General features: G+C 63.7%; 56 protein-coding genes and 1 tRNA gene (2 of these 57 only partly in view). 26 read left to right on the top strand and 31 right to left on the bottom strand.

Annotated features, from left to right (window positions below; genetic code table 11):
* The 4 genes from K420_RS0113805 to K420_RS0113785 form a co-directional block, all read right to left on the bottom strand.
* Positions 1-131 carry the beginning of a hemerythrin domain-containing protein gene (locus K420_RS0113805; protein WP_035854830.1) on the bottom strand. It extends 403 nt beyond the left edge of the window, so only the first 131 of its 534 coding nucleotides appear in the window; it begins with the start codon at positions 129-131; its stop codon lies beyond the left edge, outside the window.
* A gap of 71 nt (positions 132-202) precedes the next feature.
* A complete protein-coding gene (locus K420_RS0113800) occupies positions 203-409 on the bottom strand; it encodes a hypothetical protein (protein ID WP_027458583.1) in 207 nt (68 codons plus the stop codon).
* A 290-nt stretch (positions 410-699) separates the two neighbouring features.
* Entirely contained in the window at positions 700-1,164 is a 465-nt protein-coding gene (locus K420_RS0113790; RefSeq protein WP_027458582.1) for a PaaI family thioesterase, read from the bottom strand.
* Positions 1,165-1,270: 106 nt separating this feature from the next.
* Entirely contained in the window at positions 1,271-1,675 is a 405-nt protein-coding gene (locus tag K420_RS0113785) for a phage holin family protein (RefSeq protein ID WP_027458581.1), read from the bottom strand.
* Positions 1,676-1,761: 86 nt separating this feature from the next.
* Between K420_RS0113785 and K420_RS0113780 the strand changes: the two genes are divergently transcribed.
* Positions 1,762-3,069, top strand: coding sequence for a threonine/serine exporter family protein (locus K420_RS0113780; protein ID WP_027458580.1), 1,308 nt, complete (start codon positions 1,762-1,764; stop codon positions 3,067-3,069).
* 1 nt (position 3,070) lies between these two features.
* Here K420_RS0113780 and K420_RS0113775 read toward each other — a convergent pair whose 3' ends face one another.
* Positions 3,071-4,423 carry a DUF1302 family protein gene (locus K420_RS0113775; protein WP_232422786.1) on the bottom strand — a complete coding sequence of 451 codons (1,353 nt, stop codon included), beginning with the start codon at positions 4,421-4,423 and terminating at the stop codon, positions 3,071-3,073.
* Between the two features lie 21 nt (positions 4,424-4,444).
* Positions 4,445-5,206 (bottom strand): ABC transporter ATP-binding protein, encoded by a 762-nt coding sequence (locus tag K420_RS19065; RefSeq protein WP_035854829.1) that lies wholly within the window; start codon positions 5,204-5,206, stop codon positions 4,445-4,447.
* A 115-nt stretch (positions 5,207-5,321) separates the two neighbouring features.
* On the opposite strand from K420_RS19065, the gene K420_RS0113765 reads away from it, so the two are divergent.
* Positions 5,322-6,053 (top strand): outer membrane lipoprotein-sorting protein, encoded by a 732-nt coding sequence (locus tag K420_RS0113765; RefSeq protein WP_232422785.1) that lies wholly within the window; start codon positions 5,322-5,324, stop codon positions 6,051-6,053.
* 39 nt (positions 6,054-6,092) lie between these two features.
* A complete protein-coding gene (locus K420_RS0113760; protein ID WP_027458577.1) occupies positions 6,093-7,532 on the top strand; it encodes a mannose-1-phosphate guanylyltransferase/mannose-6-phosphate isomerase in 1,440 nt (479 codons plus the stop codon).
* On the opposite strand, the gene K420_RS0113755 is transcribed toward K420_RS0113760, so the two are convergent.
* Positions 7,533-7,904, bottom strand: a complete 372-nt coding sequence (locus K420_RS0113755; protein ID WP_027458576.1) for an Mth938-like domain-containing protein — start codon at positions 7,902-7,904, stop codon at positions 7,533-7,535.
* Between the two features lie 108 nt (positions 7,905-8,012).
* Here K420_RS0113755 and K420_RS0113750 point away from each other — a divergent pair, with 108 nt between their 5' ends.
* The 7 genes from K420_RS0113750 (at position 8,013) to K420_RS0113720 (ending at position 14,840) form a co-directional block, all read left to right on the top strand.
* Positions 8,013-9,242, top strand: coding sequence for a pyridoxal phosphate-dependent aminotransferase (locus tag K420_RS0113750; protein ID WP_027458575.1), 1,230 nt, complete (start codon positions 8,013-8,015; stop codon positions 9,240-9,242).
* Between the two features lie 60 nt (positions 9,243-9,302).
* Positions 9,303-10,613 (top strand): homoserine dehydrogenase, encoded by a 1,311-nt coding sequence (locus K420_RS0113745; RefSeq protein WP_027458574.1) that lies wholly within the window; start codon positions 9,303-9,305, stop codon positions 10,611-10,613.
* 74 nt (positions 10,614-10,687) lie between these two features.
* Positions 10,688-11,254: a flavin reductase family protein gene (locus tag K420_RS0113740; RefSeq protein ID WP_027458573.1), complete on the top strand. Its 567-nt coding sequence runs from the start codon at positions 10,688-10,690 to the stop codon at positions 11,252-11,254.
* Positions 11,255-11,361: 107 nt separating this feature from the next.
* Positions 11,362-11,628: a DUF2249 domain-containing protein gene (locus K420_RS0113735; RefSeq protein ID WP_027458572.1), complete on the top strand. Its 267-nt coding sequence runs from the start codon at positions 11,362-11,364 to the stop codon at positions 11,626-11,628.
* Positions 11,629-12,753: a hypothetical protein gene (locus tag K420_RS0113730; RefSeq protein WP_027458571.1), complete on the top strand. Its 1,125-nt coding sequence runs from the start codon at positions 11,629-11,631 to the stop codon at positions 12,751-12,753.
* A gap of 33 nt (positions 12,754-12,786) precedes the next feature.
* Entirely contained in the window at positions 12,787-14,214 is a 1,428-nt protein-coding gene (gene thrC, locus K420_RS0113725; protein WP_027458570.1) for a threonine synthase, read from the top strand.
* Positions 14,211-14,840 carry an SAM-dependent methyltransferase gene (locus K420_RS0113720; RefSeq protein ID WP_027458569.1) on the top strand — a complete coding sequence of 210 codons (630 nt, stop codon included), beginning with the start codon at positions 14,211-14,213 and terminating at the stop codon, positions 14,838-14,840. Before thrC ends, K420_RS0113720 begins: the two co-directional genes overlap by 4 nt.
* Here K420_RS0113720 and K420_RS20740 read toward each other — a convergent pair.
* The 15 genes from K420_RS20740 to K420_RS0113645 all read right to left on the bottom strand — a co-directional run bounded on the left by K420_RS20740 (position 14,827) and on the right by K420_RS0113645 (position 29,658).
* Positions 14,827-14,964: a hypothetical protein gene (locus K420_RS20740; protein WP_198293853.1), complete on the bottom strand. Its 138-nt coding sequence runs from the start codon at positions 14,962-14,964 to the stop codon at positions 14,827-14,829. The genes K420_RS0113720 and K420_RS20740 overlap by 14 nt on opposite strands.
* A gap of 69 nt (positions 14,965-15,033) precedes the next feature.
* Complete coding sequence (gene nadC / locus K420_RS0113710; protein WP_027458568.1) at positions 15,034-15,897, bottom strand: carboxylating nicotinate-nucleotide diphosphorylase; 864 nt, start codon at positions 15,895-15,897, stop codon at positions 15,034-15,036.
* 33 nt (positions 15,898-15,930) lie between these two features.
* On the bottom strand, positions 15,931-17,427 hold the full coding sequence (locus K420_RS0113705; protein ID WP_027458567.1) for a bifunctional ADP-dependent NAD(P)H-hydrate dehydratase/NAD(P)H-hydrate epimerase: 1,497 nt from the start codon (positions 17,425-17,427) through the stop codon (positions 15,931-15,933).
* Positions 17,428-17,432: 5 nt separating this feature from the next.
* Positions 17,433-20,138 carry an ATP-binding protein gene (locus K420_RS19805; protein ID WP_027458566.1) on the bottom strand — a complete coding sequence of 902 codons (2,706 nt, stop codon included), beginning with the start codon at positions 20,136-20,138 and terminating at the stop codon, positions 17,433-17,435.
* Positions 20,139-20,244: 106 nt separating this feature from the next.
* A complete protein-coding gene (locus K420_RS0113695; protein WP_027458565.1) occupies positions 20,245-21,147 on the bottom strand; it encodes a histone deacetylase family protein in 903 nt (300 codons plus the stop codon).
* A gap of 22 nt (positions 21,148-21,169) precedes the next feature.
* Positions 21,170-22,027, bottom strand: coding sequence for a tetratricopeptide repeat protein (locus tag K420_RS0113690; protein WP_027458564.1), 858 nt, complete (start codon positions 22,025-22,027; stop codon positions 21,170-21,172).
* A gap of 18 nt (positions 22,028-22,045) precedes the next feature.
* Positions 22,046-22,717 carry a hypothetical protein gene (locus tag K420_RS0113685; RefSeq protein WP_027458563.1) on the bottom strand — a complete coding sequence of 224 codons (672 nt, stop codon included), beginning with the start codon at positions 22,715-22,717 and terminating at the stop codon, positions 22,046-22,048.
* Positions 22,714-23,796, bottom strand: coding sequence for a beta-ketoacyl synthase N-terminal-like domain-containing protein (locus K420_RS0113680; RefSeq protein WP_027458562.1), 1,083 nt, complete (start codon positions 23,794-23,796; stop codon positions 22,714-22,716). The genes K420_RS0113685 and K420_RS0113680 overlap by 4 nt, the downstream gene beginning before the upstream one ends.
* A gap of 4 nt (positions 23,797-23,800) precedes the next feature.
* Entirely contained in the window at positions 23,801-24,070 is a 270-nt protein-coding gene (locus K420_RS0113675; RefSeq protein WP_027458561.1) for an acyl carrier protein, read from the bottom strand.
* On the bottom strand, positions 24,067-25,281 hold the full coding sequence (locus tag K420_RS0113670; RefSeq protein ID WP_027458560.1) for an ABC transporter permease: 1,215 nt from the start codon (positions 25,279-25,281) through the stop codon (positions 24,067-24,069). The genes K420_RS0113675 and K420_RS0113670 overlap by 4 nt, the downstream gene beginning before the upstream one ends.
* 3 nt (positions 25,282-25,284) lie before the next feature.
* Entirely contained in the window at positions 25,285-26,196 is a 912-nt protein-coding gene (locus tag K420_RS0113665) for an ABC transporter ATP-binding protein (RefSeq protein WP_027458559.1), read from the bottom strand.
* Positions 26,196-27,188: a BtrH N-terminal domain-containing protein gene (locus tag K420_RS0113660; RefSeq protein ID WP_027458558.1), complete on the bottom strand. Its 993-nt coding sequence runs from the start codon at positions 27,186-27,188 to the stop codon at positions 26,196-26,198. Before K420_RS0113660 ends, K420_RS0113665 begins: the two co-directional genes overlap by 1 nt.
* On the bottom strand, positions 27,188-27,583 hold the full coding sequence (locus K420_RS0113655; protein WP_084019663.1) for a hypothetical protein: 396 nt from the start codon (positions 27,581-27,583) through the stop codon (positions 27,188-27,190). Before K420_RS0113655 ends, K420_RS0113660 begins: the two co-directional genes overlap by 1 nt.
* Positions 27,573-28,724, bottom strand: coding sequence for a beta-ketoacyl-ACP synthase III (locus tag K420_RS0113650; protein WP_027458556.1), 1,152 nt, complete (start codon positions 28,722-28,724; stop codon positions 27,573-27,575). The genes K420_RS0113655 and K420_RS0113650 overlap by 11 nt, the downstream gene beginning before the upstream one ends.
* Entirely contained in the window at positions 28,708-29,658 is a 951-nt protein-coding gene (locus tag K420_RS0113645; protein ID WP_027458555.1) for a hypothetical protein, read from the bottom strand. Before K420_RS0113645 ends, K420_RS0113650 begins: the two co-directional genes overlap by 17 nt.
* A 158-nt stretch (positions 29,659-29,816) precedes the next feature.
* On the opposite strand from K420_RS0113645, the gene K420_RS0113640 reads away from it, so the two are divergent.
* The 6 genes from K420_RS0113640 (at position 29,817) to K420_RS0113615 (ending at position 34,773) form a co-directional block, all read left to right on the top strand.
* The gene (locus K420_RS0113640) at positions 29,817-31,454 is read left to right on the top strand and encodes a CTP synthase (protein ID WP_027458554.1); all 1,638 of its coding nucleotides are present in this window, start codon (positions 29,817-29,819) and stop codon (positions 31,452-31,454) included.
* Entirely contained in the window at positions 31,454-32,290 is an 837-nt protein-coding gene (kdsA, locus tag K420_RS0113635; RefSeq protein ID WP_027458553.1) for a 3-deoxy-8-phosphooctulonate synthase, read from the top strand. Before K420_RS0113640 ends, kdsA begins: the two co-directional genes overlap by 1 nt.
* Positions 32,287-32,595 carry a DUF1330 domain-containing protein gene (locus tag K420_RS0113630; protein ID WP_027458552.1) on the top strand — a complete coding sequence of 103 codons (309 nt, stop codon included), beginning with the start codon at positions 32,287-32,289 and terminating at the stop codon, positions 32,593-32,595. The genes kdsA and K420_RS0113630 overlap by 4 nt, the downstream gene beginning before the upstream one ends.
* A gap of 36 nt (positions 32,596-32,631) precedes the next feature.
* Complete coding sequence (eno, locus tag K420_RS0113625) at positions 32,632-33,915, top strand: phosphopyruvate hydratase (RefSeq protein ID WP_027458551.1); 1,284 nt, start codon at positions 32,632-32,634, stop codon at positions 33,913-33,915.
* A 6-nt stretch (positions 33,916-33,921) separates the two neighbouring features.
* Positions 33,922-34,206 (top strand): cell division protein FtsB, encoded by a 285-nt coding sequence (ftsB, locus tag K420_RS0113620; RefSeq protein ID WP_027458550.1) that lies wholly within the window; start codon positions 33,922-33,924, stop codon positions 34,204-34,206.
* Positions 34,207-34,302: 96 nt separating this feature from the next.
* Positions 34,303-34,773, top strand: a complete 471-nt coding sequence (locus K420_RS0113615) for a peroxiredoxin (RefSeq protein WP_408605869.1) — start codon at positions 34,303-34,305, stop codon at positions 34,771-34,773.
* A gap of 71 nt (positions 34,774-34,844) precedes the next feature.
* Here K420_RS0113615 and fabI read toward each other — a convergent pair whose 3' ends face one another.
* Both fabI and K420_RS0113605 read right to left on the bottom strand, forming a co-directional pair.
* Positions 34,845-35,642 (bottom strand): enoyl-ACP reductase FabI, encoded by a 798-nt coding sequence (fabI, locus tag K420_RS0113610; RefSeq protein ID WP_027458548.1) that lies wholly within the window; start codon positions 35,640-35,642, stop codon positions 34,845-34,847.
* 89 nt (positions 35,643-35,731) lie between these two features.
* A complete protein-coding gene (locus tag K420_RS0113605) occupies positions 35,732-37,375 on the bottom strand; it encodes an electron transfer flavoprotein-ubiquinone oxidoreductase (protein WP_027458547.1) in 1,644 nt (547 codons plus the stop codon).
* A gap of 87 nt (positions 37,376-37,462) precedes the next feature.
* Between K420_RS0113605 and K420_RS0113600 the strand changes: the two genes are divergently transcribed.
* Positions 37,463-37,873 carry an acyl-CoA thioesterase gene (locus K420_RS0113600; protein ID WP_027458546.1) on the top strand — a complete coding sequence of 137 codons (411 nt, stop codon included), beginning with the start codon at positions 37,463-37,465 and terminating at the stop codon, positions 37,871-37,873.
* Between the two features lie 35 nt (positions 37,874-37,908).
* Positions 37,909-39,261: a dGTP triphosphohydrolase gene (gene dgt / locus K420_RS0113595; RefSeq protein ID WP_027458545.1), complete on the top strand. Its 1,353-nt coding sequence runs from the start codon at positions 37,909-37,911 to the stop codon at positions 39,259-39,261.
* Between the two features lie 7 nt (positions 39,262-39,268).
* Here dgt and K420_RS0113590 read toward each other — a convergent pair whose 3' ends face one another.
* Positions 39,269-40,174 carry a LysR family transcriptional regulator gene (locus K420_RS0113590; protein WP_027458544.1) on the bottom strand — a complete coding sequence of 302 codons (906 nt, stop codon included), beginning with the start codon at positions 40,172-40,174 and terminating at the stop codon, positions 39,269-39,271.
* Between the two features lie 98 nt (positions 40,175-40,272).
* On the opposite strand from K420_RS0113590, the gene K420_RS0113585 reads away from it, so the two are divergent.
* The gene (locus K420_RS0113585; RefSeq protein ID WP_027458543.1) at positions 40,273-41,490 is read left to right on the top strand and encodes an MFS transporter; all 1,218 of its coding nucleotides are present in this window, start codon (positions 40,273-40,275) and stop codon (positions 41,488-41,490) included.
* On the opposite strand, the gene K420_RS0113580 is transcribed toward K420_RS0113585, so the two are convergent.
* Entirely contained in the window at positions 41,491-41,796 is a 306-nt protein-coding gene (locus tag K420_RS0113580; protein ID WP_027458542.1) for a hypothetical protein, read from the bottom strand.
* Positions 41,797-41,901: 105 nt separating this feature from the next.
* Between K420_RS0113580 and lexA the strand changes: the two genes are divergently transcribed.
* The 5 genes from lexA (at position 41,902) to K420_RS0113555 (ending at position 48,310) form a co-directional block, all read left to right on the top strand.
* A complete protein-coding gene (gene lexA, locus K420_RS0113575) occupies positions 41,902-42,507 on the top strand; it encodes a transcriptional repressor LexA (protein ID WP_027458541.1) in 606 nt (201 codons plus the stop codon).
* Positions 42,504-43,229: a translesion DNA synthesis-associated protein ImuA gene (gene imuA, locus K420_RS19055; RefSeq protein WP_198293852.1), complete on the top strand. Its 726-nt coding sequence runs from the start codon at positions 42,504-42,506 to the stop codon at positions 43,227-43,229. The genes lexA and imuA overlap by 4 nt, the downstream gene beginning before the upstream one ends.
* Positions 43,162-44,604: a Y-family DNA polymerase gene (locus tag K420_RS0113565; RefSeq protein WP_027458540.1), complete on the top strand. Its 1,443-nt coding sequence runs from the start codon at positions 43,162-43,164 to the stop codon at positions 44,602-44,604. Before imuA ends, K420_RS0113565 begins: the two co-directional genes overlap by 68 nt.
* Before the next feature lie 15 nt (positions 44,605-44,619).
* A complete protein-coding gene (locus tag K420_RS0113560; RefSeq protein ID WP_027458539.1) occupies positions 44,620-47,703 on the top strand; it encodes an error-prone DNA polymerase in 3,084 nt (1,027 codons plus the stop codon).
* Positions 47,704-47,809: 106 nt separating this feature from the next.
* Positions 47,810-48,310: an FKBP-type peptidyl-prolyl cis-trans isomerase gene (locus K420_RS0113555; protein WP_051453143.1), complete on the top strand. Its 501-nt coding sequence runs from the start codon at positions 47,810-47,812 to the stop codon at positions 48,308-48,310.
* 49 nt (positions 48,311-48,359) lie between these two features.
* Here the strand turns inward: K420_RS0113555 and K420_RS0113550 are convergent, their stop codons facing one another.
* Genes K420_RS0113550 through menD form a run of 4 tightly spaced genes read right to left on the bottom strand, consistent with a single transcriptional unit; the run spans position 48,360 to position 54,409 of the window.
* A complete protein-coding gene (locus tag K420_RS0113550) occupies positions 48,360-49,316 on the bottom strand; it encodes a metallophosphoesterase (RefSeq protein WP_051453142.1) in 957 nt (318 codons plus the stop codon).
* On the bottom strand, positions 49,313-51,850 hold the full coding sequence (gene mutS, locus K420_RS0113545; RefSeq protein WP_408605886.1) for a DNA mismatch repair protein MutS: 2,538 nt from the start codon (positions 51,848-51,850) through the stop codon (positions 49,313-49,315). The genes K420_RS0113550 and mutS overlap by 4 nt, the downstream gene beginning before the upstream one ends.
* A 59-nt stretch (positions 51,851-51,909) precedes the next feature.
* Positions 51,910-52,755 carry an NADPH-dependent 7-cyano-7-deazaguanine reductase QueF gene (gene queF / locus K420_RS0113540; RefSeq protein WP_027458535.1) on the bottom strand — a complete coding sequence of 282 codons (846 nt, stop codon included), beginning with the start codon at positions 52,753-52,755 and terminating at the stop codon, positions 51,910-51,912.
* A gap of 40 nt (positions 52,756-52,795) precedes the next feature.
* A complete protein-coding gene (gene menD, locus K420_RS19050) occupies positions 52,796-54,409 on the bottom strand; it encodes a 2-succinyl-5-enolpyruvyl-6-hydroxy-3-cyclohexene-1-carboxylic-acid synthase (protein WP_051453141.1) in 1,614 nt (537 codons plus the stop codon).
* 114 nt (positions 54,410-54,523) lie between these two features.
* On the opposite strand from menD, the gene K420_RS0113530 reads away from it, so the two are divergent.
* Positions 54,524-54,600: transfer RNA gene (locus tag K420_RS0113530), tRNA-Asp, on the top strand.
* Positions 54,601-54,763: 163 nt separating this feature from the next.
* Positions 54,764-55,186, top strand: a complete 423-nt coding sequence (locus tag K420_RS0113525; RefSeq protein ID WP_157275101.1) for an Hpt domain-containing protein — start codon at positions 54,764-54,766, stop codon at positions 55,184-55,186.
* Between the two features lie 6 nt (positions 55,187-55,192).
* Here K420_RS0113525 and K420_RS0113520 read toward each other — a convergent pair whose 3' ends face one another.
* On the bottom strand, positions 55,193-55,466 hold the end of the coding sequence (locus tag K420_RS0113520; protein WP_035854827.1) for a response regulator transcription factor. The gene runs 365 nt beyond the window's last position; only the last 274 of its 639 coding nucleotides appear in the window; the start codon falls outside the window, past its right edge — the gene reads right to left on this strand; the stop codon is at positions 55,193-55,195.

Here is a 55,466-nt window from a genome sequence, read left to right as displayed (position 1 = left end):
ATCAGGTTTGGATGGTAGGCGATATGGGTGCCCGGCGCCTGGCCGCCTGCTGCTGGCATGGGCGGTGGTGAGGCCCGCCCGGCCTCGGCCTCAGGGGGATGCTTCTTTCCAAATAAAAAGTCGAATAGCATGGTCCGCTCCCGTGATGATATTCGGCTGCATTATTAGGCAAAAAGCGGCCCGGGCGGGAGCATCTTGTTGCCTATTCGTCAGCTGGTTTGGCCGGATTGTCATGCGGACCGATAATTTTCCAGGCATACATCAGGCTGCCCTCGGAAAATTCGAGCCCGCTTTCGATGTCTTCCCACCAGGTCGCAGCGTGGCGGTCCTCCCCCAGATAGCGCCAGATGCGCTGTTCGCCGCTGCACAGCTCGATATCGTAGATTGCATTGAGGACGGGGGGATTCATCGGATGATTGGCCCTGCGGGGATTCCGGTCGGGGTGGTGATTGATCGGTGGGATTTTAGGGGTGGATGGGATGTCATGATGCAATTCTGGCACCCGCCGAACAACGGTGTCGAACGGATTGCCACCGTCGTCAAGGGCCGGACATGTCTTTTCAGGCGCAAGCAGCGTTGAGCTGCTGGAAAATCTGCCTGCTTCCGGGTAGAAAAATGAGAAAGGCCGGGCGCGATGCCCGGCCTTCTTCCATGAGGCAGCCGAAATGGCGGGTTTCGGCTGATGTAGTGGTGGAATCCTTACTTCGCGACGAAGGTATCCGGCATTTGAAGCGCGACGACTTCACCGCGCGCCGTCTCGATGCCCTCGGCGTAAACCGACGCTTCGACCACCACCTTGCGACCCTTGATTTCCTTGACCCGGCCGCGGATCTCGAGCTCCGGACCGAGCGGCGTCGGTTTCAGATAGCTGACCTGCAGGGAACCGGTGACGAAACGGAAGGCCGGCAGGCTGTCCATCGGCCGGTTTTCGGCACGATACATCGCGGCAGCTGCCGTTCCGGTGCCGTGGCAGTCGATCAGCGAGGCCAGCAGGCCGCCATAGACGAAGCCTGGGATGGCGGTATGCTCGGGGCGTGGCTGAAAGCGGGTCACGGTTTCGTCGCCATCCCAGAAAGTCTTGATCTGATGCCCCTGTTCGTTGTTGCGGCCGCAGCCGTAGCAATGGGCGAGGGTCTCCGGGTAGTAATCCTGAAATGCCAGCATGCTCTCTCCTTGTTTTTGGTCGAACCTGTATCCTAGGCCAGGCGCCAAGGCCCGACCACTGTGTGGATGGCCAGTCAGCATGCAAATTCCGCCAATGCCCGGGGGCCTACATCGAGATCGTGCGACCGCTGGGTGGCAGGCGGTAGATTGTCATCTCCGTATCCGGCATCAGAGAATTCAGGAACAGGCTGAAAATGGAAACGAACAGGCTGGCGAAGAGGGCGGTCCAGAATCCGGAAACCGTAAAGCCGGAGACTAGTTTGGCGACGAGCAGCAACATCAGCGCGTTGATGACGAGCAGGAAAAGGCCCAGCGTCAGGATGGTCAGCGGCAGGGTAAGCAAGACCAGCAAGGGCCAGAGCACGGCATTGGCAAAGCCGAGGAGCAGCGCCGAGACAATCAGGCTCGATGGGTTGGCGAAGCGAATGCCGTTGAAGATGAGGCTGGCCACCCACAAGGATACGGCGGTGATGCCCAGCTGGATGAAGAAACCGGTCAGATTGGTGAGCATGGCAAGCGTTGGGAATGCGGAAAGCCAGACCGGATTATCGGCTGGAAAGTGCTTTGCGCCGATTCTTTCGCTCGTAATCGGTGCCGATGGTTGTCGAAATCGGGGCAATTGCGCTTACCCTGTCGCTGTTGAGCGTTTTGGTTGATGTCTTGTCGATTTCCATGAATGAACAGTCTCTGGCGCAATTGGCGCTTTTCCTTCGCAATCTTGGTTTGGCCCTGCATTTGAGCGGGGCGCCGGCGCAGTCCGTGGAACGGGTCTTGTCCTCGGTGGGGCAGCGCTTCGGCGTCAAGGTCGAGGGATTCGCCGTGCTGACCTTCCTTGCCCTGACGGTGGTGGCGCCCTCTGGCGTGCGGCGGACCGAAATGCTGCGCCTGCCGCCCTACGACTACAACATGGCACGCCTGATCGAATTGCAGGCCCTGTGCCGGGAAATTTCCGATCTGGCGGACTTGCCCGACTATGCCGAGCGCCTCGCAGCGATCATGGCGCAGCCGGTGTCGTGGAGCGGTTGGCGTTATGCCGCGATGGGTCTGTTGCTGTCGGCTTCGGTCGCCTTGCTGCTGCGCGGTGGCTGGGTGGAAATGCTCTGTGGCGGCTTGATCGGCCTGCTGTTCACCGCAGCCAGCCAGCGCCTGGCCGGTTTTCCACGCCTCGGGCCGGCGGTGCCGGTGATCCTCTGCGCAGCGGCGGCGATCTTGGCGCAGGGCCTGGCGCATCTCCTGCCACAGCAATCGCCCTTCATCTCGGCAGTGGCCGGTGTGGTGCTGTTGTTGCCCGGCTTTACGCTCACCGTGGCAATGTCGGAACTGGCCACGCAAAACTACCTGGCCGGCACCGGCCGGCTGACTGGCGCGGTCATCTTGCTGTTCCTGATGGGGGCCGGGCTGGCGATTGGCACGGCCTTGAGCCAGGCAGTCTGGCCGCTGGCGGCGCCAGGTAGCGTCGTGCCGTTGCCGGCCTGGGTGATCTGGCCTGCCGTGGCGATCCTCGGCGTATCCCTGCTGGCAGTGCTGCAGGCCCCCTTGTCGTCACTGCCGGTTTCGATTGGCGGGTGTCTGCTGGCCTGGGCGGCTTACTCCTTGACCAGCGCAACGCTCGGCAACGTCGTGGGCGCCTTCAGCGGGGCCCTGGCCATCGGTGTGGCCGGACACCTCTACCAATGGCTGAGCGGCCGGCCGGCTGTGCTGGTCGAAACCCCCGGCCTGATCACCCTGGTGCCGGGCAGCCTTGGGTTCCGCGGCCTGCATGCCCTGATGCAGCAGGAAAGCGTGGTCGGTATCAACCTGATGACCGACATGCTGACCACCGGCGCAGTATTGGCGGTGGGGTTGCTGCTGGCCGACAACATCATGCCCCTCCTGCTGCGGCAGGCGTCGCGCGAGGTTGTTTGAGTCAGAAACTGTAGCGGACTTCCGAATACACCCGGTCGTGCTGGTCGTAGCGACCAAACAAACCGAGTTGCGGGCCGCTGAAGATGTCGGCGCCGAGCATCAGGCGCCAGTTGCGCTGGATATTCCACGATACGCGCGGGCGGAACAGCCAGTCGGACCGGTTCAGGCTCGAAATGAACAGGGCCTGGGTTTCCCAGTCGTTGCCGAGTTTGGTGCTGGCGAACAGGCTGTAGCCGTTTTCGAGGCGGTCGGCAATGATGTCGGGGTTGTGGTCGAAGTGCTGTCGCTGGAAAAACTGCACGTTGAGTCGGCTGTCGGCCGGCAGCGTGAAATCGAGGCCGACCGCCCAGTCGAGGGTGTGTTGTCTGGCCAGGCCATCGGTATCGGTCAGGTTCAGCACGGTAAATTGGCGATCCCGGGTGTAGACGGCTTCTGCCTTGAGGACGATGTCGCCAAAATCCTTGGCCAGCGTTCCGCCGTATTGGTGAATGCGGTCATGACGGGCCTGGTAGATGAAGGTGGGGCGTGCGCCGGGCACGATTTCGCGATAGAACGACGGATTGATGTCGGAACTGCGGTAATAGAAACCGGAAACATCCCAGCCGTTTTTCAGCGTCGATAGACGGAGGCCGTAGTTCATGTTGTTGGCGGTACCGTCGGGCCTTTGCTCCGGCAGGTACTGCACGTTGGCACCCGGCGGTACGGGCTGGTAAGGGTAATACTCGGCGCCCGGGCGGCCGATGTTGTCGTAGCTGGCGACCGGTATCCAGAGCAATTCGGCATGGGTGTCGTTGGCAAAGTACTCGGCCCGCACCGCCCACTGTGGAATACGCATCTGGTCGAATTCGGGAAGGATGAATTCGCGCTGATCGCGGGCCGATACGACATCGGCGAAGAACAGGCCGACCATTTCGCCCCATACGACATGTTGCCGCCCGACGCGGAAATCCCAGTTGCCGGTGCTGTAGTCGAGATAGTTCTCGCGTAGCGCAATGTCGAATCGCTGGTTCTGTTCGACGGCGCTGTTGTAGAAATCGTTGATGCCGTAGACGAAGTCGTAGTCGACACGGACGCCCAGTTTCCACTTCAGGCTATCCGACAGCTTTCCCTGGCTGTTGAGGTCGGCGCGGGTGCGGAGCTTGGACCAGTGTTCCGGGTTTGATGTGGTCCGGGCACCCTCGAATTGCAGAAAACCCTTGATGCCGCTACCGGAAGCCGCCTTGCTGCTGGCGGTGCTTTTCAGGTCGTCGCCAAACAGGGCATCGCGACCGAGCAGGTCGTCATCGGCAGCATAGCAATTGAGGGCCAGGCAGGCGGCGAGTGCAAGCGAGGGGGGTTGAAGTGTGGTCTTCACGATAGGGCAGGGGAGCGGGGTTTAGTCGGAATCGGATTCGTCTTCGGGTTCCGGCGCGTTTCGAACGCGGGCGATGTTCCAGGTTTTGTCACCCTGGCTCCGGACGCCGAAGGCGGTGATGTAGCCATCCTCGACCTGTACCAGCCGGTCGGCATGGTCGATGACCTTCTGGTCGTGCGTCGAAAAGATGAAGGTCGTCTTCAAGTGGCGGTTGATCTGCTTCATCAGGCGCAGGATTTCGCGCCCCGTCGCCTTGTCGAGGTTGGCGGTCGGTTCGTCGGCCAGGATGATGCTGGGTTTGATCGCCAGGGCGCGGGCGATGGCGACCCGTTGCCGTTGTCCACCGCTCAGTTGATTGGGGCGATGATTGGCGAACTTGCCCAGGCCGACGATGTCGAGGAAATAGGCGACACGGTTCTTCCGCTCCTGGGCCGAGATGTCCGGGCGGCGGAGCAGGGGATATTCAACGTTCTCGGCAGCCGACAGGACGGGCAGCAGGTTAAAGGTCTGGAAGATGAAGCCGATCGAGCGGGCGCGAATGTCGGCCAGTTCGTTGGGCGTCTTTTCGGAGACGTCCTGTTCATTGATGAAGATGCGGCCGCGGGTCGGTTTGTCGATGCAGCCGATCAGGTTGAGCAGCGTGGTTTTGCCACTGCCCGACGGACCGGAGATCGCGAGGAATACGCCAGCGTCAATTGACCATGTAATATCATGCAGCGCCTGAACGGTTTGCTCGCCCAGTTGGTAGTCTTTATAGACGTGTTCGATGCGAACGACACTCATGGTTTAGCGAGACAGCGCAAAAAGAGTTCTGAACGGAATGGAGTGAATCATGCGACCGACAACCGAAAAACGTTTATCGATGCCTTCTGCATGGGCTTGGGCAGGTGCGATGTTCATGGCGATCCTATCGTTTCCGCTTCAGGCAGAGGAGTTGGGAGCGAATCCGGCCAGTGATGCTGTTGCTCGCAGTATAGTTGAAAAGGCGGACAAGGTTCGATTTCCGGCCGAGGGCTTTCAGGTTGATGTAGTCATCAACAGCTATCGCGCCGACAAGGAAATCGATTTTCACAAATACCGCGTTCTTTCCAAGGGTAACGAGAATACGGTCGTCATGGTCACCGAGCCGGCATCCGAGCGAGGCCAGATCATCCTGATGAAGGGGCGCGACCTGTGGGTGTTCATGCCCGAGGTATCGCAGCCGGTCCGTATATCGCTGGCCCAGCGCCTGACCGGTCAGGTGGCGAATGGCGACCTGGCGCGGGCGAACTTCTCCGGAGATTACAATCCGAAGGTCGTCGGTACCGAAAAGATCGGCAATGAGACGTATCAGGTCCTCGAACTGGTAGCGGTGGATCGCAGCGTGACTTATCAGCGCGTCATGTACTGGGTGAACGAGAAATCTGGCTGGCCGCTGAAGGCGGAGTTTTATTCGCTGTCCAATCGTCTGCTGAAGAAATGCAGCTACGAGAATTTCCAGACCTTGGCCGGCCGGGTTCGGCCGACCCGGCTGGTGATGGAGGACGCGCTGAAAGCCGGCGAGAAATCGGTGCTCGAATACAGCGAAATGCGCCTGCGCGAGTTGCCCGACAAGATTTTCACCAAGGAGTACCTCAAGAAACTCGACTGAATCCGTCGGTTTTCCTTTCAACCAATTGTTCTCCAAAGCATGTCCACACTGATCCCTGTTGTCCTTTCCGGTGGTTCCGGCACCCGCCTGTGGCCCCTGTCCCGTGAAAAATATCCCAAACAGTTGCTGCCGCTCGTCGGTGACCAGACGATGCTTCAGGAAACCGTCGCCCGTCTTGACGGCATCGACGGACTGGGCGAGCCCATCCTGGTTTGCAACGAGGAGCACCGTTTTGCGGTTGCCGAGCAATTGCGCCTGCTGGGCAAGCAGGGGCAAATCCTGCTCGAACCGTGCGGCCGCAACACCGCACCCGCCCTGACGCTGGCCGCACTCTGGGCGCGACGCGGAGGGGAAGACCCGGTGCTGGTCGTCATGCCGGCCGATCATGTGATTCTCGACGGCGCAACCTTCCGCGATGCGGTTCATCGTGCTGCAGCCCTTGCCGAGCAGGGTCTGGCTGTCACCTTCGGCATAACGCCGGATTGCCCAGAAACAGGTTACGGCTACATCCAGCAGGGAGAGCCCAGTGCGCGGGATACGCATGCTTTCGCACTCCGGCGATTTGTCGAGAAACCGGACCGTGACACGGCCGAAGCCTATCTGGCAGCAGGTGACTATCTCTGGAACAGCGGCATTTTCGTCATGCAGGCCTCGACCTGGCTGACGGCTCTGGCTGCTTGCCGTTCGGACATTCTCGATGCCTGTACCAAGGCCTTGGCGGCGGTCAGCCAGGATGGCGACTTCGTGCGCGTGGCGCGGGAAGTCTTTGCGCAATGCCCATCCGACTCCATCGACTGCGCGGTGATGGAGAGGCTGTCCGCGGGGGGCAACGGTTTGCCACAGGCCGTCGTCATTCCGCTATCGGCGGGATGGTCGGATGTCGGAGCCTGGGATGCCTTGTGGAAGGTTCTGGCCAAGTGCGACGCCGGCAATGCGACGCGCGGCGATGTGCTGCTCGAAGGTTGCGCCAATACCCTGGCTGTCTCGGAAAGCCGCCTGGTTGCCTGTGTCGGCCTGAGCGACGTGGTGGTCGTCGAAACCGATGATGCGGTGCTGGTCGCGCATCATTCGGCGACGCAGGACGTCAAGAAGATCGTTGATCGCCTGAAGGCGGAAAAACGGACGGTTGCCCAGTGGCACCGCAAGGTGAATCGCCCCTGGGGGTGGTACGACGGCGTCGATTGCGGCGAGCGTTTCCAGGTCAAGCGGATTTGCGTCAAGCCTGGCGCCGCGCTGTCCCTGCAGATGCACCATCATCGCGCCGAGCACTGGATCGTGGTGACCGGAACGGCCCGTGTCACCAAGGGTGAGGAAGTTTTCCTGGTGACGGAAAACCAGTCGACCTACATTCCGCTCGGCGTCCGACATCGCCTGGAAAATCCCGGGATCGTCCCGCTCGAGATGATCGAGGTTCAGTCGGGCAGCTACCTCGGCGAGGACGACATCGTCCGCTTCGAGGATACCTACGGGCGCGGCTGATCAGTCGAAAAGCAGGGCCGCGGCAACCTTGCGGCCCTCGGAGGCGAGGATGTTGTAGGTCCGGCAGGCCGCCGGCAGGTCCATCACGTCGAGGCCGATGCCGGCCGTGGCAAAGGGGCGGAGCAGCGCGCCAGCCGGAAAGCGCAGCCGGGAGCCGGTGCCGAGCAGGATGATCTCGGTTCCCAGGCCGGTCAGGATTTCCATGTCGGCTTCACTCAGGCTGGCGACTGAGGCGGCAGTCCATTCCGGCCGCAGCGATTCCGGCAGCACGATCAGGTTCTGGCTGAATCTTTCCTGATTGACGACGACGTAGTCGGGGCCATAGGCAGTGAACAGGTTCAGGCCGGCAGTATTCGAGGTATGGAGTTTCACTGTGCGATCGATCCGAAAGGCCCGCCCAAATTGCGGTGCACCATACGAAAAGGTAGGATTATACCTTTGGCCTTAATGGGCTATCAGCGGCTTCGCCGGAACCATCGCATGAAACACGTCAAGAAATCCGCCAAACTCGCCAACGTCTGCTACGACATCCGCGGCCCGGTGCTGCAGAAGGCCAAGCAGATGGAGGAAGAGGGTCACAAGATCATCAAGCTGAACATCGGCAACCTCGCTGCCTTCGGCTTCGATTCGCCCGAGGAAATCCAGCAGGACATGATCCGCAACCTGCCGAACGCGGCCGGTTATACCGATTCGAAGGGCATCTTCGCGGCGCGCAAGGCGATCATGCATTACACCCAGCAGAAGGGTATCAAGGGTGTGACGCTGGACGACATTTACGTCGGCAATGGCGTTTCGGAACTGATCGTCATGGCGATGAACGCGTTGCTCGATGCCGGTGACGAGGTGCTGGTCCCGGCGCCGGATTATCCCTTGTGGACCGCGGCGATCAGCCTCTCGGGCGGGACGCCCAAGCACTACCTGTGCGATGAGGCCAAGGGCTGGCTGCCAGATCTCGACGATATCCGCAGCAAGATCAACGCCCATACCAAGGCGATCGTGCTGATCAACCCGAACAACCCGACCGGTGCGCTGTATCCCGATGACCTGCTGTGCGAAATCATCGACATCGCCCGCCAGCATCACCTGACGATCTACGCCGACGAGGTGTACGACAAGGTGCTGTACGAAGGTGCCAAGCACACCTCGATCGCCTCGCTGGCCGAAGATGTGCTGATGATCACCTTCAACGGCCTGTCGAAGAATTACCGTTCCTGCGGCTATCGCGCCGGCTGGATGGTGGTGTCCGGAGACAAGCGCCACGCCAAGGACTACATCGAGGGCCTCGACATGCTGGCCTCGATGCGGTTGTGCGCCAACGCGCCCGGCCAGCACGGCATCCAGACCGCGCTCGGCGGCTACCAGAGCATCGACGACCTGATCAAGGAAGGCGGCCGCCTGCGTCGTCAGCGTGACATCGCGCACGAACTGATCACGGCCATCCCGGGGGTGAGCTGCGTCAAGCCGAAGGCGGCACTCTACATGTTCCCGCGCCTCGATCCCAAGATCTACCCGATCAAGAACGACCAGCAGTTCATTTCCGAACTGCTGCAGGAAGAGAAGGTGCTGCTGGTCCAGGGTACCGGCTTCAACTGGCCGCATCCCGATCACTTCCGCCTGGTTTTCCTGCCGCACGAGGACGACCTGCGCGAGGCCATCGGCCGCATTGCCCGCTTCCTGGAAAACTATCGCAAGCGTCACGGCACCAATTAGTCGCCGGTTATCCGTCGCGCGTAACTTCTACCAACTAACAACTTACTTCACTCTACGCAAATGAAACCTATCAATGTTGGCCTGGTCGGCATCGGCACCGTCGGCGGTGGTACCTGGACCGTTCTCAATCGCAATGCGGAAGAAATCACCCGTCGCGCCGGTCGTCCGATTCGCATCACCGCTGTTGCCGACAAGAATGTGGAACTGGCCAAGCAAGTCACGGCTGGTGCTGCCCGGGTGACCGATGACGCGTTTGCGCTGGTCAACGATCCGGAAATCGATATCGTCGTCGAGCTGATCGGTGGCTACGGCGTGGCCAAGGAAGTGGTCATGCAGGCCATCGCCAACGGCAAGCACGTGGTGACGGCCAACAAGGCGCTGCTTGCCGTGCATGGCACCGAAATCTTCGCCGCCGCCCAGCAGAAGGGCGTCATGGTCGCCTTCGAGGCCGCCGTCGCCGGTGGCATCCCCATCATCAAGGCGCTGCGCGAGGGCCTTTCTGCCAACCGCATCGAATGGGCGGCCGGCATCATCAACGGGACCACCAACTTCATCCTGTCCGAAATGCGCGACAAGGGCCTGTCCTTCGACGACGTGCTGAAGGAAGCCCAGCGCCTGGGTTATGCCGAGGCCGATCCGACCTTCGACATCGAAGGCGTCGATGCCGCGCACAAGGCAACGCTGATTTCAGCCATCGCTTTCGGCATCCCGGTGCAGTTCGACAAGGCTTACGTCGAAGGCATCACCAAACTCGAAGCCTCCGACATCAAGTACGCCGAACAGCTCGGCTACCGCATCAAGCTGCTTGGCATTGCCAAGCGTCGCGACAAGGGCGTCGAGCTGCGTGTGCATCCGACCCTGATCCCGGCCAAGCGCCTGCTGGCCAACGTCGAGGGGGCGATGAACGCCGTCATGGTCAAGGGTGATGCCGTGGGCACCACGCTGTACTACGGCAAGGGCGCTGGCGCCGAGCCGACCGCTTCGGCCGTCGTCGCCGACCTGGTCGATGTCGCTCGCCTGGCCACTGCCGATCCGGAGCATCGCGTACCGCATCTGGCTTTCCAGCCGGATGCCATGTCCAACCTGCCCATCCTGCCGATGAGCGAGGTGGAGACCGGCTACTACCTGCGTTTGCGCGTCGAAGACAAGCCGGGCGTGCTGGCCGACATCACCCGGATCCTGGCTGATCAGGGCATCTCGATCGATGCCCTGTTGCAGCGTGAGCCGGAAGAAGGCGAGGGCGAGACCGACATCATCATCCTGACCCATGTCTGCCAGGAAAGCGCGGCCGATGCCGCCATCGCCAGGATCGAGGCCCTGCCGGCCCAGAAGGGCAAGGTCAAGCGCATCCGCCTGGAAGAGCTGCAGTAAGGCGGCAGACGGAGTAATGAACTGGCAAGGGGACTGCGGTCCCCTTTTCATTTTCATGCGACAGGAGCGCTGCAATGACCATGCGACAGCCGGTTGAACTCGAGAAATCCTATCTGCTGCTCAATCACGGACCGGTGACATTGGTGTCGGCGGCGCAGGGTGGGCGACGCAACGTGATGGCGGCCGCCTGGGCCATGCCGCTCGATTTCTCGCCGCCCAAGGTGGCGGTCGTGATCGATGGCCGGACCTGGAGTCGCGAGTTGATCGAAGCGAGCGGCGAGTTCGTGCTGAATATCCCGTGCCGGGCGATGGCCGAGCAAGTGCTGGCCGTCGGATCGTGCACCGGGCGCGAGGTCGACAAGTTCGCCACCTTTGCCATCGGGACCTCGGCGGAAGCGGTGACGCAGGCTCCCTTGATCGATGGTTGCATTGCATGGCTGGCCTGCAGGGTGATACCCGAGGCGCATAACCAGCGGCGCTACGACCTGTTCATCGCGGAAGTGGTGGGTGCCTGGGCCGATCCGCGCGTTTTTGCGGAGGGGCGCTGGCGCTTTCCTTCGGACGACCTGCGTACCATCCATTACCTGGCGGGTGGCAACTTTCTGGCTTCGGGCGACGCTTTTGCGGCGGGGGGGCAATAGTCCCCCTGGTTTTATGGGTATTACGATGCGCATCAAGGACTTGCCGGAGGTGAGACGGCAACATGGTGGTCGATTGCCATTCCGGCATGTCTGACACAGGAGCCATCATGCAACCCATTCACGTCTGCAACCACACTACCCCGGAAGCCCTCTACCCGTTCGACGCCCGCGGCATCGCCAAGCGTTTCCGCCATGCTGCCATCTTTGGCGCGCTGGATGCGCTGATGCCGGGTGAAACGATGCGTTTCTGCAACGATCACGATCCGCTGCCGCTGCTCGCCCAGCTCCAGCAGCGCTATGGTCAGCACCTGAGCATCGAGTATCAGCAGCGCGAACCGGGCGCCATTGTCATCGACTTCAAAGTCGTCGGCTGAGTGATACCCACCGCGAGCCTCAGCCTTCTCTCCGTCATCGCCAGCGCCGTGCTGGCGGTCGCAGGTTGGGGTTCGCCGCTGGCGGTGGCGCATCTGGCGTTCGCCGTCGGTATCGTGCCGCTGATCTTCGCGGCCATGATGCATTTTGTCCCGGTGCTGACGCGCACCGGTGACGTCGATCCCCGAATGATGCGTTTGCCGAACGCTGCGCAGGCGTTCGGTGTGATCGCCGCGCTGGCCATGCAGGGCGTGCTGCCCTACGTGCTGGTTTATGTTGCCGCCTTCGGCGATTTGCTGGCGGCTGCCATCCTGCTCAACTGGATCGCCTTGCGGGTGCGCTCGACCCTGGGCAGTCCGCACCCCGGCTGGCGCTGGTATGGCGCCGCCCTCGGCTGCCTGCTGCTCGCCCTCTGCGCCGTGCTGCTCATTCCCTTGCTGCCGGGATACTGGCAGGCGCTGCGCCTCTTTCACATGCACCTGAACACCACCGGCCTGCTCGGCCTTGCGGCCCTCGGTACCTTGCCTGTCCTGATGCCTACCGCCCTCGGCAAGCCGGATCCGGAGGCGGCTGGCTGGCTGCGCCGGCGCCTGTGGCTCTTCGCCTCGGGTGCGCTGGTACTGGCGACTGGTGTCGCCATCGCCTGGCCGTTTGCGGCGCCGGGCGCCTTGCTGATCCTGGTTGCCGCCATGGGTCTGGCCGGGCAATGGGTGCGCCGCTTCGGCCTGACGGCCATACTGCGCGACGGCGTGGCTGCCTCGCTGTTCGCTTCCGTACTGGGCCTGGTGGCGTCGCTGATTGCCGGGTTGCTTCACGGCGCCGGCATATTGCCGACCCGGCCTTCGTTGTTTGCCTGGGCGGCAGGCTTCCTGTTGCCGCTGGTGACTGGCGCATTGAGCCAGTTGCTGCCGGTCTGGCGCTGGCCGGGACCGGTCATCCCGGCGCGCGGCATCATGCGGCAGAAACTGGCAGCCCGTGGCAATGTGCGTGCCGCACTCTTCCTGGCTGCGGCACTGGCCTTGATTGGCAACAGGCTGGCCGTTGGCAGCGTACTGGCCCTGCTCGGCCTCGCTTTCTTCGTGGTCGGCCTTGTGCAGGCGGTGCGTGTGCAGCGCGCATCGCGGTAAAATCGCCGTTTTTCGCTTTCTCAGGTTTTCGCCATGCGCTATATCTCGACCCGCGGCAACGCCGCGCCCCAGGCTTTCTGCGACATTCTTCTCGGCGGCCTGGCCCCGGATGGCGGTCTTTACCTGCCGGAAAGCTACCCGCAGATTACCCGAGCCGAGCTCGATGCCTGGCGCAAACTGTCGTATGCCGATCTGGCCTACGAAATCCTCTCCAAGTTCATCACCGACATTCCTGCCGCCGACCTCAAGGCGCTGGTCGCCAAAACCTATACGGCCCAGGTTTATCGCCATACCCGCAACGGCGGCGACGCGGCCCAGATCACACCGCTGACCCAGCTCGAAGACGGTCTGTACACCCAGGAATTGTCGAATGGCCCGACGCTGGCCTTCAAGGACATGGCCATGCAGCTGCTTGGCAACCTGTTCGAGTACGTGCTCGACAAGCGTGGCCAGTCGATCAACATCCTTGGCGCCACGTCCGGTGACACCGGCTCGGCCGCCGAGTACGCCATGCGCGGCAAGCACAACGTCAAGGTCTTCATGTTGTCGCCGGATGGCAAGATGAGCGCCTTCCAGCGTGCCCAGATGTATTCCCTGCAGGACGCCAACATCTTCAACATCGCCGTGACCGGCATGTTTGACGACGCACAGGACATCGTGAAGGCGGTTTCCAACGATGCCGAGTTCAAGGCCAAGTACAAGATCGGTGCAGTCAATTCGATCAACTGGGCGCGCGTCGCGGCCCAGATCGTTTATTACTTCCAGGGCTATTTCCTGGCGACCCGGTCGAATGACGAGCAGGTGGCGTTCTGCGTACCGTCGGGCAACTTCGGCAACATCTGCGCCGGCCATATCGCCCGCCAGATGGGCCTGCCCATCGCCCGACTGGTGCTGGCGACCAATGAGAATGATGTGCTCGACGAATTCTTCCGTACCGGTGTCTATCGTCCGCGGACCTCAGTCGAAACCAGCGTCACCTCCAGCCCGTCGATGGATATTTCGAAGGCCTCCAACTTCGAGCGCTTCGTCTTCGATCTGGTCGGCCGTGATCCGGCTGTCGTGCGTGAATTGTGGGCCAAGGTCGACAAGGGCGAGGCTTTTGACCTGTCCACTACGCCGTTCTGGGCCAGAATGCCGCAATTCGCCTTCGTGTCGGGCAAGAGCACGCACAACGACCGCATCAAGACCATCCGTTTTGCCCAGGGACGTTACAACGTGATGCTTGATACCCACACCGCCGACGGCCTCAAGGTAGCACTGGAGAACCGCTTGCCGGGCGTGCCGATGATCGTGCTGGAAACGGCCCAGCCGGCCAAGTTCGAGGAAACCATCCGCGAGGCGCTGGGTACCGAACCCGTCCGTCCGGCCGAACTGGCCGGTATCGAGAAGCTGCCGCAGCGCGTCGTCGTCATGGCGCCGGATGTGGCCGCCATCAAGCAATTCATCGTCGAGCGCGTGTGAGCTTCGACCACGAAGCCTTCTGGTCGGCCCGCTACCGGGATGCGGGCGAGGATTACCTGTTCGGCACGGCGCCGAACAGGTTCCTCGCGACGCAGGCCGAGCGTTTCGGTGCCGACATGCGCGTGCTGTCGGTGGCCGATGGCGAGGGGCGCAACGCGGTGTGGCTGGCCGAGCAGGGTTGCCGCGTGACGGCGACGGAAATCTCGCCGGTGGCGCTGGAGAAGGCGGGCAAGCTGGCCCGGTCACGCCATGTCGAAGTAGCGTGGCAGCAGGCCGATATCCTGAACTGGGAATGGCCGGTTGAAGCCTATGATGCCGTGGTCGGCATCTTCATCCAGTTCGCCACGCCGGCCGAGCAGCCGCGGCAGATTGGCGGCATGAAGCAGGCAGTCAAGCCGGGCGGCTTGCTATTTCTTCAGGGTTACACGCCGAAACAGCTGGAATTCCGCACGGGCGGGCCGTCTACAGCCGATAACCTGTACACCGCCGACTTGTTGCGCGAATGGTTTGCCGATTGGGAAATCGTGTCACTCCATGAGCACGAGGACACGATCGAAGAGGGAACCGCGCATGTCGGCCGATCGGCGCTGATCGACTTGGTGGCGCGCAAACCTACAGGTAGATGACGGCGGGGAAAACCGCCACGGCCAGCACGAGAACCAGCCATTCGAGGTTGTGACGGGCCAGGAAACCCGTGAAGTGCAGGACCAGAATCGTAATCGCGACGACATAAAACAGCGCGAACAGCATTTGAATTTTCCCCGACTATCGTTGTTATGCCCTTGGCGTGGGCATTATGACGACAAATGGCTGAAAAGCCTAGCCGATGAAGCGCATCGACAGGTCGAGTGCCTTGACATCCTTGGTCAGCGCGCCGACCGAGATGCGGTCGACGCCGGTTTCGGCGATGCCGCGGATGGTGTCCAGGGTAACGTTGCCGGAGGCTTCGAGAATGGCGCGGCCGGCGTTGATGCGCGATGCCTCGCGCATCATGTCCAGACTGAAGTTGTCGAGCAGGATCATCGTGGCACCGGCCGCCAGGGCCTGGTTCAACTCGTTGAGGCTTTCGACCTCGATCTGGATGAACTTGCAACGCTCGCCGGCCTGGGCGGCAACTTGCCGGGCGGCATCCAGGGCCGGGGCGATGCCACCGGCGGCGTGGATATGGTTTTCCTTGATCAGGATGGCGTCCCATAGCGCCAGGCGGTGATTGCCGCCGCCACCAGCCCGGACCGCGTATTTCTGGGCGATGCGCAGGCCGGGCAAGGTCTTGCGGGTATCGACGACCTGCGCCTTGGTACCGGTGATGGCGTCGGCGTAGGTGCGGACCTTGCTGGCGACGGCGGAAAGCAGTTGCAGGAAGTTAAGGGCGCTGCGTTCGGCGGTGAGCAGGGCGCGACCGTTGCCTTCGATATCACACAACAACTGATTGGCGACGATGCGGTCGCCATCGGCCCCGTGCCAGGTGACCGTGGCGGTCGGGTCGCAACGGCGAACGCATTCGTCGAACCAGGCCGTACCGCACAGTACACCGGCTTCGCGGCAGATCACCGTGGCCTTGACCCGGCGCTCGCCGGGAACCAGGCTGGCGGTCAGGTCGCCGGCCCCGACATCCTCGGCCAGGGCAGCGGTGACGTTGCGGTTGATTTCTTCGGGCAGCGGGTAGTCGAATGCGATGCTCATGGTCGATGTCGGGCGGTGGATTAAACCCGCATTTTACAGGGTGGCCGGCGTGCCGACCCAGGTGTTGAAGAGATGGCGGGCGCTGTCGATGACTTCACCGGCGGTCAGGCCGACCGGCCCGTAGCCCTGGGCAACCAGCCGGTCGGCCGCGGCGCCGTGCAGGTGGACGGCGGCGAGCAGGGCGGTTTCGGCCGGCCAGTTCTGGGCGAGCAGGGCGACGATCAGGCCGCACAGCACATCGCCCATGCCGGCCGTCGCCATGCCGGGGTTGCCGCTGGTGTTGATCCACCAGCGGCCGTCGGTCAGCGCAACGACCGTGCCGCAGCCTTTCAATGCAATGTGGCTGCGATAGCGGTCGGCTAGTTCGCAGGCAGCCTTGATCCGGTCGTTCTGGACGTCGCGCACCGAGCAGCCGAGCAGGCGGGCGGCTTCGGCCGGGTGCGGGGTGAGGATGGCCGGGCCGACGCGGTTGTACAGGTTGCCCTCCAGACGGCCGTCTTCGGCCAGCAGGTTGAGCGCATCGGCGTCGAGTACGAGGTGCACCGGGGCTTTCAGGGATTGTTCGAGCAGCCGCAGGGCCTCCGACGAACGGCCGAGGCCGGGCCCGCAGGCAAGGGCCTGCAGGTCGGTCTGGAGCAGCGTGTCGGCACGGCGCAGCATGAGTTCGGGTTGCTGCAGGTCGACCGCTGGAGCATCGCCATCGAGCAGGCCGATATAAGTTCGCCCGGCGCCAAGCTTCAGCGCGGCGCGTCCGGCCAGGAAGGCGGCGCCGACCATGGATTTGGCGCCGCCCAGGATGCCGGCATTGCCGAAACTGCCCTTGTGGCTGTTGCGGCGGCGTGGTTTCAGGCGCTCGGCGAAATCATGGCGGCTGACGATATGGCCGTCCGGTTCGGCCTCGGCCCTGACATCCAGGGCCAGGTCGGCGATGCGGATCTGGCCGCAATGGTCCGGGCCATCGGCGGTGTACAGGCCGGGCTTGGCGGCGATGAAGGTGAGCGTGTGGCTGGCACGGATGGTCGGCGCCAGGGCGGTGCCGGTTTCAGCATCGAGGCCGGACGGGCAGTCGAGGGCGAGCAGCGGGCAAGCATCGCGCTCGGCCAGCCGGTTGGCGAGGCCAATCCAGCGGGCGTAGCGGCCTTCCGGCGGACGGGTCAGGCCGATGCCGAACAGACCGTCGACGATCAGCGACCAGCGCGGGTCTTCGGGGATGTCGTCGACAATGCTGCCGCAGGCTGCCAGGTAGCGCTGGCGGGCTGCGGCGGCGTCAGGCGGCAGTCTCTCCGCGTCGCCGGCGAAAGCCAGGCAGATGTTGAAGAAACGCTCGCGCAGCTGGCGGGCCATGTCGAAGGCGTCGCCCCCATTGTTGCCGGGGCCGGCCAGGACAAGAACGGCGCGGCCCTGCTCGCCGCTCAGGCTGGCGGCCCAGTCGGCGGCGGCGTGTCCGGCACGTTGCATCAGGGCGTCGGCGGCATGCGTCGCCTCGATGCGGCGCAGCGTGGCATGCCGGTAGAGAGGGAGCGAGGTCATGGCATTCATGAGTGACGGTCGATGTGCTGGAGTATGAGGCCAAGCAGCGCGTCAGGGTCGATCGGTTTGGAAATGTGGGCGACCATGCCGGCTTCCAGGCAGGCGGTTCGTTCCTCGTCGAGGGCATGGGCCGTTTGGCCGATGATGGGGAGATTCGGTGCGATGGCGTGGATCTGGCGGGTGGCATCGTAGCCGTTCATCTGCGGCATCTGGATGTCCATCAGGACCAGGTCGAAGGCCTGGGCGCCGCCCTGCCGTACCTGATCGAGCGCCTGCAGACCGTTGTCGGCCATGGTCACCGTTGCGCCGTAGTCATCGAGGACGGATTGCATGACCTCCTGGTTGATCTCGACATCCTCGGCGACCAGGATGCGCTTGCCGGCCAGCGGTCTGGGGTCGTCCACAGTCAGTGCCGCCGGTGTCGTGACCGGATGTTCATCGGCCAATGGCCAGTAGGGCAGGCGGACTTCAAAGCAACTGCCCTGGCCCGGCGTACTGTCGACCGAGATGCTGCCGCCGAGCAGACCGATCAGGCGCGACGAGATGGCGAGGCCGAGGCCGGTGCCGCCGAAGCGGCGGGTCATTGAGCCGTCGGCCTGCTCGAAGGGATTGAAGATACTGCTGCGTTGCGTGGGGTCGATACCGATGCCGGTGTCGCGGACCCGGAAAACAAGTTGGTCGCCAGCGCAAGCCGCGGCCAGTGTGACGGTGCCCTGCTCGGTGAACTTGACGGCATTGGAGAGCAGGTTGAGCAGGATCTGACGCAGGCGCAGGGAGTCGGTCCGGCAGGCAGTCGGCAGGTTGTCGGCCAGTTCCAGCTGCAGGGCCAGGTGCTTGGCGCCGGCCCGCTCCTGCATCAGTTCCAGCGACTCGCGTAGCAGGGCGGGGAGATCCACCGGCAGCAATTCGACCTTGAGCATGCCGGCTTCCATTTTCGAGAAATCGAGAATGTCGTTGATGATGCCGAGCAGCAGGTTGCCGGAGTGGGTGATCTTGTCGAAGATGGTGAACGCCTTGCTGCCCGGGCTTTCGGTACGCTTGCCGATGTGTGCCAGGCCGAGCATGCCATGCAGCGGGGTGCGGATCTCGTGGCTCATGTTGGCCAGGAATTCACTTTTCACGCCGGCCAGCCGCTCCGCCTCGTTGCGCGCCGCTTCGAGTGCGGCGGTACGGGCTTCGACAAGGTGTTCCAGGCGTTCCCGGTACTCTTCCAGTTCAGCCGTCATCGCCTTGCGTTCGGTAATGTCAGTGATGAAGCCATGCCAGAGAATTTCGTTCTTGCCGACCCGTTCCGGTTGGGCGGTGATCGCCAGCCACCGTTCGCTACGGTCTGGCCGGACGATGCGGTAATCGACGCGCCAGGGATGCAGGCTGCTGGCCGATTCGCGCAGGCTGGCCATGAACTGTTCGGCATCGTCCGGGTGCACCTGGTTGCGTAGTGAGTCGGGGTTGGCCTCGGCCTGCTCGGGGGAAATCCCGTACAACTCGGCGACACCATCGCTGATGAAGGGTAAGTCGCCGTGTCCGTCGGCATGCAGGCGGTACTGGAAAACGACCCCGGGCACGAAGGAGACGAGGCGACGGAGGCGCTGGTTGGCGGCATGCTCGGCCGAGCGGGCTTCCTCCTCCATGACGGCGGCCTGCAACTCGTTGAAGGCCTCGGTGAGCAGGCCGATTTCGTCGCGGCGGACGACCGGCAAGGCCTGGCGGGGAATCTCCCCGGCATTCATCCGGTGCAGCAAGGTGGCGGCCCCGGACAATGGGCGCAGTTGCAGATGCAGCCACCACCAGCTGATCAGGGTGGCGACCAGGGTCAGAATGGCCGAGGCGACCAGCAGGTGGCGTTCCATCGCGTCGATCGGAGCGAAGGCTTCGTCAGCCGGCAGAACCGAATGCATCATCCAGCCGGTACTCGGGATGCGCTTGTTGGACGATAACTCGACGACGCCGCGCGAACTCTTGGCGATGCCCGAACCTTCGTAACCTGCCATGTAGCGGTCGTAGACCGGATTGATGCCGGGTGGCGGGCCGGCTTTCATGACCCGCCGTTTGTCGGATGAGGCGACGAAGATGCGTGATTTCGGGGCGGAAACCAGGAAATCGCCGGTATTGCCGTACTTGGCCGAGCCGATTTCGTCGAGGAAGTTGGGTTCCGCCAGGTTGGTTACGCCGATGACCAGGCCGATGCTCTTGCCTTGGGCATCCTTGATCGGAACGATCAGCGTGAAGACCGGCAGGCCGCTGTTCGGGCTGATGACCGGTTCCGGCAATTGCGGTTGGCCGGTCTTCAACCCCTGCTCGATGAATTCGTAGTTGCCGTAATGGCTGCCGGTCCGGTTCAGGTCGCTGGGCACGCTGGCGATGGCCGTCCCGGTTGCATCAGTGACGATGACGCCCCAGTTGAAGATGCTCTGCGGAATCTTCTTGTCTTCGAGCAGGCGCTGGGCGGCGGCGGGGGAGGCCAGGAGTTCGGTCGTCAGGCTGCTGGCGACGGATTCGGCAATGCTCTGGCGTTCCAGGATGGAGCGATCGATTTCCTTGGCGATCAGCGACACGGTCGAATATTGCTGGGCAGAGATGGCCGCTTCCATGTCGCGGCGCAGGGTTCGGCTCAGTGAATATTCGGTGGCCCACAGGATGCCGAGGACGACGCACAGCATGCCGACGGCGATGCGGGTGTGCAGGGAGCGCCAGTTGGGTAAGGCGAGCATGCGAGTGATGACTCCGTTTCCGATTCTTCCCGGCGTCGGCGGCAAACGCTGAAAACGCCCTTCCGGAGGCTGTCTTCAGCATTCAGTCCGAACGCCAGGCAATACTCTAACCGCCGGCCATCGCTTTGGCGAGGCGTATCGTGGTGTGGTGTATCTGCACCGTGTCGGCGATCTGCCGGGCATACCCCCCGGCCATGGCGATAGCGACAGGCAGACGCTGTGCCTGGCAGCGCCTGAAGACAACCCGGTCACGCTCGGCCAGGCCGTCGAAGGTCAGGGCCAGGCGGCCAAGGCGGTCGTCCTGGTAGGGGTCGGCACCCGCCAGGTAAATGACCAGATCGGGGCGGGCCAGGTCGAAGGCGGTGTCCAGCCCCTCGTTCAGGCGCAGCAGGTAGGCGGCATCGGTGCAGCCATCCGGCAGTTCGATGTCGAGATCGCTTTGTTCCTTGTCGAAGGGATAGTTGCGCGCACCGTGAATCGAGAAGGTGAAGATGCTGTCGTCGCCGTGCAGGATGCTCGCCGTGCCGTTGCCCTGATGCACGTCGCAATCGACGATCAGCACGCGGTTCGCCAGCCCTTCGGCCTGCATGGCACGGGCAGCGACGGCGGCATCGTTGAAAACGCAGAAACCTTCGCCCCGGTCGCGGAACGCGTGGTGTGTGCCGCCAGCCAGATTGGCCGCGACCCCATCGGCGATGGCTGCCCGACAGGCGGCGATGGTGGCCCCGGCCGAGCGGCGCGAGCGTTCGACCATGCCGGGGCTCCATGGGAAGCCGATGGCCTTCAGCGTCTTTTCCGGTAACTGGCCGAGTGTGACCGCACGGATATAGGCCGGATCGTGGGCACGACCGAGTTCCTGATCGGTTGCCGCGTGCGGCAGATGGAAATCGGTCTGGCTGAACGCGCCGCTGGCCAACAGGCTTTCACGCAGCAGCGCGTACTTCTCCATCGGGAAGCGGTGGCCGGTCGGCAGCGGTAGCACGAAGACATCGGTGTAAAACAACCGCACGGCCGATGCCTTTGCCAGTCGATCAGTTCAGGGTGGCGGAGAGCTTGCGACGGAATTCGCGGACGAGATCGTCGTACTGCTCGCCGGACAAGGCCTCGAACAAGTTCAGGATGGCCTGGCGGCCGGCGCCCTGCTCGAAAAAGCGGTCACGGCGGACGACTTCCAGCGCCGCTTCGAGTGCTTCGCGGAAGCGGCTTTGCGCAGCGTAGGCCTTGGATAGTTCCAGACGGCTGGCGTGGTCGTCCGGGTTGGCGGCCAGCTTGGCTTCCAGCGGCGCGGTATCGGCGGCGCCGTCAAGCAGGGCCAGGCGGGCGCGCAGGGCGTTGGCACGATCCGGTTCGTTGGCGTAGTCGCCGGCCAGCAGTTGCTTGGCCTCGTCGTTGCGGCCGAGCTGCATCAGCACATCAACGGCATCAAGCTGGATGGCCTGATCCTGCGGGTTGGCCTGGCTGGCCTGGACCAGCACGGCCAGTGCTTCTTCGAGCTTGCCTTCGGCGACCAGGGCGGCTGCCTGCTCACGCAGGTTGGCGTGTTCCGGACCGGCCGGCAGTGCAATGCGGTCGAGGAACTGGCGAATCTGGCCCTCCGGAATGGCGCCGTTGAATTCATCGACCAGCTGGCCACGGAACAGCACCTTGACCGATGGGATGCTGCGTACGCCGAAGTGCTGGGCCAGTTCCGGGTTTTCGTCGGAATTGACCTTGGCCAGCAGGAAGCGGCCCTTGTATTCCTCGGCCAGTTTTTCGAGCAGCGGCTTCAACACCTTGCATGGCTCGCACCAGGGCGCCCAGAAATCGACGACGACCGGTACGGTGTCGGCCTTGATCAGGACTTTGGCTTCGAATTCTTCGATGGAAACGTCAAATGCAAACTCGGACATGGTGATGGCCTGGAAAAGTTAAAGTCGGGCGAATTCTACCGTCTGCCCGCGACCGGCGGGAGATTCGAGCTGCCGGCGCGATGGCCCGGGGCTGGCTAGCCAATGGGCGATTCGCGCTGGCAGCTCGGGGATGTCGGGCAGGCCGGATGGTTCGCTGGCGGCCATCGCCAGCCTGGCCAGTGACGCGGTACCGGGTGCCCGGCTCAACAACAGCCAGTGGCCGCTGCCCAGGTCGCTCCGGTGATCGAGTTGGGCACAAAGCACTTGGCTGTAGCGGCCCTCGTTCAGCCAGGCCATCGCCAGGCTGAGCAGCAGGCCCCAGTTTGCGTCTTTGGCGTTGTCGAGCGGCACGTGGCTGGCCGCCTGCAGGCCCGGCAGGAAGGGCTGGATCTGCGCAGCGGCGAGCGCCGGCTGGGTGGCCAGGAAATCGTAGGGCATCGGCTCGCCGCCGCCTCCACCGATTTCAGCCAGCAGGGTCAGCGTTTCCAGGCGCGGGCCGCTGGTCGATTGCCAGAGCAGGGCCGTCGGCAGCGAACGGCGTTCAGCCGGCAGGGCGGCGAAGGCGCCGAGCAGGGCGAGTTGGGTGAGTACGGCGGCGCGGCGCAGCGGCTTGCCGAGGGCGGCGCGCACGGCGGCCGGGAGTTCGGCCGGGGTAAATTGCTGGCTGAAGGCGGCGTCGAGGTGGATCATCGATCGCGCGCCACGATCAGGCTGGCCAGGCCGCCACCGAAGCCGATCAGGTTGAGCAGGGTGCAGCGGACATCGGCCGCCTGGCGGTGGGCGGTGGGGGCCAGGCCGATTTCGGCATCCGGTTCGGCGAATTGGGCGGTGGCCGGAACTTGCCCGGCCTCGATGCAGGCGAGCAGGGCAGCCAGTTCGGCGATGCCGCTGGCGCCAAGCGTGTGGCCGAGGGCAGGCTTGAGCGAGAGGAGCGGCGGCATGGCCGGGCCGAACACTTGATGCAGGGCGCGCGCTTCGGCCAGGTCGGTGCCCGGCGAGCCGGCGGCCTGCACCTTGACCAGGTCGATGTCGGCTGGCGTCAGCCCGGCGGCGTGCAGGCAATCGGTCATGACCCGGGCGATGGGGTTCCCAGCGGGATCGGGGCCGGTTGTCGAATAGCCGTCGAGGCCGTTGCGCTGCCCGACGATCTGCCACGGGCCGGGTTGGGCCGTGAGGCGTACTGCCGCCACCGCCTCGCCGAGGACGAGGCCGTTGCGCCGGGCATCGAAGGGGTGGCAGCCATTGGGCGAGAGTAGTTCCATGGCGGCAAAACCGGCCAGCGTACTGGCGTTGGCGAGTTCGACGCCAAGAACGAGCGCTTCGTCGATCAGCCCGGCGGCGATCAGGGTGCTGGCGGCATCGATCGCGGAAAAGCCGGAGACGCAGGCGTTCGAAAAGCTGTACCGGGGGCCGCGCAGCTCCAGCCAGTCGGCAATTTGCCTGGTGAACGACGCACTGCCGACGGGCATGGCGAAGGGCGCCCCCTGTTGCTCGAAATGGCCAATCTGGAAGGAGGACGAGGCGACGAAAAGCGGCGTATCCATGGGCAAGTTGCCCAGTTGGCCGCCGACATGGCGGATCGCCTGTTCGGCCCGTCGCAGCCAGTCCGTTTCGGCCAGCGGCAGCGGGAAGTAAGGAAAGCGCCGTTCGCCCAGTTGCCGGCTAGCCGCGGTGCATTCCCCGGCCCACAAGGCATCGCGCACGGTGCTCGGCGAGTCGCCGCGGGCGCAGAACAGGCCGCTGCCGGCGATGAAAACGGTTCTCGCCATCCGTTTATGCTCGGCTGGCCAGCCAGCTTTCGAGATGTTCAGCCAGGTTGGCGACGCTGGACAGGATGCGCCGGGTTTCCTTGCTGTCCGGTAGACGCAGACCGTACTGCTTTTTGATCGCCATCGACACCTGCAGGGCGTCGAGCGAATCGAGCTGGAGCGGCGCTTCCGGGCCGAAGAGCAGTTCGTCGTCGGTGATGCTGGCCGGATCGCAATCCTTGTCGCAGGCTTCGACGATCAGGGCTTTCAGGGCGAGGCGGAGTTCGGCGCTCATGCTGTATGGCGGTGGTTGAGCCAGATGGCGGCAGCCAGGGCGGCGGCGGCGCAGGCGAGGAGTTTCAGGAGATCGGGCAGGATGGCGGCAAAGTCGCCGTGGCGCAGCATGACGGTATGGAAACCCTGCAGCCCCCAGGCCATCGGCGAAAACTCGGCGAGCGTCTGCATCGCGGCCGGCATCATGAACTTGGGCACCATGATGCCGCCGATGGCGCCCATCAGGATATTGCCGACGCCGCCGACGATGGTGGCCTGCTGGGTGGTCCGGGTGACACTGGCGACGAACAGGGCGCAGGCGACGGCAGCCAGGCTGACCGCAGCAGCGACCAGCCACCAGTTGAGCAGCCCGACGCCCTGCGGCATGACCAGTGCTTCGCCGCCGAACAACGGCACACCGAACATGCCGACGCCGACCATCAGCCCGGCCTGGATCTGGTTGACGACGAAGAAGGGCAGCAACTTGCCGAGCAGGACCAGGCGGAAAGGCAGGCCCATGCTGGCGAGGCGCTGCAGCGTACCCTGCTGGCGCTCGGTGATCAGGATGGAAGAAATCGGGATGACCACGAAGAACATGGCGAAGACCAGCCAGGCCGGCACGTTCTGCTGCACCGACGAGGGCGGGCGGATGCTGCGATCGTTCTGCACTGCGACGCTGACGATCTCGTCCGGCCAGTCGCGCTCCGGGGCGTTGGCGGTGGTTGGCAGGCCGAACAGCTGGCCGGCCTTGCGGGTCAGTTCGTCGGCGCGTAGCGTGCCGAGCGCAGCGCTGGTCTGGTTGCGGAAGGCCAGTTGCAGCGCCGGGTTCAGCGTCGGATCGACCATCAGGGTCAGCGGCTCGGTCGGCTGCCCGTCGGCCCCGGCCGGCGCAAGCAGACGCTCGCCGAAGCCCTGAGGCAGGACCAGCGCCAGAGCATAACGGCCATCGCGGATGGCTTGCCGGGCGGTATCGGCCTGGGCCACGGTATCGGCCAGGCGAAAACTGCCGGTCTTGTTCAGGCGGCGGGCCAGCGACTGCGAATGGGCGGTGTCGTCGAGATCGACGATGGCGTAGCCGACATCGATCGCAGCGCCGGGCATGAAGGCGTCGTGCAGCGCCATGGTCATGACCAGGATGAAAATGACCGGCATCACGAACAGCGCCGCCAGGCCGTGCCGGTCACGCAGCAGCGCCAGGGTTTCCTTGCGCCAGAGGGCGATCAGGCGGTTCATCGCTCAGTCCCGCAGCGAGCGCCGGGTCAGGCGCATGAAGAGCTGTTCGAGGTTCTGCCGGCCGACATTCAGGCGATGCACCGGGCAGCCGCCGGCGGCCAATTCGTCGAGCAGGCGGGGCAGGGCAGCCGTATTCGTCAGTTTCAGCCGATAGGCCAGAGGCCCTAGTTCGGTTGTCTGGTAGCGGCCAGCCAGTTCGGCCGGCATGTCGGCACCGAGTACCAGTTCGACCACCGATTCGTCACAGCGCAGCAGGTCATCCAGCGCCCCCTCGGCCAGTACCTGGCCTTGGTCGATGATGGCGACGCGCTGGCAGATGGCCTCGACTTCCTCCATGTAGTGGCTGGTGTAGAGCACCGTCGTCCCGGCAGCCGGCAGGCCGGCAATGGATTCGAGCAGGAAACTGCGCGATTGCGGGTCCACGCCGACGGTCGGTTCGTCGAGGAGCAGCAGTTTCGGCTTGCCGAGCAGGCCGATGGCCAGGTTGAGGCGCCGCCGCAAGCCGCCGGACAATTGCTCGGCCCGCTTGCCGACGACCTGTTCGAGGCGGGCGAAGGTGATGGCCTGATCGATTTGTGCCTTCGACTCGCGCCTTGCCAGACCGAGGATGCCGCTGAAAAACTGCAAGTTTTCCGCCACGGTCAGCATCGGGTAGAAGGCGTACTCCTGCGGTACCAGGGCGATGGCGCGTGGCTCGTTGGTCCGGGCCTCGGCCAGCGGGCGGCCGTTCAGCGTGATCTGCCCGCTGACGGCCGATTGCAGGCCGGCGAGGATGGAGATCAGCGTCGTCTTGCCGGCGCCGTTCGGACCGAGCAGGCCGTAGACGCCGCCGGGCGGGATGTCGAGCCTAACGCCTTCCAGGGCCGCAGCTGCGGCACCGGGGTAGCGGAAGGAAACGTCCGCGATGTGCAGCATCAGGCGGCGCAGCGCAGGTCGCGGAAGAAGGCCTGCTCGCGGTCGGCGATGGCGCGCAGCTTGTCGGCCAGCTTCGGTGGCTGCAGCGGGTCACGGTCGCGGATCATGCGGGCCGTGGCCAGCGCGAATTCCCGCCATTCGTCGCCGATGTCGATCAACTGCTCGGCCAGTTCACCCAGCGCCGGTCGGGCGAGCAGGTCGGCCGCTTCCTGCAGGAAGCTGGCGTAGATAAAGCGGAAGCCGCCGCCGCCGGTGCCGATTTCCTCCTGCATGCGCACCACCTGGCCGATGAACAGCTTGCTGTGGGCGGCACCGCTGCCGGTGTCGAGTTTTTCGATGGCCTTGGCCAGCCAGCGGATGCCGCGCACGCCGATGATCGGCAGCGGGGCGTCGAGCATGATGCGCGTCGTCTTCCTGATGGCGGCGGGCAGAACCTGGGGCCAGTCAGGCATGTGCGGCGTGCCGACCGGGTAGTAGAGCAGGCCCTTGGGCGCCAGGGCGCCCTTGGCGAACCGGGCGCGCTGCAGGTCGGCCGGGGCGCAGGTGACAGTCGTTTCGGCAACCGGGTCGGAGAGTAGGTAGTCGCCGCTCGCCGGGTCGCGCCCGAAGGCCAGCACGTTGTGGGCGTTGAAATGAAAGCGCAGGTCTTCCGGCAGATAGGGCAGCCAGAACACCGAGGTCTGCAGCCCAACCAGCTGGCCTTGATCGAGCAATTCGTTCAGCCGGGCGACGCCGGCCGCCGGATTGCGGAAGGTCTCGAAGCGCATTTTCAGGCCGAGCGGCTTCTGCAGGCCCTTGATGATGGCCTTGGGCGGCATGCGGTAGGCGACCAGCGGCAGGCCGTTGATCTTGATGATCGGCAGGTAGGCGAAGGAGAGGGCCGACGAGAGGCCGAAAGTCATCGGCTCGGAGAGCGGCAGGCCATGGTGGCGCAGCAGGTTGGACATGACTCCGCTTTCGCAGTGCGAGGCCTGGCGGTGCTGGAAGTCCATCAGTCGGCCTTCTTCAGCTGGTCGACCGTCATGCCCATGGCGTCGGCATAAGTGGTGAGCAGGGAAGCAGACAGGCCGGCGAAGACGGCGGGCCGGAAATGCCGGCGGATACGCCATTGCCAGATACCGCTGGCTTGTGAGAGTAGCGGCACGTCCATGCGCACCCGGTACATGTGGTATTCGAGGGGGGAGGTCTGGCCGGCCAGTACCCGCTGGCGGGCGTTTTCGGTCAGGCGCAACAGGTCATCGACCGCCTGCTTGGTGACGATTTCCTCGACTTCCCAGCCAGCCGACTGGACGATATGCAGCTTGCCATCAGCCCCCCGGGCATACATCGCCTTGCGATGGCCGCCCAGCGTGCTGTTGCCCTCTTGCGGAACCTCGCTATCCAGCATGATCGACGACCGTCAGGTGCATCAGCGACCCGGTAAAGCGGCCACTTTCCGGCACGAAGCAGAGCAGGCGGTCGCCAGCCTGCAGGCGACCGCTACGGAACAACTCATCGAGGATGATGAAGATCGATGCCGAACCGGTGTTGCCCTTGGTTTGCAGGTTGGTGAACCACTTTTCCTGGGCAATCGCAAAGCCGTTCGCCGCCATGTAGTCGGCCAGCGGTTGGCGGAAATACTCGGAAGACATGTGCGGCAGGAACCAGTCGACCGCTTCTGCCTGTAGTTTGTGGCGTGCCCGGGCGACGGCCAGCGATTTGCCAAAAGTCTGCTCGACGATGGCTTCGTTGAGCAGGCGGACATCCTGCTTGACGGAGAAGATCGAACGCGCCGCCCACTGGCTGGCGGCAAATTCCTGCCAGCCCTGGAAACGGCCGTCACCATCCTTGTCGCCGCCGGCATACATGCAGACCGGCATGCTGTCGGCCTGCGACTGGAGGTCGATCCAGTCGATGTGCAGCGACAGGCCATCCGGCCGCGGCCGGTCTTCGACCAGAAAGGCGCCGGCGCCGTCGGACAGCATCCAGCGCAGGAAGTCCTTCTCGAAGGCGATTTCCGGGTTGTCTTCCAGTTCGGCGACGCGGTGCGCCGATTCGGGTTCATACAGGCGGGCAAGCAGGCCGCCCGAGGCGCGCTCCGAGCCGCTGGCCAGCGCCTTTTTCGCCTGACCGGCCAGGACCGACAGGTAGGCGTATTTCAGCGCGCCCATGCCGGCGGCGCAGATCCCGGCGGTCGACACCACCTCGCAGGGCGGGATGCCCAGTTCGCCATGCACCATGACGGCATGGCCGGGCATCAACTGATCGGCACACGAGGTGCCGCAGGCTAGTACCGCGACGTTTGACAGATCGAGCCCGCGCAGGGCTGCCGCCGCCAGTTGGGCGTTGGAGTGGGTGAAGGCCCCTGTCGCCGGGTCGATGGCGTAATGACGGCTGCGAATGCCGTTGTTGCGTAAGACGATGCGCCGGGCCCGCGACGGTTTGCCGGCGATCATGCCGAGCACGCTTTCGATATCGTCGTTGGCAACTGGGGCGTTGGGCAGGAAAGAAGAGGTGCCGGTGATGTAGGCACTACCGTGACTGGTCATATTTTTCTAGATTGAATGCCTGTGACCCGCTTGGAAGTTCCAGCCGAGCGCGCAACCCCTCCAGTCGCGATTTCAGCAGCGGGGAAAGCAGCCATTGTAACAATAGGCTGCTGGGAACCACCGTGATCACCATCACGATCAGGTAGAGCGAAAACACCAGCAGGATAGGGCGCCGCTGCCAGCTGCCGCGTTGGCCGAATGCCCGGATCAGGCGCGACCAGACCCCGAAGGCCCGCCGACCGGCCCGCTCGCTGATCGCCAGGCGCGGATTGACGGTGACCGCGCGCAGACCGCTGAGCATCGGCTGGCCGGTCGTTTCGTCATTCCGGTCAAGGGCAGCGGCCAGAGCTTGACCGAAGCGGCGGGCGGCGCGGATTTCCTCGGGCGCCACGCCGGCCGGTGGCAGGCCAAGAAAGCGGTCGCGCTTGCCGGTCAGCACCCAGCGCGGCGTCGTGACGAAGGTGGCGAGCGGATGGCCGCTGTCGGTCAGGGCGATGTGATCGCACAACGTGCCGCCCGCTTCGGTGATCAGTCGGCTCATCGTTTCCTGCGCGGACAGCCACATATTGCGGCAGGCGACCAGCGTGACGACCGGCTTGCCACCGATCAGGCGCTTGCCTTCCGTACTGTGCAGGAAGGCGGTGATCGGCAGGGCGGGAGACAGAAACCAGACCTGGTAGCACAGGATGACCAAATCGAAATCGGCATCGGCGGCAATCGACAGTGGCTTGAGCGGCGGTGCATCGAGTTGCACGCATTCCGGCATCGCGTCGACAAAGTCCACGATGGGCCAGGGAAAGGGGAAGGGCTCGACCGGAACCAGGGTTTCCCGATGCACGACATGACCGTCGTCGCGTAACGGAGCAATCAGCTGGGCGGCAATCTCGGACAGCTGCCCGGATTGCGAATAGTCGACGACGAGAACGCGCTTCAAGATGGCGGCTGGTAATGAATGGAGGCCGGATTCTAGCAAATGCTCCGGTAATTCCAGGCTCCCGGAAAAATGTGATTTGGATGGTTTGGGGAGTCGACGGATTTGGGGATTCCGGCCCTTATCGGCTATCATTCTGCTTTCCCGCAGCCTGTCTTTCCATGACCAAATACGTTTTCGTTACAGGTGGTGTCGTGTCCTCGTTGGGCAAAGGCATCGCCGCCGCGTCGCTGGGGGCCATTCTGGAATCCCGCGGCATCAAAGTTACCCATCTCAAGCTCGACCCCTACATCAACGTCGACCCCGGCACGATGAGCCCCTTCCAGCATGGCGAAGTGTTCGTCACGGAAGATGGCGCCGAGACCGACCTCGACCTTGGCCATTACGAGCGCTTCACCAGCGCCAAGATGACCAAGCGCAACAACTTCACGACCGGCCAGGTCTACGACACGGTGCTCAAGAAAGAGCGCCGCGGCGAGTACCTCGGCAAGACCGTGCAGGTCATTCCGCACATCACCGACGAAATCAAGGGCAAGGTCAAGGCCGGTGCCGAAGGCGCCGACGTGGCCATCGTCGAAGTCGGTGGCACGGTGGGTGACATCGAATCGCTGCCTTTCCTGGAAGCCATCCGCCAGATGGGCATTGAGGAAGGTCGCAACAACGTCTGCTACATGCACCTGACGCTGCTGCCCTACATCCCGACGGCCGGCGAACTGAAGACCAAGCCGACCCAGCACTCCGTCAAGGAATTGCGCGAAATCGGTATCCAGCCGGACATCCTGCTCTGCCGCGCCGACCGCTCCATCCCGGTCGAAGAGCGCCGCAAGATCGCACTGTTCTGCAACGTGATGCCGGAAGCCGTTATCGAGTGCCTGGACGCCGACTCCATCTACAAGATCCCGGGCATGCTGCACGAACAGATGCTCGACGAGATCGTTTGTCACAAGCTGAACATCCTGGCCAAGGCGGCCGACCTGACCGTCTGGGAAAACCTGATCGTCGCCCTGGAGCACCCGCTGCACCAGGTGAAGATCGCCTTCGTCGGCAAGTACGTTGATCTGACCGAGTCGTACAAGTCGCTGATCGAAGCGATCAAGCACGCCGGCATCCATACCCGCAGCCAGGTCGATATCGAGTACATCGACTCGGAAATTATCGAGAAGGAAGGCGTTGGCATCCTGAAGAGCATGGATGCCATCCTGGTGCCGGGCGGCTTCGGCCGGCGTGGCACCGAGGGCAAGATCGAAGCCATCCGCTATGCGCGGGAAAACAAGGTGCCGTACCTTGGCATCTGTCTTGGCATGCAGATGGCCGTCGTCGAGTTTGCCCGCGATGTAGCGGGCATGAAGGATGCCCACTCGACCGAGTTCGTGGCCGATACGCCGTATCCGGTCATCGGCCTGATCACCGAGTGGCTCGATGCCTCCGGCAAGGTCGAGAAACGCAGCGAGGATTCGGATATTGGCGGCACGATGCGCCTCGGCGCCCAGGTCTGCCAGTTGAAGGAAGGCAGCAAGGCCCGAGAAATCTACGGTGCTGCCGAGATTACCGAGCGTCACCGTCATCGCTACGAAGTGAACAATACGCTGTTGGCCCAACTGGAAGAAAAGGGCTTGGTCGTTTCCGGCCGTGCGCCCGGTACCGACCTCTGCGAAATGATCGAGCTGCCGCAGGATGTCCATCCGTGGTTCGTGGCCTGCCAGTTCCACCCGGAATTCACCTCCAACCCGCGTCAGGGTCATCCGCTGTTCACGTCGTATGTGAAAGCAGCGCTGGCCAATAAACAGGGCAAGAAATAATGAAACTTTGCGGTTTCGAGGCTGGTCTTGACCAGCCTTTTTTCCTGATCGCCGGCCCTTGCACGGCTGAATCCGAGCAGTTGTGCCTGGATGTGGCGGGCTATATGAAGGAAGTCTGTACCCGCCTGGGTATCAACTACATCTTCAAGGCCTCCTACGACAAGGCCAACCGCAGTTCCGGCACCTCGGTACGCGGTCTGGGGCTGGATGAAGGCCTGCGGATTTTCAGCGAAGTGCAACGCCAGATTGGTGTGCCGGTGCTGACCGACGTGCATGAAATCGACCAGATTGCCCCCGTCGCGGCTGTCGTCGATATCTTGCAGACGCCGGCTTTCCTGTGCCGGCAAACTGATTTCATCCATGCAGTCGCTTCCTGCGGCAAGCCGGTGAATATCAAGAAAGGCCAGTTTCTGGCGCCGGGCGACATGAAGAACGTTGTCGCCAAGGCCCGCGAAGTGAATGGCGGTGCCGACAACATCATGGTGTGTGAGCGCGGCGCCTCTTTCGGCTACAACAACCTGGTTTCCGACATGCGCAGCCTGGCGATCATGCGCGAAACCGGTTGCCCGGTCGTCTTCGATGCCACCCATTCGGTGCAGTTGCCGGGCGGACAGGGGACTTCCTCGGGCGGTCAGCGCGAGTTCGTGCCGGTGCTGGCGCGGGCAGCCGTGGCCGTCGGCATCTCCGGCCTGTTCATGGAAACTCACCCCTGCCCGGAAAAGGCGTGGTCGGATGGTCCGAACAGCTGGCCGCTCAGTCGCATGGAAAGCCTGCTGGCGACCTTGGTTGCACTTGATAAAGTGGTCAAGGCAGCGGGTTTCGAGGAACTGAAATGAACCAGAAGGGCTACCTGATCGCCGAGGCCAAGGTAGGCGATGCGGCAGCCTATGAAACCTACAAGGCGCTGGCGCAGGCCGCCATCGCCGAATATGGCGGTCGTTATCTGGTCCGCGGCGGTGCGGCGGAAATCCTCGAAGGGAAATGGGTTAACGTGCCGCGTCTGGTGATCGTCGAATTCGAATCGGTCGATCAGGCCAGGCGCTTTTACCATTCAGCAGCCTACCAGGCAGCGCGTGAGGCACGCCTGAATGCGGCAGAAATGAATATGCTGGTCGTGGCCGGTGTTGATAATTTAATTTAAGTAGTTAGTTCAACCTTCTGATAATAAGGAAGAAATATGAGTTCTATCGTTGATGTTGTCGCCCGCGAGATTCTTGATTCCCGTGGCAATCCCACTGTTGAAGCCGATGTTCTGCTCGAATCCGGCGTGATGGGGCGTGCTGCCGTGCCGTCCGGTGCTTCCACCGGCACCCGTGAAGCCATCGAACTGCGCGACGGCGATGCTGGCCGTTACCTCGGCAAGGGCGTGATGCAGGCGGTCGAGAACATCAATACCGAGATTTCCGAAGCGATCATCGGCCTCGATGCTCAGGAACAAGCCTTCATCGACCAGACCATGATCGACCTCGACGGCACCGACAACAAGTCGCGTCTCGGCGCCAACGCCATCCTGGCCGTCTCCATGGCTGTCGCCAAGGCGGCTGCCGAAGAGTCCGGCCTGCCGCTGTACCGCTATTTCGGCGGCATGAGCCCGATGCAGATGCCGGTCCCGATGATGAACATCATCAACGGCGGCGAACACGCCAACAACAGCCTGGACATCCAGGAATTCATGGTCATGCCGGTTGGTGCCGCCAATATCCGCGAAGCCATCCGTTGCGGCGCCGAGATTTTCCACGCGCTGAAGAAGCTGCTGAACAAGAAGGGCCACTCGACCGCCGTCGGCGACGAAGGTGGTTTTGCCCCCAACCTCGGCAGCCACGCCGAAGCCCTCCAGATCATCATGGAAGCCATCGAAATGGCCGGTTACGTGCCGGGTCAGGATGTCCTGCTCGCCCTCGACTGCGCCGCTTCCGAGTTCTACAAGGATGGCAAGTACAAACTGGCCGGCGAAGGCCTGGAGCTCACCTCCGCCCAGTTCGTCGACTACCTGGCCAACCTGGCCGACCAGTTCCCGATCGTTTCGATCGAAGACGGCATGTCCGAGGCCGACTGGGACGGCTGGAAGCTGCTGACCGACCGCCTCGGCAACAAGGTGCAGATCGTTGGCGACGACGTGTTCGTGACCAACACCAAGATCTTCAAGGAAGGCATCAAGAAGGGCATCGGCAACTCGATCCTGATCAAGATCAACCAGATCGGTACCCTGTCCGAAACCTTCGCTGCCGTCGAAATGGCCAAGCGTGCCGGCTACACTGCCGTGATTTCGCATCGTTCCGGTGAAACCGAGGACAGCACTATCGCCGACATCGCCGTTGGCCTGAACGCCGGTCAGATCAAGACCGGTTCGCTGTCGCGTTCCGACCGCATCGCCAAGTACAACCAGCTGATCCGTATCGAGGAAGACCTGGGCGATACCGCTTCCTACCCGGGCCGCGAAACCTTCTACAACCTGCGTTAATCCCGCATGCGCTGGCTGACGGTCGGCCTTCTCGCAACCATCGGCCTCCTCCAGTACCCGCTCTGGGTGGGTAAGGGGGGGTGGCTGAAGGTTTGGGAGTACGACCGTCAGTTGCAGGCGCAAAAGGAAGTGACCAGGAAACTGGAAATCAGGAATGCGGGCCTCGATGCCGAAGTCCGCGACCTGAAACAAGGCTACGACGCCATCGAGGAACGTGCCCGGTTCGAGCTGGGCATGGTCAAGCAGGACGAAACCTTCGTCCAGATTCCGGAAAAAGTTCCCGGAAAATAATTCGCACCAGGCCGCCAAACCCTGTAGCCACGGGCATTTGCCTTCGCTAGAATCGTTCTCAGCAGTACCCCCGCGAGAGCGTTGAAGGAGAACAAAATGCTGCTCAAGGCAGGCGAAAAAGCCCCTGTTTTTTCATTGCCGGATGCCGACATGGAGACTGTCGATCTGGCCCGCTTCCAGGGTAAGCACATCGTGCTCTTCTTCTACCCGAAGGATGGCACCCCGTGTTGCACCAAGGAAGTGACCGATTTTTCGGATCACGAGGACGATTTTCTCCGCCATGATTGCGTCCTGATCGGCATCAGCCGGGACGACTGCCTGAAGCACGCAGAGTTTCGCGACAAGGAAGGCATCGGAATCGAATTGCTCTCCGATACCGAAGGTACGGTCTGCAAACGGTATGGCGTCTGGCAGGCCAAGGAGGTCGATGGCCACAAGAAATTCGGTGTCTGCCGCTCGACCTTCGTGATCGACCGCGCGGGGATGATCCGGCACGCGCTCTACAACGTCAATTACAAGGGGCACGCAGCCGAAGTGTTGCGCTTGGTCCGGGAGCTGGACGGCTGACACGAATCGAGGCCGTGAAAACAAAAACGCCGATCATTTGATCGGCGTTTTTTTTGTGTGGCGAACAACGCTCAGGCTGGCAGCGGGTCAGCGTTGCCCAGCGCCGTGGTGTTCATGCCGCCATCGACGTACATGATTTCGCCGGTGATGCCGCTCGCCAGGTCGGAGAGCATGAAGGCTGCGGCATTGCCGACTTCCTCAATGGTCACGTTACGGCGCAACGGGGCGTTGTGCGAGTTGTAGGCGAGCAGTTTACCGAAGTTGCCGATGCCGGAAGCCGCGAGGGTCTTGATCGGGCCGGCCGAAATGGCGTTGGCGCGGATGCCCTCGGGGCCGAGGCAGAAGGCCAGGTAGCGGGTAGCGGCTTCGAGGCTCGCCTTGGCCAGGCCCATGGTGTTGTAGTTGGGCATGGTGCGCTCGGCGCCCAGATAGGAGAGGGCGAGCAGGGCAGCCTTGCGCCCCTGCATCATCGGACGGGCCCCCTTGGCCAGGGCGGCATAGCTGTAGGACGAGATGTCGTGGGCAATGCGGAAGGCTTCGCGCGAAATGCCGTTCAGGAAATCGCCTTCGATGGCTTCAGTCGGAGCATAGGCGATGGAGTGCACCAGGCCGTCGAGGCCGTCCCAGCGTTTGCCGAGTTCGACGAACAGGTTGTCGATTTGCTCGTCGCTGCTGACGTCGACCGGAATGGTGATGTCGCTGTCGAATTCGGCAGCAAATTTCTTGATGCGGTCTTCGAAGCGCTCGTTCTGGTACGTGAATGCCAGTTGTGCACCTTCGCGGTGGCAGGCCTTGGCAATGCCGTAGGCGATGGAATGCTTGGAGAGCAGACCGGTGATCAGAATCTTCTTGTCGGCGAGAAAGCCCATTCGTTGTTCTCCCTTAGGGGTTAAGCCTTGGGATTATAAACCGGGAAACCGCGTTTCGCGGCAAGCGAACACGGTTTCCGGCAGGCCGCTTACATGTTGGGGTAAGTCGGCCCCTCGCCACCCTGCGGCACGACCCAATTGATGTTCTGGGTCGGGTCCTTGATGTCGCAGGTCTTGCAATGCACACAGTTCTGCGCATTGATCTGCAGGCGTGGCTGGCCTTCTTCGCGACCGAGGATCTCGTAGACGCCGGCCGGGCAGAAGCGGGTTTCCGGCGCATCATACTTGGCCAGGTTGACCGTGATCGGCACCGCAGCATCCTTGAGTTGCAGGTGGCAGGGCTGGTCTTCCTCGTGGTTGGTGCTGGACAAGAAGACAGACGACAGGCGGTCGAAGGTGATCACGCCATCCGGTTTCGGATAGTCGATCTTCGGGCACTCGGCAGCTGGCTTCAGCTTGGCATGGTCCGCCTCCTTGTGATGCAGGGTCCACGGGGCCTTGCCGCCGAAGACGATCTGATCGATGCCGAACATCAGCGAACCGAGTTTCAAGCCCTTGGCCATCCATGGCTTGAAGTTACGTGCTTTGTGAAGTTCCTCGTATAACCAGCTGTTTTTGAATGCTTCTGGATAGGCGGTCAGCTCGTCGCGCTGGCGCTCGGCCTGCAGGGCATCGAAGCAGGCTTCGGCAGCCAGCGCGCCGGTCTTGATGGCGCAATGCGAGCCTTTGATACGGGCTGCATTCAGGAAACCGGCATCGTCGCCGATCAGCACGGCTCCAGGGACGGTCAGCTTGGGTAATGATTGCAGGCCTCCGGCAACCAGGGCGCGGGCACCGTAGGCGATGCGCTTGCCACCCTCAAGGAATTTGCGGATTTCCGGATGCGTCTTGAAACGCTGGAATTCCTCGTAGGGTGACAGGTGCGGGTTTTCGTAGCCGAGCCCGACGACGAAGCCGATGGCGATCTGGTTGTTTTCCAGGTGGTAGAGGAAGCCGCCACCGTAGGTGTCCGGCTGCATCGGCCAACCGCCGCTATGGATGACCAGGCCAAGCTGGTGCATGTCGGGCTGGATTTCCCAGAGTTCCTTGAGGCCGATGCCGTAGGTTTGCGGGTCGGCATCCTTGTCGAGGGAAAATTTTTCGATCAGCTGCTTGCCGAGGTGTCCGCGGCAGCCTTCGGCGAAGAGGGTGTATTTGCCGTGCAGTTCCATGCCGAGCTGGAAATTGGGGCCTTCCGAGCCATCGCGCAGACGCCCCATGTCGCCGGTGGCAACGCCCTTGACGGCGCCGTTCTCGTCGTAGAGCACTTCGGAGCCGGCAAAGCCGGGGTAGATTTCGACACCCAGAGCCTCGGCCTGTTCGCCGAGCCAGCGGCAGACGTTGCCGAGCGAGATGACGTAGTTGCCTTCGTTGTGGAAACAGCCGGGGAGCAGGCTGTTCGGCACCCGGGTGGCGCCGGTTTCGGAAAGGATGAAGAAACGGTCTTCGGAAACCGGGGCGTTGAGCGGGGCACCATCTTCCTGCCAGTTGGGCAGGAGTTCGGTCAGGGCGCGGGGATCCATGACGGCGCCGGACAGGATGTGGGCACCGATTTCGGCACCTTTCTCGATCAGGCAGACAGAGATGTCCGTACCTTTTTCACTGGCCAGCTGCTTGAGTCGAATCGCCGAGGCCAGACCGGCCGGGCCGCCGCCAACGATGACGACGTCGAATTCCATGGCTTCGCGTTCCATGATGTCTCCTTGAATTTATTGTGAGCTTATTTTCAATACGGTACAGTATGGTCACTGTTTAATCAATATCTTTTCAAACGATCGTTTATGGAACATCGCAGAAAACTTATCCATGTCACCAAGATGCCGATTCGCTGGGGCGACATGGACGCCTATGGCCACGTCAACAATACCGTTTATTTCCGCTATATGGAGCAGGCCCGCGTCGAATGGATCGAGGACATGCAGGTCGCCGTCCGGCCGGGTGGCGACGGGCCGGTGATCATCAATGCCAGTTGCACTTTCCTGGTGCCGATGACCTATCCGGGCATGGTCGAGGTGCGGACGTATGTTGGTGCCATCGGTCGTTCCAGTTTCCAGACCTATGTCGAGATGCGTATCGAGGGTGACGACAAGGTATATGCCGAAGGCGCCGCCAAGGTGGTCTGGATGAATACGCAGAACGGCAAGTCGGTGCCGGTGCCGGATCATATCCGGGCCGCCCTCGAAGCAGAGTAAACTCGCGGCCCATCGCATCCACGAAACCGAAGCGCATGGGCAAACGCAAAATCTGGGAGAAACTGCTTTCCAACGAACGGCTGGGCGCCGGCAAGGCACCGGACTCGGCCGAACGGACGGCATTCCAGCAGGACTACGACCGCATCGTCTTCACCTCGGCTTTCCGCCGCATGAAGGACAAGACGCAGGTTTTCCCGCTTTCCAAGAGCGACTACGTGCGTACCCGCCTGACGCACAGCCTGGAGGCGAGCTGCGTCGGCCGTTCGCTGGGGGCTGTCGTCGGCCGCGAGATCATCGCCCGGCATGGGCTGAAGGATGTCGAATCGGGCGATTTCGGCGCCATCGTCGCCGCCGCCTGCCTGGCGCACGACATCGGCAATCCGCCCTTCGGCCATGCCGGCGAGGATGCCATCCGCGAGTGGTTCCGCAATTCCGGCCTGCTCGAGCGCCATGCTTTCACCCCGGCACAGCGGGCCGATTTCGAGCGTTACGAGGGCAATGCGCAGGGCTTCCGTATCGTCAGCCGCCTGCAAAGCCCGGCCAACCCTGGCGGTCTGCAACTGACCAGCGCGGTACTGGCAACCTTCACCAAATACCCGCGCCCATCGCATGTCGATGACGAACTCGGCGGCAAGAGCGGCAAGAAATTCGGCTTCTTCCAGCAGGATGCCGAGAACTTCGCCCGCGTCGCCCGCGCCACCGGCCTGGTCGAGCGCTTGCCCGGCACGGCCTGGCGGCGTCACCCGCTGGCCTTCCTGGTCGAGGTGGCGGATGACACCTGCTACCTCATCGTCGATCTGGAAGATGCGGCACGGCTCGGTTTCGTGCCGTACCGGGATGCCGAATGCCTGCTCGGTGATCTGGCCGGCAATACCGTCAGCGGTGGCCGCCTGGCTCGCCTGCATGACCCCAAGGAGCGCCTGGAGTACCTGCGGGCCAAGGCGATCGGCCGGTTGCTGGAGGGCGCGGCAGCCGTTTTTCTGGAAAACGAGGAGGCCATCCTGAGCGGGGCGTTCGACGACGAATTGCTGGAACAGTCGCCGGTCGGCATACCCTTGCAGGCGGTATTGCAGGTGGCCAAGGAAACGATCTACACGGCGCGTCCGGCGCTGGAGATCGAGACGGCCGGCTTCGAGGTGCTGGGTGCCTTGCTCGGCTTGTTCACCCAGGCTGTCGAGGCGAAGGCCGGGGTGGAGGGCGTCCGCTTCACCACCCGCGAGCGGATGCTGATGAAATTGTTACCGGCGCAATTCCTCGGTCATGCCGGCGAGCCGGACCCCGATCCTTATGTCCGCCTGTTGCAGGTAGCCGATTTCGTCGCCGGGATGACCGATTCCTACGCGGTGGACATGTACCGCAAGCTCAAGGGCTTCGCGCTGCCGACCTGAAGCGCTCCTAGGGCGGTTGCGGATTGAAGAGGCGCTCCAGTTCGTCGAGGAAAACACGGACCTTGGGCAGCCGGACACGGCTCGGCGTATAGCAGGCGTAGAGCTGGCGGCCGAAACCGGTCAGCGGTTCGTAGTCGTCGAGGACCGTCTGCAGTCGGCCGCGCTGGATTTCCGGACCGGCCAGATAAGTGGGCAGGATGGCCAGGCCGTGGCCGGCGAGGACAGCGTCCAGGATGCAGTCCAGGCTGTTGAAGCGGAAGCGGCTGGCGAGTGGCACGCTGATCTGCTCCCCGTCTTGGCCGAGGAGGTCCAGCGTGTTGCTTGACGCTGCCTGCAGGTAACCGAAGCAGGGGTGCCTGGCCAGGTCGTTGGGCTGTGTCGGCGTACCGTGCGCCGCGAGGTAGGCCGGCGTGGCACAGAGCACGCGGTTCAACGTGACCAGTCGCCTGGCGACGGCCTCATCGGGGGGCGCCTTGGTGTGGCGCAGGGCGAGGTCGATGTTGTCGTCGACCAGATCGACCAGTTGGTCGGTCAGGATCAGTTCGCATTCCAGTTCCGGATATTGCGCGGTGAGCCGTGGTAGTAGCGGGGCGATGTACAGGCGGCCGAAGGTCAGGGAGGCGCTGATGCGGAGCAGGCCGCTGGGCGTATCGCCCAGGTTGCGCACGGCGATTTCGGTGCTGGCCACGGCGTCGAGGGCACGCAGGGCGTGCTGGTGGAAAACTTCGCCGGACGGCGTCAGCGCCAGCTTGCGCGTCGAGCGTTCGAACAGGCGGGCGCCGAATTGCCGTTCGAGATCGGCAATCTGCTTGCTGATCTGGGCCCGCGTACAATCCAGCCGGCGCGCCGCCTCGGCCATGCTGCCGGTTTCGACGACCTTGACGAAGCTTTCCCAGGAATTGAGCCAGTGCATTTGTCAATTATCCGTTGACGAGATGGTGCGAATTATGGGCTTTTTCGTACGTTATTTGGCGACTATAGTGCAGCCGAATTCTCTAAAGGCATAACACCATGTTCCGCGCATTGAATCGCCCCGACATCCTGATGACCGCCCTGGCCGCGGCCGGGATCATGATGATCTCGATGGGCATCCGCCAGTCGCAGGGCCTGTTCGTCGCGCCGCTCAACGACACGACGGGGCTCGGCATCGCCACCATCAGCTTCGCGCTGGCCATCGGCCAGTTCACCTGGGGTGCCATCCAGCCGCTGGCCGGCGCCGTCGCCGACCGCCACGGGCCGCGTATCGTGCTGATTGCCGGCATCGTGCTGCTGGCTGCCGGCTGCGCGCTGACTCCCTACATGGGTACCGGCTTCGGCCTGGCCGTATCGCTTGGCCTGTTCTGCGCCATGGGCTCGGGCGCCAGCAGTTTTTCGGTGCTGCTCGGGGCAGCGGCGCAGCGCATGCCGGCCGAGGCGCGCGGTGCGGCCTCGGGGTTGATCAATGCCGGCGGTTCATTCGGCCAGTTCGTGTTTGCGCCGATCTTGCAGAAGCTGATCCAGAGCCTGGGCTGGGTCGGTTCGATGTGGGCGATGGCGGCGACGGCGCTGCTGGCGCTGCCGCTGATCGGCAAACTGACGCAATCGACGCATGCCACGCACATCCAGGATAACGACGAAGGCGGGGTGCTCAAGGCGATCGGTACCGCGATGCAGGATCGCAGCTACCTGTTGCTGCACGCCGGCTTCTTCACCTGCGGCTTTCACATCGCCTTTCTGGTCACGCACCTGCCGGGCGAGGTCAACCTGTGCGGCCTGCCGCCCTCGGTGGCCAGCTGGTCGCTGGCGATCATCGGCCTGACCAACATCTTCGGCAGCCTGTATGCCGGTTCCTGCGTCGCCAAATACCGCAGCAAGTACGTGCTGGCCGTGATGTACGGTTCGCGGGCGCTGCTGGTCGCCTGGTACCTGATGATGCCGCGCACCGAATGGACGTATTACGTCTTTGCTGCCGGCCTCGGCTTTACCTGGCTGGCGACCGTGCCGCCGACCGCGGCCATCGTCGGCAAGCTGTTCGGCATCCGCTACCTGGCGACCTTGTTCGGCCTGACCCTGCTGTCGCACCAGATCGGCGGCTTCCTCGGCGCCTGGCTCGGCGGATTGGCGATTACCCAGTTCGGCGATTTCAGCTGGATGTGGTACGCCGACATGGCGCTGGCAGCGGCCGCTGCGCTCGTCAATCTGCCGATCCGCGAGGCGCCGGTGGTTCGGGCTGCGCCGGCGGCTGCCTGATTACTTGATGCGGTCGAGGAAGCGGTCACGCGCCTCGACCAGGGCGGGCAGGGCGCTGTCGTCGACCAGCGTGCTGCACACCTGGTAAAAATCGTCGAAAGCGGCGCGTACCGTTTTTTCATCCAGCCTGCGGCGCAGGCCGGGCTTTTCCTCGCGGGGCGGCGGGTTGATCGGTTTGAGCACGGCATAGCGGGGGATGATCTGCTGGCCCCCCTCGTCGGAGGAGGCGGTCAGCGGGCCGGTTTTGACGAAAACCTTGCCGTTGTATTCGAAACGGTCGCCGATGGCGAGGTGCTGCAGTTTCATGTGGTGCTATCCAAGGAGGGGAGGCGAAGTTTAGCCGATTTGGCCCTTGCCAAAAAACGATTACTGTACAAAAATACAGTCAATGGTTTTTAGCGGAGTCAGGCCATGAAACTCACGCCCCGTCAGCAGGAAATTCTCGATTTCATCAAAAACACCGTCGAAGTGCTCGGCGCACCGCCCACCCGGGCGGAAATCGCCAGCGCCTTCGGTTTTGCCTCGCCCAATGCGGCCGAAGATCATCTCAAGGCGCTCGCCAAAAAGGGCGCCATCAACTTGGAGCCCGGTTCGGCCCGCGGCATTCGCCTCGTCGAGCAACTCGGCCTGCCGCTGATCGGCAGCGTCGCTGCCGGTTCGCCCATCCTGGCCGTCGAAAACATCCAGGCGCGCTATGCCTTCGATGCCGGCATGTTCCATCCGCGCGCCGATTTCCTGCTCAAGGTGCGCGGCTTGTCGATGATCGACGTCGGCATTTACGACGGTGACCTGCTCGCCGTGCACAAGACCAATCAAGCGCGTGATGGCGAAATCATCGTCGCCCGGCTCGATGACGATGTCACCGTCAAGCGCCTGCAGCGCAAGGCGGGGCATATCGAGCTGATCGCCGAGAACCCCGATTTCGAGCCGATCATCGTCCGGCCCGGTGAGGTCGAGTTCGCCATCGAGGGCGTTGCCGTCGGGCTGATACGCGGAGCCGGTTCCAAGCTGTCATGAGCGCCTTGCCGTTGCCGGTCGCTTTGGCGGATGTGCTGGCCAGAGGCGATGTCTGGCGCGGCGATACGCTGGCCTCCCTGCCGGAGGCTGCCATCTCCAGCGGCCATACCGAACTGGATGCCGAATTGCCCGGTGGCGGGTGGCCGTGCGGCTGCCTGACCGAGTTGCTGGTCGACCGGAGCAGCATCGGCGAAATGAGCCTGTTGTTGCCGGCGCTCGGGCGTTTGTCGGGTGAGGGTGGCTGGCTGGCCCTGGTGGCCCCCCCTTGGGTGCCGCATGCACCAGCCTGGATTGCAGCCGGTGTGGCGCTGGAACGCCTGGTCATCGTTCGTGCCGGGCAGGACGTGGCCTGGAGCACCGAGCAATTGCTCGCCTGCGGTGGTTTTTCCGGCGTCTTGGCCTGGCCGGGCGAGGGCGTCAGTGCCAAAGCCCTGCGCCGTTTGCAGGTGGCCGCCGAAGGGCGCCCGACGCTGGCCTGCCTGTGGCGACCGGCCCAGGTGGCCGATGCTCCGTCACCGGCCCCCTTGCGGCTGGCGCTGAGTGCCGATGACAGCAGGCTCTCGGTTCGCGTTCTCAAGCGACGCGGTCGGCCACCATCCCGAACGGTGCATTTGCCGTTCTTCGCATCCATTCCCCGCCCCGGGAGAGAAAACCGTGTTGTGGCTGGCCCTACACTTTCCCTGGTTGCCGATCGAGGCCTTGCCGCTACGCCAGTCGCCTAGCGCAGTCGTTGTTCGTGGCCGGGTGTGGGTGGCCGATGCCGAGGCCATGGCGGCCGGCATCGTCCCCGGCCAGAAGTTGTCGACAGCGCTGGGCCTGTTGCCCGGGCTGGCAACCTTTGAGCGCGATACGGCCCGCGAGCAGCAGGCACTGGAGAGCCTGGCCTGCTGGGCCGGCCGCTTCACCCCAACGGTCAGCCTGGCACCGCCCAACGAACTGCTGCTCGAAATCGGTGGCTGCCTGCGCCTGTTTGGCGGCATCCAGGCCATCGTTTCGGCGGTTGCCGCTGGCTGTGCCGAGCAGGCCTATACCCCCGGCTGGGCGGTGGCGCCGACAGCACTGGCCGCGCGTTGGCTGGCCCGGCAAGGGAGCGGGGCGCTGTGCGCCGATCTCACTTCGCTGCATGCCGCCTTGTCCGCTTTGCCCTGCTCGGCGCCCGCTTGGGCCGTCGAGGTGAATGGTCGGTTGGAATCCTTCGGCGTGCGGCAACTCGGCGCTTTGCGTGCGATGCCCGCCGCCGGCCTACGCCGCCGCCTCGGCAATGAGCCGGTGGACGACCTGGCGCGGGCCTGGGGCGAGATTCCCGATCCGCAGCTAGCCTTCGTCTTTCCGGAACGTTTTGCCCTGAACCTGGAACTGCCATCCCGCGTCGAACAGGCCGAAGCCTTGCTGTTCGCCGGACAGCGCCTGTTCGCCACGCTGGCCGGCTGGTTGAGCGCCCGGCAATTGCGCGTCCGGCGCTGCACCTTGCGTCTGACGCACGATGATGGCGAGGCCAGCGACCTGAGTCTGGGCTTTGCCGAGCCGGCCAGCGAGGAGGGGCGTTTCCTGCGTCTCCTGCGCGAACATCTCGGTCGGCTGGTCTTGCGGGCGCCGGTCGAGGCCGTCGGGCTGCTAGCGGATGAGGTGACGGAAAGCCAGGGTCACAGTGCCCACCTGTTTGACCAGGCACCGGAAGGCGAAGGTACGCTGGCTTGCCTGGAGCGCCTGCGGGCCCGCCTCGGTACAGAGGCTGTCCAGGTGCTGCTGCCGGTGGCCGATCATCGTCCGGAATGCGCCAGCAGTGCCCAAGATGTTGCCTCTGCCGGTACCAAAACGCCGACCAGGCCGGCATCGCCTGCCAGCCATGTGCGCCCGCTGTGGTTGTTGCCGGCCCCGCAAGCCTTGTCCGAGCAAGCTGGCCGGCCGTATTGGCACGGCCCGCTCCGCCTGCTCTCCCGCCCCGAGCGCCTGGAAAGCGGCTGGTGGGATGAGGGGGAGCAAGGTGCTGCCGGCGATGTGCGGCGTGACTATTTCGTGGCGCGCAACCCGCAAGGGCAGTGGGCGTGGATTTTTCGTGATGCCGGGGGCTGGTTCCTGCACGGCCTGTTTGCCTGAACGCGGGGCGTCATCATGTCCTTGCCTGCTTATGCCGAGCTGCATTGCCTGTCCAATTTCAGCTTCCTGCGCGGCGCCTCGCACCCGGATGAACTGATCGAACAGGCCCGGGAGCAGGGCTATGCCGCCCTGGCCCTGACCGATGAATGCTCGCTGGCCGGCATCGTACGAGCGCACCAGGCGGCCAAGGCCGCCGGACTCAAGCTGCTGGTCGGCAGCGAGATGACAACGGTCGATGGCCTGAAACTGGTTTTCCTGGCCCGCAACCGGGAGGGCTACGGCAATCTTTCGGCGCTAATCACGTTGGCCCGCCGTCGGGCGGACAAGGGCAGCTACACGCTGCACCGACATGACCTGAATGCCGTTTCGCCGAGTGGCGCCGTGCCCGATTGCCTGGTGCTCTGGGTGCCGGACGAGCAGGCTTCAATCGAGCAGGGACACTGGCTGGCCGAGCGCTTTGCCGGGCGTTTATGGATTGCCGTCGAACTGCATGCCGGGCCGGATGACGGTGCCCGGCTGGCCGATTTGCAGGCGCTCGGCCAGGCTTGCGGCCTGCCGCTGGTGGCAAGTGGCGACGTGCATATGCACGTCAGGGCCCGTCGTCCGGTACAGGATGTGCTGACGGCCTTGCGCCTGAAAACCACGGTTTTCGAGGCAGGCTACGTGCTTTTTCCCAATGCCGAGCGCCATTTGCGCAGCCGACTGCGCCTCTCCCGGCTCTATCCAGCGGAGTTGCTGGCTGAAACGCTGCGTATCGCCGAGCAATGTACCTTTTCGCTCGACGAACTGCGCTACGAATACCCGGAAGAGATCGTACCGGCCGAGCACACGCCAACCTCCTGGCTGCGCCAAGAAACCGAACGCGGCCTGGTCGAGCGCTACCCGCAAGGCGTTCCCGACGATGTCCGGCAACGTGTCGAACACGAATTGGCCCTGATTGCCGACCTGAAATACGAAGCCTATTTCCTGACGGTCTACGACATCGTCTGCCATGCCCGCGAAATCGGTGTGCTGTGCCAAGGGCGCGGCTCGGCGGCCAATTCCACGGTCTGTTTCGCGCTGGGCATCACCGAAGTTGATCCGGCCCGCGCCGCCATGCTGTTCGAGCGCTTCATCTCCAAGGAGCGCGGCGAGCCGCCGGATATCGACGTCGATTTCGAGCACGAGCGGCGCGACGAGATCATCGCCTATATCTACCGCAAATATGGCCGCGAACGCACGGCCCTGGCCGCGGCGCTGATTACTTACCGAACCAAGGGTGCCCTGCGCGACGCCGGGCGGGCGCTGGGTTTCGACGCCGCTCGCATCGATGCGCTGACCGCCTCGCTGGCCTGGTGGGACAAGCGGGAGCAACTGCCGGCCCGGTTTGCCGAGCAGGGCCTCGACCCCGATTCACCGCGCGTGGCGAAATGGTTGTGGCTGGCCGAGCAACTGCGCGGCTTTCCGCGCCACCTGACCCAGCATGTTGGCGGTTTCGTCATGTCGCGCGGGCCGCTGGCCCGGCTGGTGCCGGTCGAGAACACCGCCATGCCGGAGCGCACGGTCATCCAGTGGGACAAGGATGACCTCGACGCCGTCGGCCTGATGAAGGTCGACGTGCTGGCCCTCGGCATGCTCTCGGCGCTGCGCCGCATGCTGGCGATGCTGAGCGGGCGCAGCGGCCGGGAATGGCGCTTGCGGGATATCCCATCGGAAGACCCGGCCACTTACGCCATGCTGTGCCGGGCGGACAGCATGGGCGTCTTCCAGGTCGAGTCGCGCGCCCAGATGTCCATGCTGCCCCGCCTGCGGCCCCGGCGTTACTACGATCTCGTGGTCGAAGTGGCGCTCGTCCGGCCCGGGCCGATCCAGGGTGACATGGTGCATCCCTACCTAAAGCGGCGGCAGGGCAGGGAGCGCATCGAGCAGATTTCGCCGGCCGTCGATGCCGTGCTGGCCCGCACCTATGGCGTGCCCATCTTCCAGGAGCAGGTCATGCAACTGGCCATCGTCGCCGCCGACTTCACCCCGGGCGAGGCGGATCAACTCCGTCGGGCGATGGCCGCTTGGCGGCGCAAGGGCAACCTGCAGAAATACCAGGACAAGCTGCGTGCCGGCATGGCCACCAACGGCCTGCCCGCCGAGTTTGCCGAGCGTATCGTCCAGCAGATTCAGGGCTTCGGCGAATACGGCTTCCCCGAGTCGCATGCCGCCAGCTTTGCACTGCTTGTCTATGCCTCGGCCTGGGTCAAGCGTCACCATCCCGCCATCTTCCTGTGCGCTCTGCTGAACAGCCAGCCGATGGGCTTCTATTCGCCCTCCATGCTGATCCAGGATGCCCAGCGCCACGGTGTCAACGTGCTACCGGTCGATGCCAATGCCAGCACCTGGGATAGCCAGGTCGATACCCGCGGCGCCGTTCGCCTCGGCCTGCGCGAAATCAGCGGCTTTTCGCCGGTGGCCGCCGAACGGATGGTTCTGGCACGCCAAGCTGCCGGGCCCTTCGCCAACGTGGCTGATCTGGCGGCGCGGGCCGGCTTGAACCGGCGCGATCTTGACCGTCTGGCCGCCGCCGACGCGCTGGCCAGCCTGGCCGGCCATCGTCGGCAGGCGTCTTGGGCGGCAACGGCGGCTGTTGTCCAGGGCGATCTGTTCGATGGCATCGCGCCGAGCGAGCCGGTGCTCGACTTGCCGGCCCCCGGCGAAGGCGAAAATCTCGTCGCCGATTATCGCAACCTCGGTTTCACGCTCCGCCGCCACCCTCTAGCACTGCTCCGGGCGCAGTTGCAGCAGCGCCGCTTCGTACCGGCCGGGGAACTTGCCCAGGCCGGCCACCGGGCGCTGGTCCGCGCCGCCGGCATCGTCGTCGGCCGCCAGCGGCCGGGCACCGCCACCGGCATCGTCTTCGTCACGCTGGAAGATGAAACCGGCCTGACCAATGTTGTCGTCCATCCTCAGCTCGTCGAAAGACAGCGCCGCGAACTGCTGGGCGCCAGCCTGCTCGGTGTTTTCGGGCAGCTACAGGTCGAAGGGCAGGTCGTCCATCTGGTCGCGAAGCGCCTGGTCGACCTGTCCGCCTGGCTGGGCCGACTGGAGACGGTGAGCCGGGATTTCCACTGAGCGCGAAGGGCCGGAGGGTTTTTCGCGTAGTGGTAGAATCCGGCCACCAGGCAGAGCCGGATGGCCCCGATCTGCTTCTCCATCCCCAGATTAGGAATACAGCACCATGAACATGCAGGTCGCCAAGAACACCGTTATCACACTCGATTACCACGTTACCGATCCCGATGGCGAGGTGGTGGACGAAGGCCGCGAGCCGCTGGTTTACCTGCATGGCGGCTACGACGACATCTTCCCGAAGATCGAGGAAGCCCTGCAGGGCAAGAAGATCGGCGAGTCGGTGCAGGTCAAGCTGCAGCCGGATGAGGCGTTCGGTGAATACGATGCCGGCATGGTCCAGATCGAACCGCGCAAGGATTTCCCGAAGGAACTGCAGGTCGGCATGCAGTTCGAAGGCGGTCCGGAAGACGGCGGCGAGGATGATTTCGTGATCTACCGCGTCACCGACATTGCCGACGACAAGGTGGTGCTCGATGGCAATCATCCGCTGGCCGGCATGGCGCTGGTCTTCACCTGCACGGTGACGGCGGTTCGTCCGGCCAGTGCGGAAGAAGTCGAGCATGGCCATGTCCATCATCCGGACGAAGATGGCGAAACCTGCCACTGATCGCGTTCGCTTCAGCCACGCATGAAAAAACCTGCTTCGGCAGGTTTTTTTACGGGTTCCGGTCTGGCCAGGGGTAGGTTTCGAAGCGGAACAGCGTGGGGCGCTCGGTGTCGATGATGCCCAGCGTCCAGCCCATCAGGGGATAACCATGGGTTTCAACTCGGGTGAAGCGGAAGTTGGTGCGTCCATGATGGTCGCGCAACGGCTGGTCGATGCGGCTGATGTGCGTATCGCCATGGACGGCCACGACCTGGCCGGGGAAGCGCTCGGTTTCTTCCTGCAGGATGGTCAGGAATTCGCGATAGCCGCGATGCGCCAGGCCTTGGGCAAAATGTGTGAAGCCCGGGTTGGCCTGGAAAAGCAGGACAATCCCCGCCAGTTTCTCGCGCCTCGCCATCTCGAAGCTGTCGCGCAACCAGGCGAGGACGACCGGGTTGCGGGCAACGAACTCTGGGCGGGGTTCGCCGGTCAGTCCCCAGTTGTTGTTGCCACCCGGCAGGTTCAGCGTGACGAACAGCACCGGGCCGAGGCGGAAGCGCGCATGCTCCGGGTAGTTTCCGGCCTGGCGTTCGAGCGGCAGCTGTGTCTTGCCGAGTGAGAAGGCGTCCTCCCAGAACAGGCGGCGCAGCTTGGCCAGACGTTCGAGCGGGTCATAAGCCCCGTTGCTCAGCCGATCGCAGTCACTCCACTCGTTGTCGCCCGGCATGAGAATGAAGGGGACGCGACTGTTCTGGAACAACTTGTAGCGATCCTCGAACAGCGCATCGTCGCATCGGCTGGAGCCCGATTTGAAATCGCCGACATGGGCAATGAACGCGACATGCCGGTCGGCGATAGCCGACAGCATTTTCGGTAGCTCGGCCCGTTCGTTGTCCGAATAGGGCGTGTCGCCGATCAGTGCAAAACGCCAGGTTTCGGCCGTTGCACCCTGCAGGGCTGCAGCCAGGAGTAGCCCGCCGAGCAGGCGGGCGACGCGGCTGCTTCGCGATGGGCGCCGGACACTCACCCGAGCAGCCCTTTCAGCGCATACAGGGCATCGAGCGCCTCGCGTGGTGTCAGGCTGTCCGGGTCGATCGCCGCCAGGCGGTCGACCACTGGATGCGGCTCGGCGGCGGCCGGTTCCGGCTCACCCTGGGCGAAGAGGTCCGGCTGCAGTGGATCGACGGCGGCGCGCTGCTCGAATTCGCGCAACTGCTTGCGGGCCGCTCGCACCACGGCGGTCGGAATGCCGGCCAGCGCGGCGACCTGGATACCGTAACTCTGGTTGGCTGGCCCTTCTTCGACGGCGTGCATGAAGACAATGCGGTCGTTATGCTCGACCGCACCGAGGTGCACGTTGGCCAGTTCCGAATACTCGTGCGACAGGCGGGTCAGCTCGAAGTAGTGCGTGGCAAACAGGGTCAGGCTACGGTTCTTTTCGACCAGATGGCGCAGGATGGCGAAGGCGAGCGCCATGCCGTCGAAAGTCGAGGTGCCGCGGCCGATTTCGTCCATCAGGACCAGGCTTTGATTCGTTGCATGGTGCAGGATGGCCGCTGCTTCGGTCATTTCGACCATGAAGGTCGAACGGCCGGAAGCGAGGTCGTCGGAAGCGCCGATGCGGGTAAAGATGCGGTCGAGCGGGCCGAGTACGCAGGATTCGGCCGGCACGTAGCTGCCGAGGTGGGCGAGCAGGGCGATCAGCGCCACCTGGCGCATGTAGGTTGATTTACCGCCCATGTTCGGGCCGGTGATCAACAACAGTCGGCGGTTGTCGGCCAGCAGGCAGTCATTGGCGATGAAGGTTTCGGCACTCTGCGCCAGCTCGTTCTCGACTACCGGGTGGCGGCCGTTGACGATGTTCAGCTGCGTTTCAGCGGCGAATTGCGGCTTGCACCAGTTGCGCTTGAGGGCCGATTCGGCAAAGCCGGCCAGCAGGTCGAGCTGGGCGACGGCGCGGGCGATGGTCTGCAAGGTCGGCACCACGGGCAGCAGGGCGTCGAGGATCTGCTCATAAAGCAGCTTCTCCCGGGCCAGCGAGCGTTCCTGTGCCGACAGCGCCTTGTCCTCGAAGGCCTTGAGCTCCGGCGTGATGTAGCGCTCGGCATTCTTCAAGGTTTGCCGACGACGGTAATCGTCGGGAATCTTGTCGACGTTGGCGTGCGTGACTTCGATATAGAAGCCATGCACCTTGTTGTACTCGACCTTGAGGCTGGCAATGCCGGTGCGCTCGCGTTCGCGGGCTTCCATGTCGATCAGGAAGGCGCCGCAGTTGTCGTTCAGCGAGCGCAGTTCGTCGAGATCAGGATCGTAGCCCGGTGCGATAACCCCTCCATCGCGCACCTGGGCGCCTGGTTCGGCGGCAATGGCGCGGACCAGCAGGGCCAGCGCGGCTTCCGGCGTCTCCAGTTCGGCAAATAGCTGGGTGAGCAGCGGGGCAGGTTGCGCCATCAGCGGTGCACGCAACGCCGGCAGGCGGGCGAGCGATTCGCGCAGGCTCGCCAGGTCGCGCGGCCGCGCATTGCGCAGCGCGATGCGGCCGGCGATGCGCTCGATGTCGGCGATGCCGCGCAAGGCCTTGCGCACCTCACCGGCCAGGCGGCCATAGTCGTCGAGCAGGCCTTCGACGGCGCCATGGCGCAGGGCGGGAATGTCGCGCTCGCGCAGCGGGTGGTGCAGCGTGTGGCGCAACAGGCGGGAACCCATGCTGGTCACGCAGTTGTCGAGCAGCGAGAACAAGGTCGGCGACGGCTGGCCGCGCAAGGTTTCGGTGAGTTCGAGGTTGCGCCGGGTGGCGAGGTCCAGTCCCAGGTAGGCGCCTTCCAGTTCTACCGTCAGGCCACGCAGGTGCGGCAACTTGCCGGATTGCGTTGCCTGGGCGTACTGCAGCAGCGCACCGGCTGCGGCAATGGCGGGCTTCAGGCCCTCGGCGCCGAAGCCGGCCAGCGAGGCCACTTCGAATTGGTCGCAGAGCAGGCGGCGCGCCGAGTCGTAGTCGAAATACCAGTCCGGCTGGCGGGTGCGGGCTACATCGAGGTTGAAATTGGGCGTCCAGCTCTCCGGGTAGAGGATTTCCGCCGGGCGAACGCGCTCCAGCGTGGCGGGAATCTGCTCGGCCGGCACTTCGATCAGGATGAATTCGCCGCTCGACAGGTTCAGGCGGGCGATGCCGGCCGTGTTGCGCTGTGTCGCAACGGCGAGCAGCCAGATGTCCTGCTTGTCGTCGATCAGCGCCGCATCGGTCAGCGTGCCCGGCGTGACGATGCGCGCCACGGCCCGCTCGACCGGCCCCTTGCTGGTTGCCGGGTCGCCGATCTGTTCGCAGATGACGGCTGATTCGCCGAGTTTGACCAGCCGGGCAAGGTAGGGTTCCAGCGAATGAAAGGGCACGCCACACATCTTGATCGGCACCCCGGCCGACTGGCCACGCGTGGTCAGCGTAATGTCGAGCAGACGCGCGGCTTTTTCGGCGTCTTCGTAGAAAAGCTCGTAGAAATCGCCCATCCGGTAAAACAGCAGGGTGTTCGGGTGCTTGGCCTTGAGCGCCAAGTACTGAACCATCATGGGCGTGTGCTTGGGCTGTTCGTTTTTTGCTTCTTTTGCCATGTGTCTTGGGGAACTTATTGCCGGATTTCGCGGGTGTTATCCGGCGCACCGAACTCGCCGCTGCTGCGGAAGGGGTTGATGTCGAGGCCGCCGCGCCGGGTATAGCGGGCGTAAACAGCCAGCGCATCGGGGTGGCAGTGGCGCTGGATGTCGCTGAAGATGCGCTCGACGCACTGCTCGTGGAATTCGTTGTGCTCGCGGAAGGAGACGATATAACGCAGCAGCCCGGCGCGGTCGATGGGCTGGCCCCGATAGCGCACGACGACCATGGCCCAGTCCGGCTGGCCGGTGACCAGGCAGTTGGACTTGAGCAGGTGGGAATACAGGGTTTCCTCGACTGCCTCGCCGGGCCGGGTGGCGAGCAGTTCGGGGGCCGGCTGGTAGCGGTCGCAGGCGATGTCGAGCTCATCGATCAGCGTACCCGCAGGTGTGCCCAGGCTTGCCGTCGGTGCGGTGGAAAGCGGTTGCAGCGCAACGATGACCGGGCGCCCGGCGGTGGCCGAGAGGTCGCGGGTCATGATCTCCGCCACGGCCTCGACCGAGTCAAAGCGGGTCTGGTTGAAGGAGTTGAGGTAGAGCTTGAAGGATTTCGACTCGATCAGGTTCGGGCTGTCGACTGGCACGCGAAAGGTGCCGACGGCGACCATTGGCTTGCCCTTGGGGGTCAGCCAGGAGAGCTCGTAGGCGTTCCACAGGTCTTCGCCAACGAAGGGCAGGGCGGCATCATCGATGCCGATTTCGCGGCGCTTCAACTGGCGCGGAATCGGGTAGAGCAGTTCCGGCGCGTAGTGGCTCTGGTAGGACGTCGCCTTGCCCAGCGGCGAGGCATGGCTAGGGTCGGGAATGGTGTGGGTCGTCATGGGGCCGGATTTTACCTGCTTGCCCGCTGGGCGATGCCGTCTAGTGCTGCCGTAGTTCGATCAGGTGCGGGCCGCCGGCTTGCAGCGCGTTATGGAGTGCCAGGCGCAGCGCGTCGTGAACGTCGACCTGTGCATAGTCGATGCCGAAAGCCCGGGCAGCGTGGCCAAAATCCACCGCCTGCGGCGTGCGCCAGCCCTGCTCGAATTCGGGCAAGGTACGTTGCGGCAAGTGGTCGAAAATACCGCCGCCGTTATTATTGACCGTGACGATCACGAGATCGCGGCCACGCGCCAGGGCCAGCCCGCCCAGATCATGCTGGCAGGTCAGATCACCGAGCAGGGCGACCGTTCGGCCATGGGCCGCCGCAATGCCGGCCGCCGTTGAAATATTGCCGTCGATGCCGCTGGCGCCACGGTTAGCGTGACAGTGCAAGGTCTTGTCGGAGACGCCGGAGAATGAATCGAGTTGTCGGATGGCGAGCGAGTTCCCCACGAAGAGGGCGCCACCGTCAGGGATTTCGTCGAGCACCGCCGTGATGTGGCTCGCTTCGGCACTGGCCGCAGTACGGCGCTCCTCGGTCATAAAGGCTTCCAACCAGCCGGCCGGCGCCGGGGATGGCGCCTGTTCAGCCAGTGCAGCGCAGAGATCGGCCGGTTCGCCGCGGACGAGATGGGTGATGCGGTGCGGTGGGTCGATCCAGCGCGGCCACGGGTCGAACACGACATGAGTCGCCGTGGTGGCCGAAGCGAAATTCTGCAGGTGGCGGGTGACCGGGAAGGCCCCGATGCGGATGATCCATTCCGGCCGGGCGATCTGCCGCTCGCCAGCATCTGCCAGCCAGCGGTTGTAGCGGACACAGAGGTGCGACCGGTCATGCCGGCCGAAGCGCAGCCCGGACATGGGTTCGGCCAGGATCGGGCAGGCCAGCCGGCGGGCGAGGGCGGTAACGGCCGGCGCCAGCCCCGGATCGGCGGGCGTCTCGCCGCAGATGATGACGCCGGGGCGACCGGCAATGCGTTCGGCCAGCTCGGACATTAGCCCGGTATCGAGGGCCAATTTCGGGAAGTGGTGCGTGACCGGCCCCGGTTCGTCGTTGGTGATCTGCGGATCGGCCGGCAGCAGCGGTTCGCGAAAAGGCTGGTTGATATGCACCGGGCCGGGGTAAGGCCAAATGGCCTGTTCGACCGCCTGGGTTGCCAGGCGGTGCAGGTAGCCGGGGTCGAAACCGGCATGCGGCGCGCCCAGCGCATGCCCGGCACGAACCCACGGGGCGAACATGCCGATCTGGGGGACCGTCTGGTTGGCGCCACAGGCATGCAGTTCCGGCGGCCGGTCAGCCGACAAGGCGATCAGCGGAACGCCGGACTGGCTGGCCTCGATGACGGCTGGCAGCCAGTTGGCCGGGGCCGTGCCAGAGGTGGCGAGGAGCAGTGCTGGTTGCCGTTGCACTTTGGCAATGCCGAGCGCGAAGAAGGCGGCACTGCGCTCATCGACGGCGATGTGGCAGCGCAGACCGGGCTGGCGCAGCATGGCAAGGGCGAGCGGTGTCGAGCGCGAACCGGGCGAAATGATTGCCTCGCGCGTACCGGCAGCGACAAAACCGGCGATCAGGGCGTGTGCCCAGTCAAGGTTGAGGGAGCCGGTATCGGTCATGTTTTCATCTGTGCCGCTGAAAATAGGGAATTGTAGTCGCTATCCTGCACGCGAACGCGCTGGCCCGTGCTATTATTCGCTCCGCTTTCCGCCAGCCGGCGGGGAGCCCGACGCGGAGTGGTAGTTCAGTCGGTTAGAATACCGGCCTGTCACGCCGGGGGTCGCGGGTTCGAGTCCCGTCCACTCCGCCAGTCACTGCTCAAAACCCGTAAGCCCAGCTTGCGGGTTTTTGCTTTTCAGCACCGGCGAATTCCCGATAAAGCCCAAGCAGGCCTAGGGTAAAGCCCAGTTCATCCGACACTAACCTTCCCTATAAGCTATGACCAAACAATACCAAGAAGTCCAGGGAAGCTTATGTCAAACGAAGGTCGTCATCAGCAGAGCGAGAGCTTTTGCAACCTTGACTACCTGATGGTCACGCTCGGTCGCAACGAGGCGACCGCCATGCGTCTGGTTGCCATGTTCCTGGAGAATTACCCGCTTCTCTGCCAGCGCATGTATGCGGCGCTGGATGCCGGTGACCCGGTTGCCTTGCGCAATGCCCTCCACGACATCCGCAGTGGTTGCGTACTCTTTTCAGGGCAGCGCTGTGTCGATCTGGCGCGAGGTTTCGAGGATTCGCTGCGCCGGCACCTTGAGAACGGGAACCCTCTCGACGGCCGTGAGGACTGGCGGACCATGGCCGACACGCTCGCCAATTGCCTGCATTGCATGGCGTCGGAGATGCGCAATTTCCTCGCCGGCAAGGCCGGCCAAGACCATCTGCGAAGCCCGTAGGCTGTCCTAGCAGAGCACCCCGTTCTGAAGCGCAAAACGGGTCAATCCGGTGACGTCGTGCGCACCGATCCGTTCCATTAGCCGGCCGCGATGAAACTCGACGGTTTTCGGGCTGATGCATAGCAAGCGGGCGATTTCCTTGGTTGTTTTCCCTGAGGCCACCATGCGCAAGACTTCCAGTTGGCGGGCGGTGAGCAGCGTCTTGCTGGCAGGATTGCCGCTCGCTGTCGGCTCAAGACGCAACTGCTCGATACGTGGTGAGAGATAGCGCTGGCCGTTG

This window comes from Dechloromonas agitata is5, from assembly GCF_000519045.1.
GTDB classification, from domain to species: Bacteria; Pseudomonadota; Gammaproteobacteria; order Burkholderiales; family Rhodocyclaceae; genus Azonexus; species Azonexus agitatus.
This window is presented reverse-complemented; position numbering and strand designations above follow the sequence as displayed.

Excerpts from the sequence above, each read along its gene's own strand:
- K420_RS0113750 (WP_027458575.1), top strand. The coding sequence starts at position 8,013 with ATGAAACACGTCAAGAAATCCGCCAAACTCGCCAACGTCTGCTACGAC.
- K420_RS0113735 (WP_027458572.1), top strand. The coding sequence starts at position 11,362 with ATGCAACCCATTCACGTCTGCAACCACACTACCCCGGAAGCCCTCTAC.
- K420_RS0113705 (WP_027458567.1), bottom strand. The coding sequence starts at position 17,427 with ATGACCTCGCTCCCTCTCTACCGGCATGCCACGCTGCGCCGCATCGAG.
- K420_RS0113785 (WP_027458581.1), bottom strand. The coding sequence starts at position 1,675 with ATGCTCACCAATCTGACCGGTTTCTTCATCCAGCTGGGCATCACCGCC.
- K420_RS0113640 (WP_027458554.1), top strand. The coding sequence starts at position 29,817 with ATGACCAAATACGTTTTCGTTACAGGTGGTGTCGTGTCCTCGTTGGGC.
- fabI (WP_027458548.1), bottom strand. The coding sequence starts at position 35,642 with ATGGGCTTTCTCGCCGACAAGAAGATTCTGATCACCGGTCTGCTCTCC.
- K420_RS0113525 (WP_157275101.1), top strand. The coding sequence starts at position 54,764 with ATGTCAAACGAAGGTCGTCATCAGCAGAGCGAGAGCTTTTGCAACCTT.
- K420_RS0113675 (WP_027458561.1), bottom strand. The coding sequence starts at position 24,070 with ATGAGCGCCGAACTCCGCCTCGCCCTGAAAGCCCTGATCGTCGAAGCC.
- K420_RS0113560 (WP_027458539.1), top strand. The coding sequence starts at position 44,620 with ATGTCCTTGCCTGCTTATGCCGAGCTGCATTGCCTGTCCAATTTCAGC.
- K420_RS0113615 (WP_408605869.1), top strand. The coding sequence starts at position 34,303 with ATGCTGCTCAAGGCAGGCGAAAAAGCCCCTGTTTTTTCATTGCCGGAT.
- lexA (WP_027458541.1), top strand. The coding sequence starts at position 41,902 with ATGAAACTCACGCCCCGTCAGCAGGAAATTCTCGATTTCATCAAAAAC.
- imuA (WP_198293852.1), top strand. The coding sequence starts at position 42,504 with ATGAGCGCCTTGCCGTTGCCGGTCGCTTTGGCGGATGTGCTGGCCAGA.
- dgt (WP_027458545.1), top strand. The coding sequence starts at position 37,909 with ATGGGCAAACGCAAAATCTGGGAGAAACTGCTTTCCAACGAACGGCTG.
- K420_RS0113660 (WP_027458558.1), bottom strand. The coding sequence starts at position 27,188 with ATGGACTTCCAGCACCGCCAGGCCTCGCACTGCGAAAGCGGAGTCATG.
- eno (WP_027458551.1), top strand. The coding sequence starts at position 32,632 with ATGAGTTCTATCGTTGATGTTGTCGCCCGCGAGATTCTTGATTCCCGT.
- mutS (WP_408605886.1), bottom strand. The coding sequence starts at position 51,850 with ATGGTTCAGTACTTGGCGCTCAAGGCCAAGCACCCGAACACCCTGCTG.
- K420_RS0113740 (WP_027458573.1), top strand. The coding sequence starts at position 10,688 with ATGACCATGCGACAGCCGGTTGAACTCGAGAAATCCTATCTGCTGCTC.
- nadC (WP_027458568.1), bottom strand. The coding sequence starts at position 15,897 with ATGAGCATCGCATTCGACTACCCGCTGCCCGAAGAAATCAACCGCAAC.
- K420_RS0113655 (WP_084019663.1), bottom strand. The coding sequence starts at position 27,583 with ATGCTGGATAGCGAGGTTCCGCAAGAGGGCAACAGCACGCTGGGCGGC.
- K420_RS0113790 (WP_027458582.1), bottom strand. The coding sequence starts at position 1,164 with ATGCTGGCATTTCAGGATTACTACCCGGAGACCCTCGCCCATTGCTAC.
- K420_RS19805 (WP_027458566.1), bottom strand. The coding sequence starts at position 20,138 with ATGCTCGCCTTACCCAACTGGCGCTCCCTGCACACCCGCATCGCCGTC.
- queF (WP_027458535.1), bottom strand. The coding sequence starts at position 52,755 with ATGACGACCCACACCATTCCCGACCCTAGCCATGCCTCGCCGCTGGGC.
- K420_RS0113780 (WP_027458580.1), top strand. The coding sequence starts at position 1,762 with ATGGTTGTCGAAATCGGGGCAATTGCGCTTACCCTGTCGCTGTTGAGC.
- K420_RS0113630 (WP_027458552.1), top strand. The coding sequence starts at position 32,287 with ATGAACCAGAAGGGCTACCTGATCGCCGAGGCCAAGGTAGGCGATGCG.
- K420_RS0113585 (WP_027458543.1), top strand. The coding sequence starts at position 40,273 with ATGTTCCGCGCATTGAATCGCCCCGACATCCTGATGACCGCCCTGGCC.
- K420_RS0113745 (WP_027458574.1), top strand. The coding sequence starts at position 9,303 with ATGAAACCTATCAATGTTGGCCTGGTCGGCATCGGCACCGTCGGCGGT.
- kdsA (WP_027458553.1), top strand. The coding sequence starts at position 31,454 with ATGAAACTTTGCGGTTTCGAGGCTGGTCTTGACCAGCCTTTTTTCCTG.
- K420_RS20740 (WP_198293853.1), bottom strand. The coding sequence starts at position 14,964 with ATGCTGTTCGCGCTGTTTTATGTCGTCGCGATTACGATTCTGGTCCTG.
- K420_RS0113760 (WP_027458577.1), top strand. The coding sequence starts at position 6,093 with ATGTCCACACTGATCCCTGTTGTCCTTTCCGGTGGTTCCGGCACCCGC.
- K420_RS0113605 (WP_027458547.1), bottom strand. The coding sequence starts at position 37,375 with ATGGAACGCGAAGCCATGGAATTCGACGTCGTCATCGTTGGCGGCGGC.
- thrC (WP_027458570.1), top strand. The coding sequence starts at position 12,787 with ATGCGCTATATCTCGACCCGCGGCAACGCCGCGCCCCAGGCTTTCTGC.
- K420_RS0113800 (WP_027458583.1), bottom strand. The coding sequence starts at position 409 with ATGAATCCCCCCGTCCTCAATGCAATCTACGATATCGAGCTGTGCAGC.
- K420_RS0113580 (WP_027458542.1), bottom strand. The coding sequence starts at position 41,796 with ATGAAACTGCAGCACCTCGCCATCGGCGACCGTTTCGAATACAACGGC.
- K420_RS0113670 (WP_027458560.1), bottom strand. The coding sequence starts at position 25,281 with ATGAACCGCCTGATCGCCCTCTGGCGCAAGGAAACCCTGGCGCTGCTG.
- K420_RS0113680 (WP_027458562.1), bottom strand. The coding sequence starts at position 23,796 with ATGGCGAGAACCGTTTTCATCGCCGGCAGCGGCCTGTTCTGCGCCCGC.
- K420_RS0113685 (WP_027458563.1), bottom strand. The coding sequence starts at position 22,717 with ATGATCCACCTCGACGCCGCCTTCAGCCAGCAATTTACCCCGGCCGAA.
- ftsB (WP_027458550.1), top strand. The coding sequence starts at position 33,922 with ATGCGCTGGCTGACGGTCGGCCTTCTCGCAACCATCGGCCTCCTCCAG.
- K420_RS0113555 (WP_051453143.1), top strand. The coding sequence starts at position 47,810 with ATGAACATGCAGGTCGCCAAGAACACCGTTATCACACTCGATTACCAC.
- K420_RS0113690 (WP_027458564.1), bottom strand. The coding sequence starts at position 22,027 with ATGTCCGAGTTTGCATTTGACGTTTCCATCGAAGAATTCGAAGCCAAA.
- K420_RS0113600 (WP_027458546.1), top strand. The coding sequence starts at position 37,463 with ATGGAACATCGCAGAAAACTTATCCATGTCACCAAGATGCCGATTCGC.
- menD (WP_051453141.1), bottom strand. The coding sequence starts at position 54,409 with ATGACCGATACCGGCTCCCTCAACCTTGACTGGGCACACGCCCTGATC.
- K420_RS0113665 (WP_027458559.1), bottom strand. The coding sequence starts at position 26,196 with ATGCTGCACATCGCGGACGTTTCCTTCCGCTACCCCGGTGCCGCAGCT.
- K420_RS0113650 (WP_027458556.1), bottom strand. The coding sequence starts at position 28,724 with ATGACCAGTCACGGTAGTGCCTACATCACCGGCACCTCTTCTTTCCTG.
- K420_RS0113765 (WP_232422785.1), top strand. The coding sequence starts at position 5,322 with ATGGCGATCCTATCGTTTCCGCTTCAGGCAGAGGAGTTGGGAGCGAAT.
- K420_RS19065 (WP_035854829.1), bottom strand. The coding sequence starts at position 5,206 with ATGAGTGTCGTTCGCATCGAACACGTCTATAAAGACTACCAACTGGGC.
- K420_RS0113590 (WP_027458544.1), bottom strand. The coding sequence starts at position 40,174 with ATGCACTGGCTCAATTCCTGGGAAAGCTTCGTCAAGGTCGTCGAAACC.